Here is a 56990-nt window from a genome sequence, read left to right as displayed (position 1 = left end):
ACGCGCGGATCATCGTCGACCCCGGCCACGACCTCAACAAGAACACCGTGCACACGCTGGAGCTCACCCGGCGGCTGCCCGAGGTCGTCGCGCTCGGCTACCCCGTGCTCGCGGCCGTCTCGAACAAGGACTTCGTCGGGGAGTCCCTCGGCCGGCCCCGCGGCGCACGGTTGTCGGGATCGCTGGCCGTCGCGACGGTCAGCGCCATGCTCGGTGCCCGCATCGTGCGGATGCACGACGTCGTCGAGTCCGTCGACGCCATGCGCATGGTCGAGGCCACCCTCGGTTGGCGTGCACCCCTGGAATCGAGGCACAACACGTGAACCTGCTGCCCCCGTCCGTCGCGGACCTGTCCGACGACGACCTGGTCGCCCTGTACAGCGCGGCGCCGGCTCCGGCGGTCGGCGCGGCTCCGTCCACGGCTGGGTCCGGTGTCGGCCTGGAGGCTCGGATCGGCTCCGACACGTCGGCCGCCGGTTGGATCCGGGTCAACTTCGTCAGCACGCTCGACGGCGCCGCCTCCGCCGAGGGCGTCACCGGGTCGCTCGGTGGTCCAGACGACCTGCGGGTGTTCGACCTGCTCCGCCGCATCGCCGACGTGGTGCTCGTCGCTGCCGGCACCGTCCGGGACGAGGGCTACGGACCCATGCGCCTGCATGACGCCGACGTCACCTGGCGGCGCGAGCACGGCCTGCCCGACCACCCCGTCTTCGCGATCGTCACCGGGTCGCTGTCGCTCGACCCCGCGTCGTCCGTGTTCACCGACGCCCCGGTCCGGCCGCTCGTGCTGACCTCCCAGGCGGCCGACCAGGGCCGGCGGTCGGCGTTGGCCGCCGTGGCCGACGTCGTGTCGTGCGGCGAGGACTCGGTCGACGTCCGGCTCGTGCGTGATGCTCTGGTGTCCCGAGGCCTCGGGCGCATCCACTGCGAGGGCGGGCCGTCGTTCCTGGGCTCGCTCGTGGCGGCGGACCTCGTCGACGAGCTGTGCCTGTCGGTGGACCCGTCGCTCGAGGGCGGCGAGGGGCCCCGCATCGTGCGCGGGTCCTCGCCGGAGCTGCGACGGATGCGCCTGGCCCACGTGCTGCGCGGCGAGGGCGATCTGCTGCTGACGAGGTACGTCCGGTCGCGGTGACCGGACCTTGCGGGGACCGAGCTGCCTTCGGTACCGTTGCGTGATGGGTGAAGTACCACGTACCACGAGGCGTCTCCGGATCGTCGTCTCCATGCTCTGCTGCTCGGTGGCGCTGGTCATGGTGCTCGGTCAGGTCGTCCCCGCCCTGCGCCCGGCGCAGGGGGTGGTCTGGGGCGTCGCTGCGGTCGTGTCGGTCGTCGCGCTGGTGACGGTCCTCGCCGCCGGGCGGCGTCGCGGTGCCGGCCGGTAGGGTCGGGCACGTGATCGACATCGTGGCGTCCGGGGTCCTCTTCGACATGGACGGGACGCTCGTGGACTCCACCTCGGTCGTCGAGGGAGCGTGGGGCCGCTTCGGCGCTGCGCACGACCTCGCACCGTCGACGATCCTGGCGTTCTCGCACGGGCGCCAGACGATCGACACCGTCGCGCACTTCCTGCCCGACCTCGACCCCGCCGAACAGCGACGCCTGGCGGACGAGCTCGTCGCGGACGAGGTCGAGAACACCCACGGCATCGTCGAGGTCCCCGGCGCAGCGGCGTTCCTGCGTCGGCTCGTCGACGCCGGCGTCCCCGTGGCGCTGGTGACGAGCGCGCCACGTGACCTCGCCCTCAACCGCATGCGTGCCGCCGGCGTCACCGTGCCGGACGTGGTCGTGACCTCGGAGGACATCGAGAACGGCAAGCCCCACCCCGACGGGTACCTCCGCGGCGCGGAGCTGCTCGGCCTGGCGGCGTCGGACTGCCTGGCGTTCGAGGACGCCCCGGCCGGCGTCGAGTCGGCGATCGCCTCCGGGGCGACGACGGTCGTGGTCGGGACGCTCGAGGCCGACGTCACCGTCGGGATCCCGCGCGTCCACGGCTTCGACGGCGTGGAGGTCACGCCCGAGGGCACCGCGTTCCGCATCCGCGGCTGACGGCGGGCTCGCCACGCGACGACCCACGTGGGCGCGACACGGCGTGCACGAAGCGCATGACTGGATCGGTGCCCAGCGTCGCCGAGGACGCTGGATCCCGCAGCCGGAGACCCCGGCTCGTGGAAGGAGCAGTCATGGCAACCCTCGACGGCAAGAAGATCCTCGTCATCGCGACGAACTACGGCGTGGAGCAGGACGAGATCGTCGTCCCGGTCGACCAGCTCCGGGCGCGCGGAGCCTCGGTGACCGTCGCAGCCCAGGAGACCGACACCATCCAGACGCTGGTCGGTGACAAGGACCCGGGCAAGACGCTCGACCCCGACACCACCCTCGCGACCGTCTCGGCGGGTGACTTCGACGCCCTGGTCATCCCCGGCGGCACGATCAACGCCGACAACCTGCGACTCGACAAGTCCGCCGTGCGCCTGGTGACGAGCTTCGCCGAGGCCGGCAAGCCCGTCGCCGCGATCTGCCACGGCCCTTGGACCCTGGTCGAGGCCGGAGTCCTGCAGGGCCGGACGATCACGTCCTACCCGTCGCTGCAGACCGACGTCCGCAACGCCGGCGCCGAGTGGGTCGACCAGGAGGTCCAGGTCGACGACACCAAGGGCACGCTGATCACTTCGCGCACGCCGGACGACCTGCCGGCCTTCGTCGACGCGATCGAGGCGTCGCTCACCGGCACCTCCGCCTAGCGCGCAGGGAGAACCGGCACGGGGCGGGCCGTGTGGAGCACCGCGGGACCGAGGCTGAGCACGCCGTCGGACTCCGGGTCGCACCGCACCCCGCCCCGTCCGCGCATCGCCCGGAAGGCGCCCGGCGCGATCTCGTGGTCCATCCAGGCGCAGGGGTTCGCGGAGCGGTACCCGCGGAACAGCACGGGGCCGTGGCCGGAGTCGAGCGAGAAGGGCTCCCCACGGAGCGCCTCGACGTCGATGCCGCGCAGGTAGAGGTTCCGCCGGGTGCGTGTCGGGTCGAGCTCGACGCCGAGTGCACGGCCGACGTCCTCGAGCGCTTCGAGCCCGATCACGGTGACCGAGGCGTGCACGTGCGCCCGCGCGGCGAAGTACCGGTCGCCCACGATCCCCAGGCCGGCGCGCAGTTCGACCCGGTCGCGCAGTTCGTCCCCGTCCGCGGGCAGTGCGCCGTCGGCGGGCCGTCCCTCGTAGCGGTGCCGTCGGGAGACCTGGAGCATCGCGACCTCGACCTGCGTGACGTGTCCCAGCACTGCGGGGGTGACCGCGTCGGGACCGGGAGCCATGCGGACGACGCTAGCCGAGCCTCCCGTCCGTAGTGCGCGCCTCGAGACGCCGGCGTCTCGTGCAGACGGGGGGTGTCCCGTGCAGACAGGGGTGTCCCGGGCGGCGCCGGGTGAGACGCCGGTGTCTGGCTGAGACGCCGCGATCGCGTCGAGACGCCGCGGATTTCGGCGGCGTCTCGACGACTCGGGGGCGTCTCGTGCAGACAGGGGTGTCTCGACGAGAACCTCGCACCGCGCCACTGCCCGGAGCCGTGCGAGCTCGGCAACTCCGTGCGAGCTCGGCAACTCCGTGCGAGCTCGTCGCACCGCACGGGGTGGCCGACCTCGCACCACGCGAACACCCGCGCACCGTGCGAACCCCACGCCCCACCACCCCGTCCGATTCCCGCCAGTTGTGTGACGGTGGCCCGTGTCAGGCTGACCGACATGGCCACCTCCGACCCCGACGCGCTGCACGCCGAGCGCCACCGCATCGCCGCGTCGCGCGACGCCCGGTTCGACGGCCAGTTCGTCACCGCCGTGCACTCGACGGGCATCTACTGCCGGCCGAGCTGCCCCGCGCGCACACCGCGGTCGACGGGCGTCACCTTCTACCGCACGAGTGCCGCCGCGCACCTCGCGGGCTTCCGCGCGTGCAAGCGCTGCCTGCCCGAGGCGACGCCCGGCAGCCCCGAGTGGGACCTGCGCGAGGACGTCGCCGGCCGCGCGATGCGCCTGGTCCTCGACGGCGTCGTCGAGCGGGAGGGCGTGCCCGGCCTCGCCGCCCGCGTCGGCTACTCGGAACGACAGCTCGGCCGCATCCTCACCGAGGAACTCGGCGCCGGCCCGAAGGCCCTCAGCCGAGCGCACCGGGCACAGACCGCGCGCACGCTGCTGACCTCGTCGGACCTGCCGATCGCCGACGTCGCCTTCGCCGCGGGCTTCACGAGCGTCCGCCAGTTCAACGACACGGTGCGCGAGGTCTTCGCCCTCACCCCGACGGAACTCCGCGCCAGGCGCCGCGAGCTCCCCGCGCCCGACGGAGGCCTGCACGTGCACCTGCCGGCGCGCCCGCCGTTCGACGCGCAGGGCCTGCTGGACTGGCACGCACTGCATGCGCTCGCCGGCCTGGAGCGGGTGGTCACCTCCGATGCCGGTGTCGTCACCGCCTACGAACGGTTCGTCGACCTGCCGGGAGGCCCTGGCTGGTTCCGCGCGTCGGCCGCCCTCCCCGACGCGGCCGGCCCCAGGGCCGGCATCGACCTGACCGTGCGGGTGACGGACCTCGGCGACCTGCCGACGCTCGTCGCGCGGGTGCGGGCGCTGTTCGACCTCGACGCCGACCCGGTCGCGGTGGACGCCGTCCTCGGGGCCGTGCCCGCGCTGGCCCCCGCCGTCGCCCGTGTCCCCGGGCTCCGGTTGCCGGGTGCGGTCGACGCGCACGAGATCGTGTTCCGCACCCTGATCGGCCAGCAGGTGTCCGTCGCCGCGGCCCGCACGGCGCAGACGCGGTTGGTCGCGGCGCTCGGGGCTCCGGTCCCGACGGCGATCGCCCCGGACGGACTGCTCTTCCCGTCCGCCGCCGTCATCGCGGCGTCGGGGCACGAGGTCCTGCGTGGGCCGGCCGCCCGCGTGGACACGATCATCCGGGTCGCGGGAGCGCTCGCCGACGGGTCGCTCGTCGTGCACGGCGGACAGTCGCTCGACGAGCTCCGCAGCGGGCTCCTCGCCGTCAAGGGCATCGGGCCGTGGACGGCGGACTACGTCGCGCTCCGGGTCCGGCACCACCCGGACGTGTTCCTCCACAGCGACCTCGCCGTGCGGAACGGTGCACAGGAACTCGGGCTGCCCGGTGCGGCGCGTGAGCTCTCCCTATGGTCGGAGCAGGTGGCGCCCTGGCGGAGCTACCTCACGATGCACTGCTGGCGGCCGATCGTCGACCGCGCCACGGCAGCCGCTCGTGCCGCCCACATCAACTCCCGGAAGGACACCCCATGACCGACGCCGTGATCTCCACACTCCACACCCCCGACGGGTCCTTCACCGTGCTCGAAGACGTGCAGGGGCGCGTGCTCGCCTCGGGCTGGACGGACTCGTTCGACCGCATCCTGGCCCGCATCCCCGCGCAGCACCGCCCCGCGCACGTGTCGACGGGCACGGTGTCCTCCGCCGAGGCCGTCGACGCCTTCTACGCGGGCGAGATCGAGCCGGCGATGCACGTGCCGGTACGTCAGGTCGGCACCGAGCTCTCGACCGAGGGCTGGCGGCAGCTCCGCCTCATCCCCGCGGGGTCGACCCTCACCTACACCGAGCTCGCGGCGGCGATGGGCCGACCGGACGCCGTGCGGGCTGCTGCCAGCGTCTGCGCCAGGAACGCCCCGGCGCTGTTCGTGCCGTGCCACCGGGTCCTCCGGTCGGACGGCTCGCTCGGCGGCTTCGCGTGGGGGCTCGACGTCAAGCGCTCCCTGCTCGAACGTGAGGCCGTGGGCACCACCGCGCTCGTCTAGCGAGGCACCCGCACCGCCCGCGACACCGCCCTCGACACCACCCGCGTCGAGGGGCCGAGCGCCGCGTCTGCCCCTGGAAGCGGGGGGAGACGTACCACGTGCGAACTGTCACACTCGGACCACCGACATCCGCACGGCCCACTCGAGGGCCCGACGCAGCGTCGTCGACACACCTCGAAGGACCCCATGAACGCTCCGGTCGACCGAACGGTCACCTCTGCCGACGGCACCGCGCTCGCGGTGACCGAGGTGGGCAGCGGTCCTGCCGTCGTCGTCGTGGCCGGGGCCTTCGACCACCGTGGCACACCGTCCATCCAGGCCCTCTCGGACGTCCTCGCCGAGCGGCACCGGGTGGTCACGTACGACCGTCGTGGCCGGGGTGCGAGCGGCGACACCGACCCGTGGACGATCGAGCGGGAGTCCGACGACCTCCGGGCCGTCGTCGAGAGCGTCGACGGACCGGTCACCGGCCTCGGGGTCTGCGTGGGCGTGGGCGTGGTCCTGCACGGCATCGCGGCCGGTGTCCCGCTCGACGGGGCCCTGCTCTGGGAGCCGCCCTACCGCGCGAGCGTCGACCCGCACGCCGAGGACGTCGTCTTCGCGGACACCCTCGACGAACACGTGTCGGCCGGTCGCCGCGGTGCCGCCGTCCGCTCGTTCCTGGCGCAGGTGCTCGGCATCCCGATGGGGCAGATCGCCGGCCTCCGCCTGAAGCCGGCACTGTGGCGGGCCCTGCTCGCCGACGCGCACGTGCTCCCGCGGGACGTCCGCATGCTGAACGGCCTCGCGATCCCGGAGCGGGTGCTCGCAGCGGTCGGCGTCCCCGTGCTCGTCGCCTCGGGCACCGAGTCCCCGGACTGGATGGGCCCGGCTGCCCGCGCGGCGGCCGAGGCGATCCCGGGGTCCGACCACATCGTCGTCCCCGGGCAGGGCCACGTGCCCGACGCCCAGGCCATCGCCGCCCTGCTCGACCGCATCCGGGAGGCGCAGCACTGAGCCCGCGGCGGACGCCCACCGCGGCCCACGGTGCTGCGAGGATGGACCCGTGAGCGCACCCCGACTCGGACTCCTGCTGGACGTCGACGGCCCCATCGCCAGTCCCGTCTCCCGCACCATCGCGATCCCCAGCATCATCGAGGACCTCATCGCGCTCGCCGCCGAGGGGATCCCGGTCGTGTTCAACACCGGTCGGAGCGACGCCTTCATCCGCGAGCAGGTCGTGGGTCCGCTGCTCGCGGGCGGTCTCGCCCCCGGCGGCCGCGTGCACGCCGTGTGCGAGAAGGGTGCCGTCTGGTGCTCGATCGGCCCGCAGTACGCGGACGGCATGGGCGACGTCACGGTCGCCGATGACCTGGCACTCCCGCGGGACTACGCCGACGAGATGCGCGAGCTGGTGCGGGACGAGTACGCCGACCTGGTGTTCTTCGACGAGACCAAGCGCGCGATGGTGTCGATCGAGCAGCGCGTCGAGGTCCCGAACGCCACGTACCTGGCGCGGCAGCCCGACTTCGACGCGAAGGCGATGGCGGCGCTCGTGCGGCGTGGCCTCGGCGTGCGCCGGCTCGACGACGTCCGGCCCGACGCGTCCGGCGCCGTGCAGTGGCGCATCGACCCGACGATCATCTCCACGGACGTCGAGTCCGACCGCAGCGGCAAGGACATGGGCGCCGAGCGCTCCCTCGAGCTCCTGGCCGAGGACGGCGAGCTCCCGCTGACCTGGCGCACGATGGGCGACTCGCGCAGCGACTACGCGATGGCCGACTGGCTGCACGCGAACGGCCACGACGTGGCGCACGTCGACGTCCGACCGTCCGACGGGGTCCCGGCGACGCCGTACCCGGTCCTCACCGCTGCCGACGGCGTCATCCACGACGACGCCGGAGCCCGGTTCCTGGCGGACTGGCGCCGGTCCGCCTGAGCCGGGCCGAGCCTCCCGTCCGGGTGCAGCAGGCCACCAGCCGGACCGCAGCCTCGCGCGATCCGGGCGTCGTCATCTGTTTGCGCCTCGCGTCGGGACACCACTACGCTTCCGGGGTCCCACGCCAGCCGATGACGGGAACGACCCCATGGCATCCTTGCTCCGCACGAAGTCGATCGAGGCCTCGCTGGCCGACGCCGACGAACAGGGCCGCTCGCTCAAGCGCTCCCTGAAGACCTTCGACATCGCCGCGATGGGCATCGCCGTGGCGGTCGGTGCCGGCATCTTCTCGGTCGGTGCGAACGCCGCGGCGAACTTCGCCGGCCCCGGCGTCATCGTGTCGTTCCTGCTCGCTGCCGTCACGTGTGGCCTGGCGATCATGTGCTACGCCGAGTTCGCCTCGACGATCCCCGTCGCCGGGTCGGCGTACACGTTCACCTACGCCACCATGGGCGAGCTGCTCGCGTGGATCGTCGGCTGGGACCTGATCCTCGAGACCCTGACCGCCAGCGCCGTGATCGCGAAGTACTGGGGCATCTACCTCAGCACCGCGTTCGACGTGTTCGGCATCACGCTGCCGAGCACCATCGCGATCGGGCCGATCGGCTTCACCTGGGGCCCGGTGCTCATCGTCGGCATCTTCACCGCGCTGCTCGCGTTCGGCACCCGCCTGTCCAGCCGCGTGTCCGCGGTGATCACGGTCATCAAGGTCGCGATCGTCCTGTTCGTCATCGTCGTCGGCGCCTTCTTCGTCAAGGCCGCGAACTTCACCCCGTTCATCCCCGCCGCCGAGCCGTCGAAGGGCGCGGAAGGCAGCGTCTGGACCCAGTCCCTCGTGTCCTTCGCCACCGGCTCCGAGCCCGCGCAGTACGGCGTCTTCGGGCTGCTCGCCGCCGCGTCACTGGTGTTCTTCGCGTTCATCGGCTTCGACGTCGTCGCGACCAGCGCCGAGGAGACCGAGAACCCGCAGAAGACCCTGCCCCGCGGTATCTTCATCGGCCTCGGCATCGTGACGCTGCTCTACGTCGGCGTCAGCATCGTGATCACGGGCATGGTGTCGTACAAGCAGCTCGCACAAGAGGATGCTCCGTCCCTGGCCTCGGCCTTCGACATCGTCGGCCTGCCGTGGGCCGCCGGCATCATCGCGATCGGCTCGCTCATCGGCCTGACCACGGTCGTCATGGTGCTGCTCCTCGGCCTGTCCCGCATCGTCTTCTCGATGAGCCGTGACGGCCTGCTGCCCCGCTGGTTCTCGGTCACGAACCCGAAGACGCAGACGCCCGTCCGGGTGCAGCTCATCGCCGGGATCGTGGTGGCGGTGCTCGCCGGGTTCACGCCGGTCGAGAAGCTCGAGGGCCTGATCAACATCGGCACGCTGTCGGCCTTCGTGCTCGTGTCGATCGGCATCATCGTGCTGCGGAAGTCGCGCCCGGACGCACCGCGGTCCTTCCGGGTGCCGTGGTCGCCCGTGGTCCCGATCCTGTCCGCCGTGCTCTGCTTCTGGCTGATGCTCAACCTCGAGGTCGAGACCTGGCTGCGCTTCGTCGTCTGGCTGGTCATCGGCTTCGCGATCTACTTCGGGTACAGCCGCAGTCACAGCCGGGTGGGGCGCCGGGAGCAGTAGGGGCTCGCGCGGGAGGCGCTGGCGGCGCGGTACCGGCGCGGCTCGGGCTGGCGCGGATCGGATCCGCACCATCAACAACGGCTCGCGCCACCGACTTCGGTGGCGCGAGCCGTTGTCCGTTGCGCGGCGGCAGCCCGAGCCGCGCGCCCGTCCATGCCGCGCGCGCCCGTCAGGCGCCGACGACCAGCAGCACGCCGAACACGAGCATGACCACGGCCACGCACCCGTCGAACACCCGCCAGGTCGCCGGCCGCGCGAAGAGCGGCCGGAGCAGTCGCCCGCCGAACCCCAGCGCCCCGAACCACAGGCAGCTCGCGGCGACCGCGCCGATCGTCCACCACCAGCGGTCGTCGACGCCCTGCTGGTTCGCCACGGACCCGAGGAACACGAGCGTGTCCAGGTAGACGTGCGGGTTGGCCCACGTGAAGACGAGCATGGTGAGCACCGCGGTGCGCATGGCTGGTGCCGTCCGGCTGCTCCGCCTTGGAGGCTCGGTCCGACTCCGCCCCGCCGGCTGCGGACCAGCGTGGGGCGCGCCCGGTGCGCCGGCGTCGCGCACCCCCGCTCCCGCAGCCACCCCCACCACGGCGACCCCGTCGTCCTCGGCCGCGACCCGGATCGCCTCGCCCGACGGGCGCAGCGCCCGCCGCGCCGCCAGCACCCCGTAGGTCAGCAGGAACGCCGCCCCGACGTACCGGATCACGACGAGCGCCGCGGGGAACCGCTCGACCACGGCCCCGACGCCGAGCACCCCCGCCAGGATGAGCAGCGCGTCCGACACCGCGCACACCAGCACCGCTGCCGCCACCACCTGGACGCGGGCGGTCACGGCCAGCCGGAGCAGGTACGTGTTCTGCACGCCGATGGCCACGATGAGGGCGAGCCCGGTACCGAGGCCGGAGAGGACGGGGAGCAGGACGGTCACACGACGACCGTACGAGGTCTCGGCGGTACAGGACAGCTCACGTTCCTGTCGCACCGTAAGCTCGGCTCATGCTCCGCTTCCAGCGTGAACACCTCGAGACCCTGCTGACGGCCGTCGACCTCGGCACCTTCGACGCTGCGGCCCAGGCGCTGTCGATCACCCCGTCGGCTGTCTCGCAGCGGATCAAGGCGATGGAGCAGCTCGTCGGCAGGGTGCTGCTGCAGCGGACGACGCCGATCGTGCCGACGCCCGACGGGGCCGTCGTGCTGCGCCATGCCCGGCAGGTCCGCCTGCTCGACGAGGAGACGGCGCGCGAGCTCGGCGGTGCCGCATCCGGCGACGAGGACCCTGTGCCGTCGATCCCGCTCGCGGTGAACGCCGACTCACTCGGCACGTGGTTCCTCGACGCCCTGGCGATCGTCCGTCGTGACACCGAGGTGGTCTTCGACCTGCACCGCGAGGACCAGGACCGCACGGCCGAGCTCCTGCGCTCCGGCACGGTGATGGCGGCGGTCACGGCGGAGTCCGACCCCGTGCAGGGCTGCTCGTCGGTGCCGCTCGGCGTCGACCGCTACCGGGCGGTGGCCTCGCCCGCGTTCGTCGCCCGGTACCTGGGCGGTGCCGACTCCGAGCGGCGGATGCTACAGCGGCTCGACGAGGTGCCGCTCGTGGACTACGACAACGACGACGACCTGCAGCAGGGCTTCCTGCGCCGGGTCGTCGGGCACGCCCCGCGCGGTCCGCGGCACTTCGTCCCCACGTCAGCGGACTTCGCCCGGGCGGTGGCGCTCGGCTTCGGGTGGGGGCTCCTGCCGGAGGCCCAGTGTCTCGACGCCCTGGCGCAGGGAGCCCTGGTCGAGCTCACGCCCGGTCGGCGCGCTGACGTCGCGCTCTGGTGGCAGCGGTGGAACCTGGCGTCCCCGTTGCTGGAGCGGGTGACGGACGCGGTGCGGGCGACCGCGGCCGAGCGGCTGCACCAGCCGGGGCCCGGTGGGCGTCAGACGGTGGCGCGGTAACGCAGGCCGTCCACGAGCAGGGCGACCATGCGCTGGCTGTGTTCCGGGCTGGGCGAGCCGTGGCACAGGTCCCCCACCGCGCGCAGCAGCTGGGGTGCGTCGACGTCAGCACTGATCGTGCCGGCAGCTGCGGCGGCGTCGAGCAGCCGGGTCAGCGCGTCGCCCAGCCGACCGATGAAGTAGGCGGGCAGCGCCTCGAACGCCGGGTCGCCCGAGTGCAGTGCGGCGGCGAGCCCGCGCTTCGTCGCGACGAACTCGGTGAAGCGCTGCAGCCACAGCGCGAGTGCCTCGTCGGGGGCGTGGGCAGCGGCCAGGTCCTCGGCGGCGTCGGCGCAGGCCTCGACCGCGTTCCGGAAGACCGCCACCACCAGGTCGGAGCGCTGCGGGAAGTGTCGGTAGAGCGTGCCGACACCGACGCCCGCACGGTCGGCGATCACCTTCGCGGGGGCGTCGACGCCGTCGCTGGCGAACACGGCCTTCGCGGCGTCCGTCAGAGCGTCGAGGTTGCGGAGGGCGTCGGCGCGCATGGGGCTCCTGGTCAACGGGTCGGGCGATGGGGTCTTGCGTAAACGGAACAGCGTTCCGTATAGTTCCGGAAGGACGTTCCAGTTCTGCCCACGATACGGCACCAGGACTCGGGACGCCATCGACAGGAGGAACCCATGCAGTACCGCACCCTCGGCCGGACCGGTGTCCAGGTCAGTCCCTTCGCCCTCGGCGCCATGATGCTCGGCACCGACGGCCGCATCGGCAACGGCGACGAACAGGACTCGATCCGCATCGTGCACCGCGCGCTCGACGCCGGCATCAACCTCATCGACACCGCCGACCGCTACTCGCAGGGCGGGTCGGAGGAGCTGCTCGGCAAGGCGCTCAAGGGCCGGCGCGACGACGTCGTCCTCGCCACGAAGTTCCACGGTCCGATGGGCGACGACCCGAACCGGCAGGGCAACTCGCGCCGCTGGATCATGCGCGCGGTGGAGGACTCCCTGCGACGCCTGCAGACGGACCACATCGACCTGTACCAGGCGCACCGTCCGGACGACACAGTCGACCTCGAGGAGACGCTGTCCGCGCTCACCGACCTGGTCCGGAGCGGCAAGGTCCGGATGATCGGCACGTCGGACTTCCCCGCGTCGATGCAGGTCGAGGCGCAGTGGACGTCCCAGCGCCGCGGCCTCGAGCGCTTCCGCACGGAGCAGCCGACCTACTCGATCCTCAACCGGGGCATCGAGCGCGAGGTCCTGCCGGTCGCCCAGCGCCACGGCATGGGCACGCTCGTGTGGAGCCCGCTCGCCGGCGGCATGCTGACCGGGCGGTTCCGTCGGGGGCAGGACAGCGACCTGGCGCGCGTCGGGATGTTCCGCCACAACCAGGACGAGCGGCGCATCGACGCCGTCGAGCAGGTCGTGGCGCTGTCGGAGGAGACCGGCATCCGGATGACCCACCTGGCCCTGGCGTTCGCGATCGCCCACCCCGGAGTCACGAGCGCCCTGATCGGTCCGCGGTCGATGGAGCAGCTCGAGGACCTGCTCGCCGGTGCCGACGTGGTGCTCTCCGACGAGGTGCTGAACCGCATCGACGCCATCGTCCCGCCGGGCACCGACGTCACGCGGCTCGACCAGCAGTACGAGCCCCCGGCTGTCCTGCGCGCGGGCCTGCGTCGTCGTCCCGTCGAGGAACGACCCGCAGCGGTCTGACCCCGACTCGTACCGGGCAGGACCGTCAGGACCATCAGGACTGGCAGCGAGGACACCAGTAGGTGTCGCGGAGCGTCAGGTCGGACTCGCCGAGCTCACCACGACGGACGGGCGTCCGGCAGCGCAGGCAGGGCTTGCGGTCGCGGCCGTAGACCCAGAAGCGGCGACCGGGCCGGTCGACGCCCGTCGTCACGCGGGCGCTGCGGTCGCGGTTCGTCAGGATGAGCCGGTGCGCCAGGGCGATCATCCGCGTGGGGTCCTCGACCTCGCCGGCCGGCCGGGTCGGCAGGACGCCCCGGAGGAAGCAGAGCTCGTTCCGGTAGACGTTGCCGAGGCCGGCGAGCACCCGCTGGTCCAGCAGCGCGAGACCGATGGGCCGCGCGGGGTCGGCGACCAGGTTCGCCTCGGCGACGGCGGGGTCCCAGTCGGGGCCGAGCAGGTCCGGTCCGAGGTACCCGACGATCTCGGACTCCTGGTCGCGGGCGACGACCTCGAGCACCCCGAGGGTGAAGCCGACGGTCGAGACGTCCTCGGCGTCGAGCACGGCCCGGGCCTGGTGCGCCGGACGACGCCACCGGTCGCCCGGCGCGTAGACGTCCCAGCGGCCCTCCATCTTCAGGTGGGAGTGCACGGTCAAGTCGCCGATCCGGTGCAGGATGTGCTTGCCCCGCGGCACGACCTCGTCCACGGTGCGACCGACCAGGTCGAGCGTGGCGAACGCGGGGACGCGGAAGTCGCTGCGGGTCAGGACCTTGCCGGCCAGCGCCGTGTGCAGGCGGTGCGCGGCGCGGAAGACGGTGTCGCCCTCAGGCACGGAGCCGCACCCCCTGCGGTGTCGCGGTGAAGCCGGCAGCGCGCAGGGCGTCGCCGAGCGGGGACTCCAGCACGAAGACGCCGTTCACCCGTTCGACCGAGAGCTTGCCGAGCCCGCTCCGGACGGTCGTGGCGATCGAGGTCGCGGCCGCGGTGAGGTCGGCGGGGTCGTCGGTGAACGTCAGCACCGACTTGCCGCCGCGCTCGACGTACACGCCGAGCTCACCGTCGACGAGCACCACGAGGGCGCCGGCCTTCCGCCCGGGTCGGTGCCCGCGGGCGGTCCTCGGGACCGGTTCAGCGGAAGCACGAGGAACAGCGACGGCGACAGCGGCGGCCGGCTCGGCACCGTCGGGGTCCGCCGTCTCCCCGTCCGTCGGCCACGGCAACGACGCGCCGTACGGGTTGGCCGGGTCCGTCGCCGCCAGGGTGATGACCTCGCGCACCCGGTCAGGGTTCGCGCGCTCGTCCTCGTCGAGGTCCCTGGCGTAGGTGCGCAGACGGTCGATCGTGGGGCTGGTCGCGAACTGCGCCGCCCCGAGCCCCTCGATGAAGTACCCGCGGCGAGCCCGACCCGACTCCTCGAACCGTGCGAGGACCCGGTACACGCCGGCGAACCCGCCACGGACGCCCTCGACCTGCACGGCCCCACGGGTGACCACGCCGTACCGCTCGAGCAGCTGCTCGGCCGTGGCCGCTGCCCGGACGGTGGCGTCGGCCTCGGCGAGCGGCAGCAGGGACCAGCGGCCGCCCACGCTCGGCGGCCCGGACTGCGTCGGCAGCGTCGGGCGACGACGGCCGCGGTAGGCCCGGGTGCGCGGTGCGGTGGTGCTCTTGGCGCGTCCGCCGAGCATCGCCCGCAGCGGCGCGAAGGTGTCGTTCGTGATCTGTCCGCCCCAGACCAGGTCCCAGAGCGCGGTCGTCAGGGCCTGGTCGTCGGTGCTGCCGACGGCCTGCCCGAGCTGCCGGAAGAAGTACGCGCCACCACCGGCCAGGGCGCCGAGCACGTCGCGCTGCAGCTCGGTGGTCTCGTCGCCCGAGGGCTCGGCGAGCGTCGTCGGGGCGGTGTCGGCCAGGTGCAGCCGGACCCAACCGTCGTTGCCGGGCAGGGTGCCGCCGCCGGACCACAGGACCTCGCCGGTGGCGGTGAGCTCGTCGAGCATGCTCGGCGCGTAGTCCGACACCCGGACGGGCAGGACGAGGGACTCCCATGCGCTGGCGGGCAGGGCGACACCGGCGAGCTGGTCGATGACCTGGAGCACGCCGTCGATCCCGCGCAGCCCCCCGCGGGTGCCCGGTGTCCGGACGTGCTGCCACGCGGGCAGGAACCGGGCAAGGGTGTCCGAGGAGACCGGCTCGACCTCGTGTCGCAGCGCCGCGAGCGACCGCGTGCGGATCCGTCGCAGCACCTCGGCGTCGCACCACTCGGCGCCCTGGCGGTCCGGGCGGAACTCGCCCTCGACGAGCCGGCGGTCGGCGACCAGGCGGCGCAGGGTGTCCTGCACGACGGCGATGCCCAGCCCCAGGCGCGAGGCGGCGTCCTGCGCGGCGAACGGCCCGTGCGACCGGGCGTACCGGCCGACCAGGTCCCCGAGCGGGTCGGCGACGGGCTCGATGAAGGCGGTGGGGACGCCGATCGGCAGCGGGACCCCGAGGGCGTCACGGAGCCGGGCGGCGTCCTCGATCACGGCCCACCGGGTGGCGCCGGCGTGGGAGAACGACAGCACGCGGCGGTCACGTTCGAGTGCCTCGAGCGTGGTGCGCAGGGTCTCCCGCGCGGCCGGGCGTTCCTCGTCCGTCGCGGTGGCGAGCCAGCTCCGGTCGACGGCTTCGTCGAGGTCGATCGCACCGACCAGGCGCAGGACGTCGACCAGCCCCTCGGTGTCCCGTGCGCGGCGGTCCGGGGAGAGTCGCTGCAGGTCCTGTTCGGTCGACGCGATCACGGCCGGGTCGAGCAGTTCACGGAGCTCTGCGCGACCGAGCAGCTCGCTGAGGAGCGTCGAGTCGAGCGAGAGCGCCGCGGCCCGACGTTCGGCCAGCGGGGAGTCGCCCTCGTACATGAAGGCGGCGACGTACCCGAACAGCAGCGAGCGGGCGAAGGGGGACGGCGTCGCGGTCTCGCTCTCGACGAGCCGGATGCCGCGCCGGGCGATCTCGTCCGCGATGCCGAGCAGCGCCGGCACGTCGTAGACGTCCTGCAGGACCTCGCGCACGGTCTCGAGCACGATCGGGAAGGTCGGGTACTTCTGGGCGACCTCGAGCAGCTGGGACGCCCGCTGCCGCTGCTGCCACAGCGGGGAGCGTCGGCCCGGGTCACGCCGGGGGAGCAGCAGTGCACGGGCGGCGCACTCGCGGAACCGGGCGGCGAACAGCGCCGAACCGCCGACCTCGTCCGTGACCACGGCCTCGAGGTCGTCGCGCTCGAAGACGAACAGGTCGGCCCCGGGGGGTTCGGCGTCGGTCTCGGGGATGCGCACCACGATGCCGTCGTCCGCGGCCATCGCGTCGCCGTCGATGCCGTGCCGTTCGCGGAGTCGGGCGGCCACGGCGAGGGCCCACGGTGCATGGACCTGCATGCCGTACGGGGAGTGCAGGATCAGGCGCCAGTCACCGAGCTCGTCGCGGAAGCGTTCGACGACGAGCGTGGTGTCGTTCGGCACGTGACCGGTGGCGGCCCGCTGCTCGCGCAGGAAGGTCAGCAGGTTCGTGACGGCACGCTCGTCCAGCCCGCCGGCGGACACCCGGGCGCGGGCATCGGCGTCGGAGGCGGACTCGACCTCCCTGATGTAGGCCCCGGTCGCGCGCCCGAGCTCGGCGGGACGCCCGATGCCGTCGCCCTTCCAGAACGGCACCCGGCCGGGCTGCCCGAACGCCGGGCTGACGATGACGCGGTCGTGCGTGATCTCCTCGATGCGCCAGCTGGTGGCACCGAGCGCGAAGACGTCGCCCACGCGGGACTCGTAGACCATCTCCTCGTCGAGCTCGCCGACGCGGGACGCCTTCTCGCCGACCATGAACACGCCGAACATGCCGCGGTCGGGGATCGTGCCACCGCTCGTCACGGCCAGGCGTTGGGCGCCGGGACGCCCGGTGAGCGTGCCGTGCACGCGGTCCCAGACCAGGCGCGGGCGGAGCTCGGCGAACTCGTCGCTCGGGTACCGCCCGGTGATCAGGTCGAGCGTGGCGTCGAACGCCGAGCGGGGCAGGCCGCTGAACGGGGCGCTGCGGCGCACGAGCTCGAACCAGTGCTCGACGTCGAGGGTGTCGACGGCCCCGGCGGCGACGGTGTGCTGGGCCAGGACGTCGAGGGGGTTCGCGGGCACCGAGATGGACTCGATCTGCCCGGACACCATGCGCTCGACGGTGACGGCGCTGTGCACGAGGTCGGCGCGGTGCTTCGGGAAGAGCACCCCGCGGGAGATCTCCCCGACCTGGTGCCCGGCGCGGCCGACGCGCTGCAGGCCGCTGGCGACCGACGGCGGGGCCTCGACCTGCACGACCAGGTCGACCTCGCCCATGTCGATGCCGAGCTCGAGCGAGCTCGTCGCGACGACGCAGCGCAGCCGTCCGGACTTCAGGTCGTCCTCGATGATGGCGCGCTGGTCCTTGGACACGGACCCGTGGTGGGCCCGGGCGAGGACGGGCACGGCGCCGGCGGTCTGCCCGGACGAGCCGATCATCTCCGCTGGCGGCCGGGTCTGCTGCGGCACGGGAGCGTGGGCGGACGCGCGCTCGGGCGACTGCCCGCGCCCGCCCGGCAGCCCGACGTCGTCGGGTGATGCCCCGGCGGGGACCAGGACGCCGTCGCCCGCGGCGGCCACCACCCGTTCCTCGTGGATCTCGTTCAGCCGGGCGGTCAGTCGCTCGGCCAACCGCCGCGAGTTCGCGAACACGATCGTCGAGCGGTGGTCCTCGATCAGGTCGACCACGCGCTCTTCCACGTGGGGCCAGATCGACCCGTTCGACGGCGCGTCCGAGGAGTCCGACCCGACGGGCGGCGACCCGAGCTCGGACATGTCGTCGACCGGCACGACCACGCGCAGGTCGAAGGTCTTCTGCGCCGGCGGGGCGATGATCTCGACCGGGGCGCGACCGCCGAGGAACCGGGCGACCTCTTCTGCCGGGCGCACGGTGGCGGACAGGCCGATGCGCTGCACGGGCTTGTCGAGCAGGTCGTCGAGCCGTTCGAGCGAGACGGCCAGGTGTGCCCCGCGCTTGGAGGACGCGACGGCGTGGACCTCGTCGACGATGACGGTGTCGACGTTCAGCAGGGTCTCCCGCGCCTTCGACGTCAGCATCAGGTAGAGCGACTCGGGCGTGGTGATGAGGATGTCCGGGGGCAGCCGCAGCAGCTTCTGCCGGTCGGACGACGGGGTGTCACCGCTCCGGACGCCGACCGTGACGTCCGGTGGTTCGAGCCCGAGTCGCCGAGCCGTCTGCGTGATCCCGACGAGGGGGCTGCGCAGGTTCCGCTCCACGTCGACGCCGAGGGCCTTCAGCGGCGAGATGTACAGCACCCGCGTGCGCTGCTTCGGTTCGGGGTGGTCCGTGGAGCCGATCAGCCGGTCGATCGACCACAGGAACGAGGCGAGCGTCTTGCCGGATCCGGTCGGGGCCACGACCAGCGCGTGCCGTCCGGTCGAGATGGCGTCCCACGCACCGGACTGTGCGGCGGTCGGGGCGTTGAACGCACCACGGAACCACGCGGCGGTGGCGGGGGAGAAGCGCTCGAGGACGTCCGTCATGGTCCGTCCATCCTGCCCGCCACCACCGACAGGGACCCAGCCAATAGCGCCCCTTGACACAGCGATAGTTACCGATCTATCGTTACTGCATCGCGACAGTGTCGGAACAGTCCGGAACAGATCGCGAGCCCACTTCCACCACGACCCTCGAGAGGAGTCACCATGCACCCCATGGACGACCACGAAAACATGCACGACCACCGCCACGACCAGCGTGGCTCCGGACCGCGCGGCCCCCGCTTCGGCGGCGGGCGCGCACACCACGGCGTCGGCTTCCCCGGCCGTGACCGCGGCGAGCACGGCGGGCGCGGTGGCTTCGGCCCCGGCCCGATGGGCTTCGGCGGCCGCGGCGGCTTCGGGCCCGGCATGGGCTTCGGCCCCGGGTTCGGCGGTCCCGGCTTCGGCCGGGAACGCCGCCGTCGCGGCGACGTCCGCCTCGCCATCCTCGGCCTGCTGGCCGAGGGCCCCCAGAACGGCTACGCCGTGATCAAGACGATCGCCGAGCGCACCGGTGGCGCCTGGAAGCCGAGCCCCGGCTCGGTCTACCCGACGCTCCAGCAGCTCGTCGACGAGGACCTCGTCGTCTCGACGGGCGACGGCCGCAAGACGCTCTTCGAGCTCACCGACGCCGGCCGGGCCGAGGCCGAGGCCAAGGCCGACGAGATCGCCGCGGCGTGGGAGTCCACGCCCGGCATGCCGGACTCGCAGCGCGAGTTCGTCGAGGCGCTCCGCAAGACCATGGGCGTCCTGCACATGTACCGCACGAGCGCGACCGACGAGCAGGTCAAGGCCGCATCGGCCAAGGTCGACCAGCTCCGCAAGGACCTCCTGCAGATCCTCGCCGACTGACCCGGCCACCCCACGGACAGGAGGCTCCCCACCAGCTGGTGGGGAGCCTCCCGTCGTCCTGCGGTCACTCGCCGATGAAGGCCGCCACGTCGGCCAGCTCCGCGGCCGACACCGCGTGCGGCAGTCCCTCGTAGGCACGGACGGTCACGTCGGTGTGCTCCGCTGCCCACACCGCGGTGCGCGCCGTGGCGTCTCCGGGGATCACCGGGTCGAGGTCACCGTGGCCGAGGAAGACGCGGGGCCGGACCGCCGCGACCGCCTCGTCCCGCGAGTCGGTGACGCCCGGCACGACGAAGCCCGACAGCGACACCGCGAAGGCGAAGCCGCCAGGTCGGGCGCGCACGAGCTGCAGCGCCATCGACCCGCCCTGCGAGAACCCGAGCAGGCCGATGCGCGGGTGGTCGGCCGCGACGCCGTCGACCCATGCCAGGACCTCCTCGACCGCCGCGTCGACGGGCTCGAGCTCGGGTGAGCCCGGCGTGCCGAGCGGGTACCAGCTGTGGCCACCGCCCCACGGCAGCGGGGCACGGAGCGAGGCGACCGTCCACGCGGGCGGCAGGGCCGGCGCGAGCGCGAGCAGGTCGTGCTCGTCGGAGCCGACGCCGTGCAGCGCGACGAGCAGGGGTGTACCGGCGCGGTCACCGGTCGGTCGGGTCCACTGGACGAGGTCCGCGTCGATCATGCAGCCGACAGTAGCGACGCGCACTGCGCATCCCTCCACGACCTCGCGCCCTTCCACCTGCTTCGCCCCGCCGCCTGGTAGACACGGAGCATGGCCTCGACGCGCACCCCCGATCCCGACCCCGACTCCGGCTGGCTGTCCGACGAGGAGCTCGCGATGGTCCGCCGTCGTCTGCCGATCTGCTACGTCGAAGCCATCCCCGTGCGCACCGACGGACTCGGCGTCGTGACCGAGGTCGGCGTGCTGCTCCGCGTGGCCCCGAGCGGGTCGATCGCGCGCACGCTCGTGTCGGGTCGCGTCATGTTCGGGGAGTCGATCCGTACGGCGCTGTTCCGGCACTTGGAGAAGGACCTCGGGCCGATGGCGTTCCCGCAGCTGCCCTCGAACCCGGCGCCGTTCACCGTGGCGGAGTACTTCCCGCTCCCCGGCGCCTCGGTCTACACGGACGAGCGTCAGCACGCGATCTCCCTGGCGTACGTGGTGCCCGTCACGGGGACGTGCGAGCCGCGGCAGGACGCCCTCGAGCTGACGTGGATGAGCCCGATGGAGGCCGCCTCGATCGCGGTCTCCGAGGAGATGGAGGGCGGCCGCGGTGCCCTCATGCGTGCCGGGCTCGCGTCCGTCGGCGCCCTGCTCTAGCGCCGCTCCGACCCCGCCCGCACACGACGAAGCCCCCGGAACCGCTGGTCCCGGGGGCTTCGCAGCACGGTCTGTCGAGACCGGCTTGGTCCTACTTGTCGTTCTTGAAGCTGTCGGCCACGCCGTGCGCGGCGTCCTTGACGTCGGTCGCACCCTGCTTGGTCGAGGCCTTGGCCTGGTCGGTCTGACCCTCGGCCTTCAGGCGGTCGTTGTCCGTCGTGTTGCCGACGGCTTCCTTGACCTTGCCGGCCGCCTTCTCAGCGGCGTTCTTGATGTCGTCGATGCCTGCCATGTGGCGGCTCCTTCCGTCGTCGGACAAAAACAACCGGGTTCCGCTCGCGCGGTCTCCGATGCCCAGGAACCTACGCGCCCCGCGGACAACCGCTCGCAGGCCGCGTCCAGGTTCTGACAGGAGGAGGATCAGCGACCGGTGCCGGCCGGACGGGAGGCGCGGCGCGAGCCACCACGGCGGTTGCCGCTGGACTCGGTGCCGGCTGCGCGACCGGGGGCGTAGCCACCGTCGGAGGACCAGACCTGAGCGGAGCCGCCGCGGGGCGAGTCGCTGCCGGCGCGACGGGGGCCGCCACCGGAACGACGCTGGCCGCCCGTGCTGGGCGCTCCGCTGCGGCCACCGCGCTCCGAGGAGGCAACGTCGGGACCGGCGCCGGTGCGGCCGGCGCTCGCCGAGCCGCCCGTGCGGCCACCGCGGCCACGACCGCGACCCGCGGACGACGAACCGGCGGCGGAGGACTGCTGGCGGCGCTGCGGCTGCTGCTGCTGGACGGGCGCCTCGGCCACGTGGCGGATCGGGGCGATCTCGCCGACGAGTGCCAGCACCGGCGCGGACCGCGGGGTGACCTGCTGCGGCGCGACCGAGATCGCGGCCTTGCGCATCATCTGCGCGACGTCGCGACGCTCGGCGGGCATCACCACGGTGACGACGTCACCGGACGAACCGGCGCGGGCGGTACGGCCCGAGCGGTGCAGGTACGCCTTGTGCTCGGTCGGCGGGTCGACGTGCACGACGAGCTCGACGTTGTCGACGTGCACACCGCGGGCGGCGACGTCGGTGGCGACCAGGACGAGGGCCTCGCCGGCGGAGAACTTGGCGAGGTTGCGCTCACGTGCACCCTGCGACAGGTTGCCCTGCAGGTCCACGGCGGGGATGCCCTGCGAGGAGAGCTGCTTCGCCAGGCGCTTGGCGTGGTGCTTCGTGCGCATGAAGAGGATGCGGCGACCGGTGCCCGAGGCGAGCGTCTGGACGAGGTCCTTCTTGCCGTCGGCGTCGGCGACCTCGAACACGTGGTGGGTCATCGCCTCGACGGGGCTGGACTCGTCGTCGACGGAGTGCATCACCGGGTTGTGCAGGAACTTCTTGACGAGCTTGTCCACGCCGTTGTCGAGCGTGGCGGAGAAGAGCATGCGCTGCCCGCGCTCCGGCGTGGCCTGCATGATCTTCGTCACGCCGGGCAGGAAGCCCATGTCGGCCATGTGGTCGGCCTCGTCGAGGACGGTGACGTCGATCGCGTCGAGGTGGGCGTGACCCTGCTGCATGAGGTCAGCGAGGCGGCCGGGGCAGGCGACGACGATGTCGACGCCGCTCCGGAGCGCGTCGACCTGACGGCCCTGCGAGACGCCGCCGAAGATCGTCGTGGTGGTGAGGCCCATCGCCTTGGCGAGGGGGGCGAGCACGGCGTCGATCTGCGTCGCGAGCTCACGGGTCGGGGCGAGCACGAGGGCACGGGGGCGACCCGGGCGACGCTTCTGCGGGTTCGCCGCGAGACGGGCGACGAGGGGGATCGCGAACGCGATGGTCTTGCCGGAGCCGGTGCGACCGCGGCCGAGCACGTCCTTGCCCTTGAGGGAGTCGGGGAGCGTGTCCGCCTGGATCGGGAAGGCGTTCTCCTTGCCCTGGCTGACGAGCACGTCGACCATCGGGGCGGGGACGCCGAGGTCAGAGAAACGGATGTCTTCGATGGGGTTGGTCATGACGACCTTTCGGGCCGGATTCGGCCGTGGTGCGCGCTCGATCGGCGCGCGGGCGGGATCATGTCCGCGTCCGTCGGCCGCTCGGGGAGCGGCCGTGTCCTCTGCTGGAGAGGACGTGGAGATGCGGGCACTGTCGCCGCAGCAGAGAGCCTGGCACCGGTGTCCCACCCGGACGGGTTCCGGGGGAGCGGTGGTGCGCGATACGCATCGGTCGAGTTCGACCGGGAGGTTTCGGGGGCGTCCGTACGACGCACGAGGCGATCGGCGCCTCGAGTACGGCCAGTGTAGCGCTCCGACGGGACCCGGCGGAAGAGCAGGTCCAGCATGGGACCCTGGTCGTCGTGCGTCTCCGTTCCCTGCTGCTGCCCGCCGTCCTCCTCGTCACCCTGGTCGGCGCCGCCGGCTGTGCGGCCGACACCGGCACGGCTGGAGCTGGCGGACACCGCGACCTCCCGACCTCCGGTGTGCCCGACTACCAGCTCGGCGGGGCGTACACGCCACCGTCCGGCGTGACCGTCGTCGAGCGGGACAGCACCGAGCACCCGGCGAAGGGCACCTACGGCATCTGCTACGTCAACGGCTTCCAGACACAGCCGGGTGACGCCGCGATGTGGAAGCGGCAACACCCGTCCGCGATCCTCCGCACCGCGGCTGGGAAGCCGGTGTCCGACCCGGGCTGGCCGGACGAGATGCTCCTCGACACCCGCACCGCGGCGACGCGTGCCGTCATCACGGAGGTCGTCGGCAAGGCCGTCGCCCGCTGCGGCGACCGGGGCTTCGACGCCGTCGAGTTCGACAACCTCGACTCGTGGACCCGGTCGGAGGGCGCCCTGACGCGGGCGGACAACGTCGCGTTGGCGAAGTCCCTCGTCGCCGAGGTGCACCGCCACGGGATGGCGGCGGCGCAGAAGAACACCCCGCAGCTCGGCACGGCCGGCAAGCGCACCGCCGGGTTCGACTTCGCGGTCGCCGAGGAGTGCGTGCAGTACCGGGAGTGCTCGGCGTACACGGACGTCTACGGCAAGCGCGTCATCGACGTCGAGTACGCGGACACGCTCAAGCCGTCGTGGTCGTCCGTGTGTGCGATGCGGGACCGGCCGGCGATGACGATCCTGCGCGATCGCGACCTGGTGCCGAAGGGCGACCCGGCGTACGTCTTCGACCACTGCTGAGCGCCACGGACACCGCAGCGGTCACCGGCCGCTACGCGGGCCAGGCGTCCCGCAGTGCCGCTGCCGCCTGGTCGGCGGAGAGCCCGGCAGCGCGGGCCTCGGTGACCACCCCACGGATGGCCGCCGCGACCTCGTCCGGCACCGCCGCCGGTCGGACCACCCTGGTGCCCGCTCCCCGTGCGGTCTGCACGAGCCCGGACTCCTCGAGCAGCTGGTACGCCTTGGCGACCGTGCCGGGCGCGAGCCGCAGGTCGTCCGCCAGGGACCGCACGCTGGGCAGCCGTTCGCCGTCGACCAGGTAGCCGGCGCTGATCTGCGCCGCGATCTGGGACCGCACCTGTTCGAAGGGCGGGATGCGGCCGCCGGGGTCGAGTGCCACCAGGCTCGTCGTCGACATGTCGCCAGCTCCTAGAAGTCGTACTGCTCGCCGACGGGGATCGGCACCGCGACGGTGTTGCCGGGAGGCGCGAGCGGGCACGCCCACGCCGGGTCGTACGCGCACGAGGGGTTGTACGCGAAGTTGAAGTCGAGCACGAGCTCGCCGTCGTCGCCACCGAGGTCGGAGCCCTTGATCGTGTCGAGCAGGTAGCGCCCGCCGCCGTACGTGCCGCGCGCCTTGCCGGCACTGGCGTCCTTGACGGGCACGAAGACGCCGCCCGCGTAGCCGCCGTGGGACCAGACGTCGAGCGTGCCGATGCCCGGCAGCGAGACCACGCCGAGGCGGTCGAAGTGCACGATGCCGTCGGTGCCCGTCTCGACGTCGAGCACCTTCGGCTCGGCGGTCTCGATGCGGGCCCGGAAGCGCCACGCCGGGTCGTAGGCCGGCACCGGGAGCTCCTCGAAGTCGCGGGCGTCCTCGTCGAGGAGCGGGCTGGCCGGGTGCTCGGCGAACATCGCGTCACGGGTCTCGCGCCACAGCGCGTGCGCCGTCTCCGGGTCGGCTGTCGCCCGGACCCGGCGGTACAGGTCGAACGTCATGCGCCGCCAGTCCACGGTCGCCATCGTGCTGTGCACGCGGTCGTCGGTCGTCGGCTCCTGGGGGCGCGTCTGGCTCACAGGGACGAGGCTACGCCCGTCCCGTCCCCGGCCACCAGGGCGGACGGGAGGCCCGGGTCCCGTCGGCGTGTCCGGTCCGGCCCGCCCCGTGGCCGGCCTGGTCCGGCGGTCGGCTCAGGCCGGTGGCCAGGACGGGGCCGCTGCCCGCATCCGGAGCGCCCGCCACTGCCAGATGACCCACATGCCGGGCCACAGCGCGACGCCGAGCAGGGCCGGGCGCATCCGGTAGTCCAGCCGGTCGACGAACAGGGTCTTCCCGCCGGGGAGCTCCGTCGCGGCCATCCGGTGCCGCATGTCCATCCGGGCGAACAGGCCGCTCGTGCCGCCGCCGTTGTCGCGCTGCACGGGGACGCCGTCGACCTCGTAGCGGCCGATGTCCACGTGGCTCGCACCGCTCGGCACGACGCCGAAGGCACTCGCGGCGATCGGGTGCGGCTGCCCGGGGGTCCAGCGGCGCGGGAAGCCCTCCGGCGCGAGCGAGCGGTAGACCAGGAACGGCTTGGTCACCCCCACCATCACCGCCGGGGCCATCAGGGCGTCACGGACGGACGCGACCGGGGCGTCGAGGACGAGGCGGAGACCGACGTGCATGACGCCGACCGTACGCCGCGCGGCCCGGGGTCCGCCGTGCAGATCTGGCGTACGGGTCAGGCGTGCGGGTCAGGCGTGCCGGGCCGACCGGCGGCGGGAGCCCTCGGCGCGGTCGTGCTGACGGAGCCGCTCGGCCAGGGACAGTCGGACCGTGGGCCACTCGGACGCGGTGATCGAGAAGACCACGGTGTCGCGGAGGGTGCCGTCGCGCCCGATCTGGTGGTTGCGCAGGACGCCGTCCTGCTTGGCGCCGAGCCGGGCGATCGCGGCGCGGGACTGCTGGTTGTGCCAGTGCGTGCGGAACTCGACCGCGATGCACTGCCAGACGTCGAACGCCTGCGAGAGCATCAGCAGCTTCGACTCGGTGTTGATCCCGGACCGCTGCGCCGACCTGGCCAGGAAGGTGTGTCCGATCTCGACCCGGCGGTTGGCGGTGTCGATCGCCATGAAGGTCGTCGAGCCCACCACGCGTCCGGTCGGTCGGTCGCGCACGGCGAACGGCACCATCCGGCCGGCGGCCTGCTCGGCCAGGCGCCGCTCGATCTCGTCGTCGACCTGCGCCGGGGACGGGATCGCGGTGTACCAGGTGCGCCAGAGATCGCCGTCACCGACCGCCGCGCGGAGGTCGTCCGCGTGCTCGGGGCCGAGGGGCTCGAGCGTGACGCGGTCACCGGTCAGGGTCGGTGCGGGGGCGATCTCCATGGGAGTCGATCGTACTGGCGGGCCCCCTGACGAACGTCGCCAGAGCGCAGCACCTGTGGAAAAGGAAAGGTCCTCCACAGCGGTTATCGTGACGAGGTGCGTGAACGAGGCCAGCAGCAGTACCAGGTCCGCTTCGGGTGGGGCATCGCCGATGCCCGTCGGGTCACCTTCGGGGCGCACCTGGTCGTGTGGACGGACGTCCTGCCGACACCGGGCGCCGGCGACGACGGCACCCACCGGGCCGTGCGCGGCGCGGTGCCGGCCGGGGCGGAGGTCGTGCTCGGCCACCTCGGCAACGCGACGACGGTGGCGGACCGCGTGACGAGCCTCCAGGCCGCTCTGGGTGACCGCTGCGTCGTCGCGGTGATCGCCGCCGGCACCGCTCCGCACCCCACCGGGGACGACGCCGCGGAGGCGGCCGGGGAGTCCCTCGACGTGCCCGACGCGGCCGGCTTCGCCGTCGAGGACCTGCTCGGCGCCGGAGCCGTCGTGGACGCGCTGTCGGCGGTCGGGATCGACCACTGCTCGCCGGAGGCCGCTGCCGCCTGCGCCGCGTTCACCGGCCTCCGTCGAGCCGTCCGCCACCTGGTGTCCGCGTCCGAGGCGGCTCGGGAGCTCGCCCCGGAGCAGGTGCACGCGGCGCTCGCCGCGGGACTGGAGCTGCTGACCCTCCGACCGGGGGAACACACCGGCCGGGCGTAGCGTTCCAGCCATCACGCCAGCGGTCACCGGATCGTGGCACGGCACGAGGAGCACATCATGAAGGCAGTCGTCGGCGACACCGTCATCGCAGAGGCATCCGAGGACGACCTCATCAAGATCGAGGGCAACTGGTACTTCCCGCCGTCGAGCGTGAAGACCGAGCTCTTCACCGAGACCGACACCCAGTACCACTGCCCATGGAAGGGCGACACGCAGTACTACACGGTGAACGTCGACGGGCAGTCGCTCAAGGACAACGCCTGGTCGTACCCGACCCCCATCCCGTCGTCCTTCGACCGCGTCGGCCAGGACTACAGCGGTTACGTGGCGTTCTGGAAGGGCGTCCGCGTCGTCGAGTAGCCCCCGGCTCACCCGACGAACGTGAGCACCACCAGGGCCACGTTCAGCGCGACGATCACCGCCGCGATCACCCACGCCACGACGCGGGTGGTCGCGGCGTTGACGTCGGCGCCCATGACGCTCCGGCGCGACGTGTAGACCACGAGCGGGACGAGCGCGAAGGCGATCCCGAAGCTCAGCACGACCTGGCTCACCACGAGCAGCATCGTCGGGTCGGCACCGACGGCGAGCAGGACGAGCGCCGGCACCAGGGTCACCAGGCGCCGGGCCAGCAGCGGGACCCGCACGTGCAGCAGCCCGTGCATGATCTCCGCCCCGGCCATGCAGCCCACCGAGGTCGAGGCCAGGCCGGACGCCAGCAGCCCCACGGCGAAGAGCACCCCGACGACGGGCCCCACGTTCGCGGCGATCGCGGCCTGGGCCCCCGGGATGGTGTCGGTGCCGGCGACCCCGGGCAGCGTGGCCGCCGCCAGCACGAGCATGCAGACGTTCACGCCGCCCGCCACGATGAGCGCGAGGGCGACGTCCCACCGCGTCGCGACGAGGACCCGTCGGCGCTCCGGTCCCGCAGGGGTGTCGCCGTGCCGGTCGCGGGCGAGGGCCGAGTGCAGGTACACCGCGTGCGGCATCACCGTCGCCCCGAGCATCGACGCGGCGAGCATCACCGACTGCGTGCCCTCGAAGCGCGGGACCAGGCCGGACACCAGCTCGCCCGGTGACACCTGCGCGAACAGCAGCCCCGCGCAGAAGCCCACGGTCAGGATCGCGAGCATCGACGTGACGACGACCTCGAACGTGCGGGCCCCCCGCCGGTTCTGCAGCACGAGGATCGCCATCGAGACGACCCCGGTGATGACGCCCCCGACGACCAGCGGCAGGCCGAACAGCAGGTGCAGGGCCAGCGCGCCGCCGATCACCTCGGCGACGTCGGTCGCGGCCGCCACCACCTCGGCCTGCGCCCAGAACAGCAGGCGCGGTGTCCGGCGCATCTTCAGCCCGAGCATCTCCGGCAGCGACCTCCCGGTGACCACCCCGAGCTTCGCCGACAGGTACTGCACGACCACCGCGCTGGCGTTCGCGGCGACGAGGACCCAGAGCAGCAGGTAGCCGTACTGCGCCCCCGCGGTGAGGTTCGCGGCGACGTTGCCGGGGTCGACGTAGGCGATCGCGGCGACGAACGCCGGCCCGAGGAGCGTCAGGCCGGCCGCACGCTTCCGTGGGCCGCCGGCGGGGGCGCGGCGCGGGGTGACGATGTCGGTCATGCTGCCGAGCATGCCAGAGGATTCGGGGGACCGAATTCAGGAGTTCGGCGATGCGCAACCCGACGGACAGGCGAGCTTCCTTCGGGGACGTGCCCCGGGCCTCCCGGCTGACTACCGTGGTCGACCATGCAGGGGACCGCAGCACGACTGACCACGGCGGGTGTGCTCGCCATCGCCGCCGCCATCACGCTGACCGGGTGCGCCCAGGGCGGCCACGACATCGGGGACTCCGTGACCACGAAGCTCAACGGCTCCGCGTTCCACGGCCAGCTCGACATCCGGGCCACGAAGGTCGAGCGCGTGACCGCTCGCGCCATGGACCAGTTCGGGCTCGACCCGAAGGGGGACGACGCCTACCTCGCCCACTTCACCGTCCGCACCGAGAGCGGCACCTTCGACACGGACGCCGTCGGCGACCTGGCCAACGACGCCTGGGGGCTCCGCGCCGGCGACCGGCTGCAAGCGGGTCCCGAGCTCGACGCTGCGGACCGGAACGCGGTGCTGCAGGACGCCTGCCCGTTCGACCGCTCCGCGATCGCGAAGGTCCTCACCGACGACGGGACTGCCGACGTCTGCGCCGTCCTGCTCGCACCCGAGGGCAGCACCGTCGAGGCCGTCAGCTACCTGCGTGCGGCACCGGTCGACGAGGGCCCCGAGGGCGACGCCACGATCACCTGGCGCGCACCCGACGCGTAGGGCGTCAGGCGGCCGCGCGGCGGGCGCGGTGTGCGCCGGCTCAGGCGGCCGCGCGACGGGCGCGGTGTGCGCGGACCTTGGCGCGGTTGCCGCAGCGCTGCATCGCGCACCAGCGCCGGGTGCCACCGCGCGAGGAGTCGTAGAACACCAGCCCGCAGTCCGGCGCCGAGCACCGGCTCAGCCGGGTGGGTCGGCCGTCGGCCTCGACGTCGTCGAAGCCGACCTCGGTGAACAGGGACACGGCGTCACGGGCGACGCTCGACAGTGCCTGGGTGAGTCGCACACGGTTCGCGCCGGCTCGGCGCCGTCCACCCGGGAGGCTCGGGGGCACGTCCGGCAGGGCGGCGAACAGGTTGACGGTGTCGATGTCGTCGGGCGTGGGCCGGGTCCGGCCGCCGCCGGCGCGGAGGCCCGCCGCCACGGCGGCCCGGTCCGCCGCGGACGCGGCCGGTGCGGGGGCCGCCGCGACCGCGAGGCGGCCGATGGCGGCGCGGAGGGCGCGGGCGTCCTGGAGCTCCCGCGCGTTCGCACCGACGTCGATGGGCTCGGTGTGCTCGCTGAGCCACTCGTCGAGGTCGGCGGGCGTCATCAGGAGCTCGCCGAGCCGTGACCTGGGGCGCCGGCCGTCGGGGTCGTCGGCGAAGCCACCGGTGTGCGCGAAGTCGAGCGCGATCCGTCCGGCGTCGAAGAACCACGACGAGCCCGAGTCCGTGCGGATGTGCTGCCCCGTGTGCATCCGGCCAGGCTAGTAGGTGACCTGCGGATCGTGCTGCCGGGTCCGGGAGGGGTGCATCCGGCCAGGCTAATGGGTCAGTGTCTCTGCCTGCTCGTGCTGTCGACGCCACGTGATGAGGTTGCGCTCGTCGAACCGCCGGGAGCACTTCGCGCACGCCAGGGGCCTGGTCGGCGTCCGGTAGCGGTAGTGCTCGTGGCCCGCGGGGCACGTCCCCACCCACGGCGCGAGCTCGCTGGCGATCGGCCCGTCGTGCAGCCGCGACCCGGTGTACCCGATCGCCCGGGCGGTCCGTCGCCAGGCCGGTCCGTGTCCGGCACGGGCACCGCTCAGCGCGTGCGCGACCTCGTGCAGCAGGACCTGCTCGACGTCCTCGTCGGAGAACCGTGCCGCCAGGTGCCGACTGACCGTGATCCGGCGCTTCGCGAAGTCGCACTGCCCGGCGCGGGTCTTCGCGTGGTCGAAGCCGAACGACCACGAGCCCCCGCCGAGGTGCAGGCGCAGCAGCTCCTCGGCCCGGTCCCGGACCTGGTCGAGCGAGGTCACCGGTCGGTGTCGGTGGAGCGCGAGCGGTCCGAGCGCCCGGTCAGCTTGCCCCAGATGCTGTCGCCCTCGGTGCGGGCAGCGTCGGGGGCACCGAGGACCCGGCGACGGATCGGCGGCACCTCCTTGACCGGCTCGGCCACGCGGGTGACCGGGTCGGTCTCGCGGCGGGCGGCGACCTCACGGGCCGTCCGGGGACGGTCGGCGGCGTCGCGGTCCTTCGCGCCGGCCGCGGTGGGCTGGGCGATCGACGCACGCATGGCGGCCTCGACCGCGGTGCGCAGGGCGTCGGTGCGCTCGGACGGAGCACCGGCAGCGCGGAAGGCCTCGTACGAGCGGGCCAGGACCTCGCGGGCCTCGTCGAAGCGGGAGAGCTCGAACAGGGACCAGCCCTCGATCTCGGCGGCGGCGCCCTCGAGCTCTGGCCACTCCTCGGTCGTGGCGGTGTCGCGGGCCATGGCGGCCTCGCTCGCCGCGCGCTCGTGGCGACCCAGGTCGTGCAGGACGTGGGCGCGACGGATGCGGGCGGCGACCTTGTCGGAGCGTTCCCCCGTGAACATCGTCAGGCGGAAGACCTCCTCGGCCAGCACGAGTGCTTCGTCGAGGCGACCGAGCAGCCGCATCAGCTCGGCGCGCTCGGCGAGGGCGTCCGTGCTGCGGCTCTGGCCGAGGTCACGGAGGCGGTCCTGCACGGCCTGCACGTCGACGGCGGGCCGCAGACTGATGGGCGCGAAGGTGCTGCCGGGGCTGACGCTCGCGCTTCCGGGGGCCGCGTGACGCGGTTCCCGGGCGCGGTCGTCCCGGTCGAGGTGCTGGCGGTCTTCGGGCGGGTTGGACATCAGGGTCGAGGGTAACCGGGCTCACCCGGGAGTGACCGCTGCCACACGCCGAAGGCCCGCCTCGCACAGTGCGGGACGGGCCTTCGAAGGCGGGTCGGGTCAGGAGCTGGAGACGGCGATCCCGATGTACACGACGAACGCCACGATGACGGCGACGACGGCGAGGATGATCGCGAAGACACCCCAGCGCCGGCCGCGCTTGGTGGCGATCGCGACGATGCCCTGCACGATGCCCCATACCCCGAACAGCGTGGCGACCCACATGAAGACGCTGCCGATGGCGAACTGGCCACCGTTCGCGGAGTTCATCATCGACTCCTGGAGCTGCCGCTGGAGCTCCTGCTGGTCGGACGGGCTCGTGCCGCCGCTGTTCTGCAGGAGGTCGCGGATCACGCCGGTGGCACCGAGCGCGGTGCCGAGGATCGACCCACCGATGATGCCGAGGACGAGTGCGACGACCGAGGCGACGAAGGCGATGCGGCCCACGGTCGGCTTCTTCGTGACGGGTTCGTGGTGCTGCTGCCACGCGGGGCCGCCGGTCGACGCCGGGGCCGACCCGTACTGCTGCTGGTGGTGCTGCGGCTGGTGCTGCTGGCCGCCCCACGAGGGGGCGTCCGACTGCTGGCCCTGCTGCTGCCCGTACTGGCCGCCCTGCTGCTGCTGGCCGTACTGCTGCCCGTACTGGTCACCCTGCTGCTGGCCGTACTGCTGGCCCTGCTGCTGCCCGTACTGCTGCTGCTCGCCGTACTGCGGCGTCGAGTCCGGCGTGATGCGCTCGCCGTAGCGAGGCCGGTCGTCGTTGCTCCGGTCGTCGTTCGTCATGAGGGCTTCCCCGTCTCGTTCGGTCGCGCACCTGCGCGGTCGTCCAGCGTCCATCCTGGCAGCGCGACCGTCCCGTTGCCCGAGAGCGCCGGTGGGCTACGCCCCGAAGACGGACCGGTTCGGCTCCGGCGACGCGACCGCCGTGGCGTCGGTGACGATGGGCGCCCCGGCGATGAACGCCCGCAGTTCGGCCCCGTACACGACCTTCGCCGGCATCGGGTCCGAGGAGTACCGGCGCGGCATGTCGGCCACGGGCAGGTCGGTCGGCGAGCCGAGGAGCACGATGTTCCCGAACCGCCGGCCCTTGAGCATGCCGGTGTCCGCGACCGCTGCGACTGAGGGCAGCACGGACTGCAGCGTCGACGCCTGCCCACGGGCGAACGCCAGGCCGGCACCGTCGGCGACGTTCACCGCGACGATCCCGGTGGGGGAGAGGAACGCGGCGACCTCGCGGTAGAACTCGACGCTCGTCACGTGCGCCGGGATCCGCGAACCGCCGAAGACGTCCACGACGGCGAGGTCGACCGTGCCGTGCAGCCCGTTCGGCAGCTTGCCGAGGACCTCGCGAGCGTCGCCGTACCGCACGCGGATCGATGCCCCGCGGGGGAACGGCAGCACCTCGCGCACCTGGTCGACGAGGTCGCGCTCGAGCTCGACCACCTGCTGCCGGGAGCCCGGCCTGGTCACGGCGACGTACCGGGGGAGCGTGAGGGCACCAGCGCCGAGGTGCAGCGCGGTGATGGGTCCGGGTGGCAGCAGGTCGATGGCGTGCCCGATCCGCCGGATGTACTCGAACGCCAGGTGGGTCGGGTCCTCCAGGTCCACGTGGGACTGGGGCGTGCCGTCGACCACCAGCGTGAAGGACCCCGGCCGGTGCCGGTCGGGCTCGATCACCGAGAACCCCGCACCGAGCTTGAACCCGTCGAACGCATCACCCATGGGTCCATGGAACACCACCGACATCCCCACCCCGGTCACCACCCCTGGGTGGTGGGGCCGCGGAGCCGTCCGTTGAACGATGGAACCACCGGCAGGGAACCCCCGCCGGACACTTCGGAAGGCGCACACCATGTCGGCTCAACTGCTCGCGAACATCGTCATCGGCCTGGCGCTCGTCGGCTTCCTGGCCTGGCGCCAGGCGACGTGGCAGTACCTCGACCCCGCCCGCATCTGGCGCATGCCCCTCGTGATGGCGGTCGTCGGGATCGTCGTCCTCGCCCAGTCCACGGCGACGATCGGCACGACCGACGTCGTGTTCCTCGGCATCGAGGCGCTCGTGTCCGTCGGCCTCGGCCTCGCGATGGGCAGCCTGACCCGCTTCCGCACGGTCGGGACCCCCGACGACAAGGGCCGGACGCTGCAGTCCCGCACCGGCGCAGCGGGCGCCGTGCTGTGGATCGCGCTCATCGTCGTCCGGATCGGCATCGACGTCCTCGGCGGCCACCTCGGCGCGCACCTGCTCAGCTCGACCGGCGCGGTCCTGCTCATGCTCGCGGTCAACCGGGCCGCCCGGGCACTCGTCGTCGACCAGCGCATCCCGTCCCGCACCAGCGGCATGATGGTCCGGTGACCCTCCTCTCCGGTGTCGAGCCGACCGACCTCACCCGGGGCCGGTCGCGTTCGCGTCTCGGGTGGGGGCTCACCGCCGTCGGGGTCGTCGCCGTCACCTTCTGGTTCGTGCGCAACGGCCTCGCCCTGCACCACCCCGCGTGGGTGTGGACCGTCGGGGGCCTGGCGCTCGCCGCCTGGATCGGGCGTGAGGTCGTGCGCTCCTCCCGAGCCGGGTTCGCCGTCGCGGTGGTGATGGTCGTCGCCGGGGCCCTCGTCGTGGTCCCCACCGACGCGCTCCTGCTCGTGCCGGTCATCATCGGCATCGTCGCCCTGCAGGCCAGCGCCGACCTGCCCGTCTGGACCGGCACCGTCGCCGTGCTCGTGGCGATCGTCGAGATCGCCGGCGTCGCCACGCTCGAGCGGGCCCCCGTCGCGCTCGTCCTCGCCGCGTGCGGTGGTCTCGTGCTCGGCGTGCTGGTCGGCTTCAGCCGCCGACAGGTCCGGCTCGCCGAGCTCCAGGCGCGCCAGGCCGAGCGGGACCAGCAGCGTGCCGAGCTCCTGGCGGACCGATCCCGGGCGGCCAGGGACGTCCACGACGTCCTCGCGCACTCCCTCGGCGGCCTCGTGCTGCAGCTCGACGCGGTCGAGGCCCTGCTCGAAGCCGGCCGCGTCGAGGACGCCACCCGCCGTGCTGCCGACGCCCGCACCCTCGCGGTCGACGGTCTCGCTGAGGCACGGCGCGCGGTCCGTGCCCTGCGCGAGGACGACCCGGCACCTACCGCCACCGACGGGTCGGAGCCACACCGAGCCTCCCGGCCGGCGACGACCACGGCGACCACCGCCACCGGCCTCGCGCCCCTCGTCGACGCCCACCGGTCCTTCGGCGGCGAACTGCACGTCGACGGTGACCTCACCCTGGCCGCACTCGACCCGGCCCACCGTGCCGCCGTGGTCGCCGCCACCCGCGAGGCCCTGAGCAACGCCCGCCGCCACGCTCCCGGCCGTCCGGTCACGCTCCGAGTGGTGCGGAGCGACCCGACCGGGTCCGTCGACGTCGTGGTCACGAACCCCCTGGCCGACCCCGGACACGGGCTCGTCGGCATGCGCGAGCGCTTCGCTGAGCTCGGCGACGACGCCGCGATCCGCGCGGAGCGCACCGACGACACGTTCGTCGTCGCGATGCACCTGCCCGTGTCGCCGTCCGGCACGGAGGCCACCGCGTGAGCATCCGCGTGCTCGTCGTCGACGACCAGGCCATCGTCCGCGACGGTCTGGTGACGGTGCTGTCGCTCGTGCCGGACCTCGAGGTCGTGGGCGAGGCCGCCGACGGTGCCGAGGCGGTCGCCCTCGTGGCCGAGCACGTGCCGGACGTCGTCCTCATGGACCTGCGCATGCCGGTGGTCGACGGCCCGACCGCCACCGCGCAGATCACGGCGGCGTACCCCGGGGTCGCAGTCCTGGTGCTGACGACCTTCGCCGACGACGCCTCCATCATGACCGCCCTGGGCGCCGGTGCCCGCGGCTACCTGACGAAGGACGCCGGCCGCGTGGAGATCGCCACGGCGATCCGGGCGGTCGCGTCCGGCCAGTCGACCTTCGACGCAGCGGTCGGGGCCCGGCTCGTCGCCGCGCTCGCCACCCCGGCGATCCCGACACCACCGACACCGGTGTCGGTCCGCGAGCGCTTCCCGGAGCTCACCCCGCGGGAGGCCGACGTGCTCGAGCGCATCGCCGACGGCCGGACGAACCCCGAGATCGCCGCGGAGCTGTTCCTGACGGTGCCGACTGTGAAGTCGTACGTGAACCAGCTGTTCCAGAAGCTCGGGGTGCGCTCCCGCGCCGCGGCCGTCGCCCTCGTCCTGCGCTGACGTCGCCCCCCCGGTCTGGGGTGCATGCGTCCACATGAACGGACAGTGAACGCCAAGCCACGCGACGTATCGTCTCCAGGTCGTCCGCCGAGCGCGTCGACCCCCGGAGTCACTCCCGGTGGGTCCGCATCCGGCAGACCGTGGCGCGCACCCCCACTGCCGCCACCCACGGGTCGCGCCGCAGCGCCCGCGCCGTCGGCATGCGCCAGCGCGCTCCGACCTCGAACACACCGCGTCCTGGGTGCCCCACGCCCAGGACCGCATGCCCCAGGAGACCCACTTGTCCGCCGACACCATGAGCATCCAGACGACCCGTCGCGCCACCGCGAGCCGATCGACGGAGCTGAGCCGAGCCTCCCGGCCGTTCCACGCCGACCGCGAGGCGGCGCCGCTCTGGATGCGTGCCGTCGGCGCAGCCCTCCTCGGCGCCGGAATCGCCCTGTCGGCGGCCGTCCTCGCCTGGCCGGGGGATGCGCCGGAGGTCGCACTCCTGGTACCGGGCCTGGTCGCCGTGACCGTCGGCCTGCTGCTCCTGCTCGCGCGTGCCGGGTTCACCGTCACCGACCGGCACGTCACCCTGCACTTCCGCCCGCTGCCGCCGCGCCGGATCCAGCGCAGCCGGATCGTCCGGGCACGTCTGGTCGAGGCCGACGCGACCACCTTCGGCGGCATCGGCCTGCGGATCGGCCGCGGGGTGCGCGCGCTGCTGCTGACACCGGGTCTCGGCATCGAGCTCACGGACGACCGGGGCCGGACCACGTTCGTCAGGACGCGTCGTCCAGAGGACGCGTTCCGTGCGCTGGCCGGTCTGACCGGTCAGCCGGGAGGGTCGGTGCGCGTCGATCGCGAACGCCTCGGCTGAGCGGCTGGTCGTCTCCGGAACCGCGGCGGGACGGCGATCGCGGGGGAGCAGTCGGCGGGAGCAGTGACGACGTGCTCGTGCTTATACACGGCCCCGGCGATCTTGGTCAAGCCAGGACTGGACAGCACGTGTGACCACTGCATATGATGACTGTTCGCGCTCCCTGGCATCCGCGTCGTCATATTGCGGTCGACCGAAAGTCCTCGAAGGACTCCGCCTGGTGCAGCCGGACCCGCACATGTCGGCAGGTCCCGCTCACCCAGATCATCGCACATGCAACGCCTTCACTCGGATGGTGCATGACCGCGTGTTCTCGTGGGGTCGTCGGCGTTCAATCCACTCACCTACATGCTGCTCGTCAGTATCGGCCCGACGGGGCCTACCGGAGGTCAAACCCTTGGCTGCTGCGCTCAACGCATCCACCAACCCCAAGAACGGTCGCAACCACTCGCGACTCTCGTTCGCCAAGATCACGGACACCCTCACGGTTCCCGATCTGCTCGCTCTCCAGACGGAGAGCTTCGACTGGCTCGTCGGCAACGACGTCTGGAAGGCCCGACTGGCCGAGGGACAGGAGCAGGGTCGCACCGACCTCGCGCTGCACTCCGGCCTCGAGGAGATCTTCGAGGAGATCTCCCCGATCGAGGACCTCGGCGAGACGATGCAGCTCTCGTTCACGTCCCCGGAGCTCGAGGACCCCAAGTACTCGATCGACGACTGCAAGGAACGCGGCAAGACCTACGCCGCCCCGCTGTACGTCAACGCCGAGTTCATGAACCACATGACCGGTGAGATCAAGACGCAGACGGTCTTCATGGGCGACTTCCCGCTCATGACCGAGCGCGGCACGTTCATCATCAACGGCACCGAGCGCGTCGTCGTCTCGCAGCTCGTCCGCTCGCCGGGCGTGTACTTCGAGCGCCAGCAGGAGAAGACGTCCGACAAGGACATCTACTCCGCTCGCGTCATCCCGTCCCGCGGTGCCTGGCTCGAGTTCGAGATCGACAAGCGCGACCAGGTGGGCGTGCGCATCGACCGCAAGCGCAAGCAGTCGGTCACGGTCTTCCTCAAGGCGCTCGGCATGACGAGCGAGGAGATCCTCGAGGAGTTCCAGGGCTTCGCCTCGATCGAGTCGACCCTCGAGAAGGACGCCATCCTCACGAAGGAAGAGGCGCTCAAGGACATCTACCGCAAGCTGCGCCCGGGCGAGCAGGTCGCTGCCGAGGCCGCGCGTGCGCTCCTCGACAACTTCTACTTCAACTCCAAGCGCTACGACCTGGCGAAGGTGGGCCGGTACAAGCTCAACCGCAAGCTCGGCATCGACGCGCAGCTGAGCGACTCGGTCCTGACCGTGCAGGACATCGTCCGCACGATCAAGTACCTGGTCTCGCTGCACGCCGAGAAGACGAACCTCGACGGCGTCCGCGACGGCGAGCCGGTGCAGCTGCGCCTCGACGTGGACGACATCGACCACTTCGGCAACCGTCGCATCCGCGCCGTCGGCGAGCTCATCCAGAACCAGGTCCGCACGGGTCTGTCCCGCATGGAGCGCGTCGTCCGCGAGCGCATGACCACGCAGGACATCGAGGCCATCACGCCGCAGACCCTGATCAACGTGCGCCCCGTCGTCGCCGCGATCAAGGAGTTCTTCGGCACCTCGCAGCTGTCGCAGTTCATGGACCAGAACAACCCGCTCGCGGGCCTGACGCACAAGCGGCGTCTGTCGGCCCTCGGCCCGGGTGGTCTGTCCCGAGAGCGCGCCGGCGTCGAGGTCCGTGACGTCCACCCGTCGCACTACGGCCGCATGTGCCCGATCGAGACCCCGGAAGGCCCGAACATCGGCCTGATCGGCTCGCTCGCGTCCTTCGGTCGGATCAACTCGTTCGGCTTCATCGAGACCCCGTACCGTCGCGTCGTCGACGGCGAGGTCACGAAGACCATCGACTACCTGACCGCTTCGGAAGAGGACGAGTTCGTCGTCGCGCAGGCCAACGCCCCGCTGACGAACGACTTCCACTTCGCCGACGACAAGGTGCTCGTCCGCAAGAAGGGCGGCGAGGTCGAGCTCGTCGGCCGCGGCGAGGTCGACTACATGGACGTCTCCCCGCGCCAGATGGTGTCGGTCGCGACGTCGCTCATCCCGTTCCTCGAGCACGACGACGCGAACCGCGCGCTCATGGGTGCGAACATGCAGCGCCAGGCCGTGCCGCTCCTCCGCTCCGAGTCGCCGCTCGTCGGCACCGGCATGGAGGGCTACACCGCCATCGACGCCGGCGACGTCATCATCGCCGACAAGGCCGGTGTCGTCTCCGAGGTCTCGGCCGACGCCGTGACCCTGCAGCTCGACGACGGCGGCACGCAGTCGTTCTACCTGCGCAAGTTCGACCGCTCCAACCAGGGCACCAGCTACAACCACCGCGTGATCGTCAGCGCCGGTGAGCGTGTGGAGCAGGGCGAGGTCATCGCCGACGGCCCCGCGACGGAGAACGGCGAGCTCGCGCTCGGCAAGAACCTCCTCGTCGCGTTCATGCCGTGGGAGGGCTACAACTACGAGGACGCGATGATCCTGTCGCAGAACCTCGTGAAGGACGACACCCTCTCCTCGATCCACATCGAGGAGTACGAGGTCGATGCCCGCGACACCAAGCTCGGCAAGGAAGAGATCACCCGCGACCTGCCGAACGTCAGCCCGGACCTCCTGGCCGACCTCGACGAGCGCGGCATCATCCGCATCGGTGCCGAGGTCCGCCCCGGCGACATCCTGGTCGGCAAGGTCACGCCGAAGGGCGAGACCGAGCTCTCCGCCGAGGAGCGCCTGCTCCGCGCGATCTTCAACGAGAAGTCGCGCGAGGTGCGCGACACCTCGCTGAAGGTGCCCCACGGTGAAGAGGGCACGATCATCGGCGTCAAGGTGTTCGACTCGCAGGACGGCGACGACGAGCTCGGCTCGGGCGTCAACCAGCGCGTGGTCGTCTACATCGCCCAGAAGCGCAAGATCACCGCGGGTGACAAGCTCGCCGGTCGTCACGGCAACAAGGGCGTCATCTCGACGATCCTGCCGGTCGAGGACATGCCGTTCCTGGCGGACGGCACCCCGGTCGACATCGTGCTGAACCCGCTCGGCGTCCCCGGCCGCATGAACTTCGGCCAGGTGCTCGAGATCCACCTCGGGTGGCTCGCGAAGCAGGGCTGGAAGGTCGACGGCATCCAGGAGTGGGCTTCGGCTCTCCCCGAGGCCGCGCACAGCGCCGAGCCCGGCACCAAGGTCGCCACCCCGGTGTTCGACGGCGCCTACGAGCGTGAGATCGAGGGCCTCCTCGACTCGACGCTCCCGAACCGTGACGGCGAGCGTCTGATCGGTTCCTCCGGCAAGGCCCAGCTCTTCGACGGCCGCTCCGGCGAGCCGTTCCCGGAGCCCGTGTCGGTCGGGTACATGTACATCCTGAAGCTCCACCACCTGGTCGACGACAAGATCCACGCCCGTTCGACCGGTCCGTACTCGATGATCACCCAGCAGCCGCTCGGTGGTAAGGCGCAGTTCGGTGGACAGCGTTTCGGCGAGATGGAGGTGTGGGCGCTCGAGGCATACGGCGCGGCCTACGCCCTCCAGGAGCTCCTGACGATCAAGTCCGACGACATCCTCGGCCGCGTGAAGGTCTACGAGGCGATCGTCAAGGGCGAGAACATCCAGGAGCCCGGCATCCCGGAGAGCTTCAAGGTCCTCATGAAGGAGATGCAGTCGCTCTGCCTGAACGTCGAGGTCCTCTCGGCCGACGGCCAGGCAGTCAGCCTCCGCGACACGGACGACGAGGTCTTCCGTGCCGCTGAAGAGCTCGGCATCAACATCTCCTCGCGGTTCGAGTCGTCCTCCGTCGACGACATCTGATCCCGCCCCGCCCGACAACGTTTCGAATTCAGCAAGAGAGAAGAACATTGCTCGAAGCAACTTCCTTTGACGCACTGCGGATCGGCCTCGCCACGGCCGAGGACATCCGCCAGTGGTCGTACGGCGAGGTCAAGAAGCCGGAGACCATCAACTACCGCACCCTGAAGCCCGAGAAGGACGGTCTGTTCGGCGAACAGATCTTCGGTCCTTCCCGCGACTGGGAGTGCGCCTGCGGCAAGTACAAGCGAGTCCGGTTCAAGGGCATCGTCTGCGAGCGCTGCGGCGTCGAGGTCACCAAGTCCTCGGTCCGTCGTGAGCGCATGGGCCACATCGAGCTCGCCGCACCCGTCACGCACATCTGGTACTTCAAGGGCGTCCCGTCGCGCCTGGGCTACCTGCTGGACATGGCGCCGAAGGACCTCGAGAAGGTCATCTACTTCGCCGCGTACATGATCATCAGCATCGACGAAGAGGGCCGGCACGCTGACATGCCGGGTCTCGAGAACGAGATGCGCCTCGAGATCAAGAACCTCGAGAACCAGCGCGACTCGATCATCGCCGACCGCCTCAAGAAGCTCGAGGACGACCTCGCAGCACTCGAGGAAGAAGGCGCCAAGGCCGACATCAAGCGCCGGACCAAGGACACCGCCGAGAAGGAGATGGCCCAGGTCCGCAAGTCCTTCGACGAGGACATCACCCGTCTCGAGCGTGTGTGGGAGGACTTCCGCAACCTCAAGGTGGGCGACCTCAAGCCCGAGGACGCCGTCTTCCACGAGCTGCAGGACCGCTTCGGGATCTACTTCGACGCCTACATGGGCGCCGAGGCGATCAAGCTGCGGCTCGAGGCCTTCGACCTGACCGCCGAGGCCGAGGCGCTGCGTCTGCAGATCGCCGAGGGCAAGGGCCAGAAGAAGATCCGCGCGATCAAGCGCCTGCGCGTCGTCAGCTCCTTCCTCGCCACCGGCAACTCGCCGGCAGCGATGGTGCTGGGCGTCGTGCCGGTCATCCCGCCGGAGCTGCGCCCGATGGTGCAGCTCGACGGTGGCCGCTTCGCCACGTCGGACCTCAACGACCTCTACCGTCGTGTGATCAACCGCAACAACCGTCTCCGCCGCCTGCTCGACCTCGGTGCCCCCGAGATCATCGTGAACAACGAGAAGCGCATGCTGCAGGAAGCGGTCGACGCCCTCTTCGACAACGGTCGTCGTGGACGTCCGGTCACGGGTACCGGCAACCGCGCCCTGAAGTCCCTGAGCGACATGCTCAAGGGCAAGCAGGGTCGTTTCCGCCAGAACCTGCTCGGCAAGCGCGTCGACTACTCGGGCCGTTCGGTCATCATCGTCGGCCCGCAGCTCAAGCTGCACCAGTGCGGTCTGCCCAAGCAGATGGCGCTCGAGCTGTTCAAGCCGTTCGTGATCAAGCGCCTGATCGACCTGTCGCACGCGCAGAACATCAAGTCGGCCAAGCGCATGGTCGAGCGTTCGCGCCCGCAGGTGTGGGACGTGCTCGAGGAGATCATCCGCGAGCGCCCCGTCCTGCTGAACCGTGCGCCGACGCTGCACCGTCTGGGCATCCAGGCGTTCGAGCCGCAGCTCGTCGAGGGCAAGGCCATCCAGCTCCACCCGCTCGTGTGTGCCGCGTTCAACGCGGACTTCGACGGTGACCAGATGGCGGTGCACCTGCCGCTGTCGGTCGAGGCCCAGGCCGAGGCACGCATCCTGATGCTCGCCTCGAACAACATCCTCAAGCCGTCGGACGGCCGTCCGGTCACCCTGCCCGCGCAGGACATGATCATCGGTCTGCACCACCTGACGACCGTCCGCGAGGGCGCCGTCGGTGAGGGCCGTTCGTTCTCCTCGGTCGCCGAGGCGATCATGGCGAAGGACCAGAACACGCTGCACCTCAACGCGACCGTGAAGATCCGCATGTCGGGTGTCCACTTCGCCGAGGGTGAAGCGCCCGAGGGCTACGAGGTCGGCCAGACGGTCCTGCTCGAGACCACCCTCGGTCGCGCGCTGTTCAACGAGACCCTGCCGGCGGACTACCCGTTCGTCCAGAAGGTCACCGACAAGGGCACGCTCTCCGCGATCGTCAACGACCTCGCCGAGCGCTACTCCAAGACCGAGACGGCCGCTGCGCTGGACCGGATCAAGGACGCCGGCTTCTACTGGGGCACGCGCTCCGGTGTGACCGTCGCCCTGTCGGACGTCGTGACGCCTCCTCGCAAGAAGGAGATCATCGCGGGCTACGAGGTCCAGGCCGCCAAGGTGCAGGGCGAGTTCGACAAGGGTCTGATCACCGACTCCGAGCGTCGCGCCGACCTGATCAAGATCTGGACCGAGGCCACCAACGAGATCGCCCAGGAGATGCGGGACAACTTCCCCATCGACAACACGATCAACCGCATGGTGTCCTCCGGCGCCCGAGGCAACTGGCTGCAGGTCCGCAACATCGCCGGTATGCGTGGTCTGGTGAGCAACCCGAAGGGCGACATCATCGCCCGCCCGATCATCAACTCGTACCGCGAGGGCCTGACCGTGGCGGAGTACTTCATCGCCACGCACGGTGCTCGCAAGGGTCTTGCCGACACCGCGCTCCGTACCGCGGACTCCGGGTACCTCACCCGTCGTCTCGTGGACGTCTCGCAGGACGTCATCATCCGCGAGGACGACTGCGGCACGACGCGTGGCCTCGAGCTGCCGATCGCGACCGTGGACGCTGACGGCAAGCTGGTCCGCGACCCGCGCGTCGAGAACACCGTGTACTCCCGCACCCTCGCCACCGCGGCGTCGGACGCGTCGGGCACGGTCGTCGCCGAGGGTGGCGAGGACGTCGGTGACGTGCTCCTCGACACGCTGCTCGCTGCCGGGGTCGAGAGCATCAAGGTGCGCTCGGTCCTGACCTGCGAGTCGGCCGTCGGTGTCTGCGCGCAGTGCTACGGCCGGTCGCTCGCCACGGGCAACCTCGTCGACATCGGCGAGGCGGTCGGCATCATCGCCGCCCAGTCCATCGGTGAGCCCGGTACCCAGCTGACGATGCGTACCTTCCACACGGGTGGTTCGGCCTCGGCCGACGACATCACCCAGGGTCTGCCCCGTGTCACCGAGCTCTTCGAGGCTCGTACCCCCAAGGGCGCGTCCCCGATCGCCGAGGCCCCCGGCCGCGTCGTCGTCGAGGACACGGACAAGGGCCGTCGGATCATCCTGACGCCGGACAACGGCGACGAGCCGTTCATCTACCCGGTGCTCAAGCGTGCGACGCTCCTCATCGAGGACAACCAGCACGTCGAGCTCGGCGAGCAGTTCATCGCCGGCACCGTCGACCCGAAGGAAGTCCTCCGGGTCAAGGGTGTCCGAGAGGTCCAGAAGCACCTGGTCAACGGTGTGCAGGACGTCTACGGCTCGCAGGGTGTGCCGATCCACGACAAGCACATCGAGGTCATCGTCCGTCAGATGCTCCGCAAGGTGACGGTCGTCGACCACGCTGACACGGACCTGCTGCCGGGTGAGCTCGTCGACCGGTCGCGCTACAACGCGATCAACCGTGCGGCGCTGCAGGAGGGTCGCAAGACCGCCTCGGCTCGCCAGGAGGTCATGGGCATCACGAAGGCGTCCCTCGCGACCGAGTCGTGGCTGTCCGCCGCGTCCTTCCAGGAGACCACCCGCGTGCTCACGCAGGCGGCCATGGAGGGCAAGCAGGACCACCTCGTCGGCCTCAAGGAGAACGTCATCATCGGCAAGCTCATCCCCGCGGGGACGGGTCTCAGCCGGTACCGCGACGTGGACGTGAACGCGACGGAAGAGGCGAAGGCAGAGCGGTACCCCAACCGCATCTTCGCTGACGACTCGTCGTTCTCGGACGCCGACCTGAGCTTCGTCGACTTCGACAGCTTCTCGTCGGACGACTTCACGCCGGGTACCTACAACTGAGCAGGCGCAGGCGGCTGGACACCAGCCACCTGAGCCGGTCGGTCTGACGGAAGGGCCCCGCATCCACCTGGATGCGGGGCCCTTCCTGCGTCATGCCCTCCCTGGGTCGCGCCCTTCCTGGGTCTGAGCCGGCGTCGGCGCGCGGTGTCCCGGTCAGCGGTACGTCACCGTGGCACTGCCGAGTGGTCCGTCGTCGCCCGTCGCCGAGACCGTCACGGTGCCGCCGGTCATGCGTCGCGGGTCGAGGGTCACGCGCCACGTGGAGCTGCCCGGGACCGCGGGCTCGACACGGTTGCCGTCGGCGTCCGTCACCGGGGTGCCCTCAGCGTCCGTGAAGGACAGGCGTGCGCCGGGCTCGGCGGAGCCGGTGAGCACGAGTCGGGTCGGCGTGGAGGAGGCCACCGAGGCGGTGACCGGGAACGGGATGGTCGCACCGGTCGTGGTCGAACCGACCAGCTTCCCGCCGTCGAACACCTGGGCGACGATGCCCATGAAGCGCGTGCCGGCTGCGGGCCAGGCGAGGTCGGCGCTCCAGGTGCCGTCCGCGTTCGTGACCCAGTCCTCTCCCGACGTCAGCGCCCACGGTGCGTCGGACTCGTCGACGAAGCGCATCTCGGTGCCGGCGGGCCCTTTGCCGTCGACGTGCACCGTCCGGCTGATCGGGTCGACGGCGACCGTGTCGACGACGGGGAACGGCTCGAGCTTCGCCGAGGAGTTCACCCGGAGCTGCTCGGCACCGTCGAAGTGTTCGGTCGTGGTGACGGTGTGCTCCCCGAACGGCACGCCCGTGACCCGGTGGGCGAAGGCGCCGTCGCGGTCAGTGGTGGTCGTGCCGACGCGGTTGCCGTCGACCGCGAGCTCGATCCGGGCGTTCGGTTCGAGTCCTGCGCCCGTCACCCGGAGCGCCCGGCGCCAGTTGTCGCGCAGCACGCCGATCGTGGTGAAGCTCACGCGGTGGGTCGTCGCGCGCAGGTTCGCCGTGGGGGAGCCGATGGAGTCCGCGACGCGGAAGGTGTGTGCACCGAAGCCGTCGACGTGGGCAGTGGTCTGCCAGGACCCGTCCGGCGCGACCCTGGCGTCGACCGGTGCGCCGTCCGACGGCGTGACCGACACCAGGTCGCCCGGGTCCCCGGTGCCGGCGATGGTCACGTCACCGGCGTTGTGCGCGATCGCTCCGACCCGTGCGGTGAACCCGGCTGCCTGTGCCGGGGCTGCCATCCCGACGGCTCCGAGCGCGACGGTCGCGACGAGCACCACACCAATGATGCCTCGTCGTGTCAGATGTGAAATCCGTGTGTTCTGCATGGCGGCCATGGTGGCAGCGCGGCTGGCCGGGCGTCCAGCGCCGAAACGAACTGTTCACAAGCGTGCTGCACCGCGGAACGAGTGGTCACTGTGGAGGGATGACCACCGGACTGGAGGCACGGTGCCGGCCCGCATCGTGCCTCCAGTCCGTGCTGTGTGTGCTGCTAGAGCGACCGCCCGGCATCGCTGTCGTGACCGTCGTGACCGTGCCCCGTCTCGTCGGCGCGGGAGTACAAGCTGAGGACGTTGCCGTCGGGGTCGCGCACGTCGAACCAGTCGACGGCGCCGTCGACGTGCTCGACCGGTCCGACGTCGATGCCGAGCGCGGCGATCCTGCGGTGCTGTGCGGCCACGTCGTCGACCCCGAAGCGCACGAGGACGGCGTTCTCCTCGGCTCCCGGGTCCTCGACCAGCTGGACCCAGATCCCGCCGATCTCGTACTCCGCGACGCCATCGGCTGGCTCGAGGTCGGGGTCGGTCCGTTCGAACACGGCGCCGTACCAGAGGCAGGACGCCTCGAGGTCGGTGACGGGCAGCCCCACGGTCACGCTCGTGATCTCCATGACTCATCATGTCCTCTGGGTGCTTCCCCCGTCGAGGACATCCGTGCCTCAGGTGTTCCTCCACAGGTGGCCTGGCGCGCAGAACCGTCCACGGACCCCTGTTCTGGGTGCACCCGGACCCCCTCGCCCCCTCATTCTGGGACTGCGGCGCCGACCGGTGCCGGACGTAGCGTTGTCGAGCGTCGAGCCCCCTGGTCGACGCTTCGACCCCACCCGCTTGCGCGCGACTCCGAGGAGGCTCCGAGACCCATGGCGACGCTCTCCGAGATCCTGATCCTGAACGGCGCTCTCCCGATCGAGCACCTCGACGCCCTGACCGGCGACGAGGACATCGACGAACGCTCCATCCGCTCCCTGGTCACGCAGGGCGTGGTGAGCGAGGCGCAGTTCATCACCGCGCGAGCCGCCTCGAACAACTCGAAGACGGTGCCGCTGACCGACTACCCCGTCGACGGCACCGCGGTGTCGATGCTGCCGGCGGCACTGTGCCGGCGCCACGGTGTGCTCGGCGTCGGGTTCGAGGGCGAGATCCTGGTCCTCGCGATGGTGAACCCGTCCAACGTGCTGGCCATCGACGACGCCCGCGCCGCCTCCGGCCGCACGATCAAGCCGCTGCAGGTGGACGAGCGCGACCTCACCGCTGCCTTCGACCGCTACCTGCGCGCCGACGACGAGCTGAACGACCTGACCTCCTCCCTCGAGGAAGAGGCCGGCCGGACCGCCGAGCAGCACGTCGACCTCGCCGACGGGTCGCTCGACGACGTCCCGATCGTCCGCTTCGTGAACCTGCTCGTCTCGCAGGCCATCCAGGACCACGCCTCGGACATCCACATCGAGCCCGGTGAGCACGAGGTCCGCGTCCGCTACCGCATCGACGGCGTGCTGCACGAGATGGCGCCGGCGCCGAAGAACATCCAGAACGGCGTGATCAGCCGTCTGAAGATCATGAGCGACATCGACATCGCCGAACGGCGCAAGCCGCAGGACGGCCGCATGTCGGTGCGCCACGGGGGTCGGCAGATCGACCTCCGCGTGGCGACGCTGCCGACGGTGTGGGGCGAGAAGGTCGTCATGCGCATCCTCGACAACACGAACACGTCGCTGACGCTCAAGGACCTGAACCTGCTCGACCGGAACGCCGCCGCCTACCAGCGCTCCTACTCCAAGCCCTACGGCATGATCCTGGTCACGGGCCCCACCGGGTCGGGCAAGTCGACCACGCTGTACACGACGCTCAACGCGGTCGCCCGGCCAGAGATCAACGTCATCACGGTCGAGGACCCGGTCGAGTACCGGATGGCCGGCATCAACCAGGTGCAGGTCAACCCGAAGGCCGGTCTGACGTTCGCGTCCGCGCTGCGCAGCATCCTCCGTTCCGACCCCGACGTCGTGCTCCTCGGTGAGATCCGCGACCACGAGACCGCCCAGATCGCCATCGAGGCCTCGCTCACCGGTCACCTCGTGCTCTCCACGCTCCACACGAACGACGCCCCCTCGGCCATCACCCGCCTGACCGAGATGGACATCGAGCCCTTCCTCGTCGGCTCCGCGCTCGACTGCGTCGTCGCCCAGCGTCTCGCGCGCAAGCTCTGCGACCGGTGCAAGGCGCCGGCGATCTACGAGCCCGAGCAGCTCCGCGCCCTCGGGTTCATCGACGGGCAGGACGTCCCCGCGTTCTTCGCCCCGATCGGCTGCGCCGTGTGCTCGAACACCGGGTACCGCGGGCGCATCGCCCTGCACGAGGTCATGACCGTGTCCGAGGAGATCGAGCGGCTCGCCGTCGCCCGCGCCTCGAGCGCCGAGATCGGCCGCGTCGCGCAGGACCAGGGCATGCTCACCCTCCGGCAGGACGGGTGGGAGAAGGTCAAGCTCGGCATGACGAGCATCGACGAGATCCTGCGCGTGGTCGCGTAGCGAAGGCAGAGGACGATCACGATGAGCGACTCGGTGTACGACATCACCATCCCCGGCGACGAGCCCGTCGCCGGCTGGCACCCCGGCCGCCCGGGGCACGAGATCGGGTCGCGCCGCGCTGCCCGGCTGGCCCAGACCGGCGCACAGCCGACCGTGGCCGCGCCGGAACCCGTGCAGGTCGTCCCCGTGTACGACCTCGGCGACGACGTGGCCGGGTGGCCCGCGCCGTCCGGGTCGCCGGTCGCCGTGCCGGTGGCGCAGCCGTACGCCGCCCCGGCGACCCCGTCGGCCGCGGTCCCACCGTCGACGGCCAGCTACGGCTACCCCGACGCGGTGACCCAGCACCTGCCGGTCGTCCCTGCTGAGCCGACCACGAGCCTCCCGTCCGTCGCCGGGTCCGACGCCCAGGAGATCCACTTCACCCACCACGCGCGCGAGGTCGCCGACCCTGACCTGCTGACCGCGCTCGCGCAGGTCGTCTACCAGGGCGCCTCGGACCTCCACCTGACCGCCGACGCTGCACCCACAGTGCGCGTCGACGGTTCCCTGCGCCCTGCTGTGCCCGGTGGGCCGTGGGCGCGCAACAAGGTGGTCGCGGCGCTGAAGACGCTGCTGTCCGCGGAGCAGGCCGCCCAGTTCGACCAGGACCAGGAGCTCGACTTCGCCTACTCGCTGTCGCCGGAGTACCGCTTCCGCGTGAACTACTACCAGCAGCGCGGCAACTGGGGCGCTGCGTTCCGCATCATCCCCACCAAGATCAAGACGCTCAAGCAGCTCGGGATCCCGGCGCACGTGTCGGAGTTCGCGAAGCTGCCCCGCGGGCTCGTGCTCGTGACCGGTCCCACCGGCTCCGGCAAGTCGACCACCCTCGCCGCGCTCATCGACCTGGTCAACGAGACCCGTGCCGACCACATCGTGACGGTCGAGGACCCGATCGAGTTCATGCACGACCACAAGAAGGCGATCATCAACCAGCGCGAGGTCGGTGCGGACACCCACTCGTTCGCCGCCGCGCTGAAGCACGTCCTGCGGCAGGACCCTGACGTGATCCTGATCGGCGAGCTCCGGGACCTCGAGACGATCTCCGTCGCCCTGACCGCGGCCGAGACCGGGCACCTGGTGTTCGCGACCCTGCACACGCAGAGCGCCCCCGGCACGATCGACCGCATCATCGACGTGTTCCCGCCGCACCAGCAGGGGCAGATCCGGACGCAGCTGGCGACGACGCTCGAGGGCGTCGTGTGCCAGACGCTCGTGCCCAAGGCCAACGGGTCCGGTCGCGTCGTCGCCACGGAGATCATGAAGACCACCCCCGCCATCGCCAACCTGGTGCGCGAGGGCAAGACCTACCAGATCACCTCGGCCATGCAGGCCGGGCGCGACGCGGGCATGCACACCATGGACCAGGACCTCGCCGAGCTCGTCAACGTCGGCACCGTCACCCGCACCGCGGCGATGGAGAAGGTCCACGACCTCGACGGCTTCGACCGGCTCGTCCAACGCGTCGAGTCCCCGTCCGACTCGTCCGCCGCGGCCATTGCCGCGAGCGAGATCGACTTCGGCGACAAGTACTCCGGAGGCCACTGATGTCACTCGCCTACGACTACCGCGGGCGCGACGGCGCCGGCAAGCTCGTCAAGGGCAGGCTCGACGCCGCGTCCGAGGGTGCCGTCGTCGCGCGACTGCGTGGGATGGGCGTCTCGCCGATCGACATCAGCGAGGCCAAGGCCGGCACCGGGCTGCAGACCGAGATCAAGATCCCGGGGTTCGAGAAGGGCGTCGGGCTCAAGGACCTGGCCATCATGGCGCGGCAGGCGTCGACGATGCTGTCGTCAGGGTTGTCGCTGCTGCGGGCGCTGACGATCCTCACCGACCAGACGGACAACAAGAAGCTCAAGGGCGTGCTCGCGAAGGTCCGTGACGAGGTCGAGCACGGTGTCTCGTTCTCGGACGCGGTGTCGAAGTACCCGGTCGACTTCCCGCCGATCATGATCAACATGATCCGGGCGGGGGAGACGGGCGGCTTCCTGGACCAGGCGATGGACTCCATCGCCACGAACTTCGAGAAGGAGCACAAGCTCCGGTCGACCATCAAGTCCGCGATGACCTATCCGGTGGTGGTGCTCTGCATGTCGCTGATCGCGGTCGTCATCATGCTGGTGTTCATCGTGCCGATCTTCCAGGACATGTTCTCCAGCCTCGGCGGCAAGCTCCCGCTGCCGACGATGATGCTCGTCTACCTGTCGCACGCGATGGTCTACGTCGGGCCCGTGCTGGCCGTGGCGATCGTCGCAGGGTGGTTCTGGTGGCGGACCAACAAGAACACCGACCGGGTGCGGGCGTTCGTCGACCCGCTGAAGCTGAAGCTCCCGGTGTTCGGCCAGCTCAGCCGCAAGATCGTGATGGCCCGGTTCTCGCGGAACCTGTCGAACATGATCGGTGCCGGCGTGCCGATCCTCGAGGCACTGAACATCGCCGGTCAGGTGTCGAACAACTTCGTCGTCGAGCAGGCCCTGAACCGCGTTTCGGAATCCGTTCGGAAAGGCGAATCAATTGCCGCTCCGCTCGAACGTGAGACGGTGTTCCCGACAATGGTCTCGCAGATGATCGCCGTGGGTGAAGACGCCGGTTCCATGGAATTGATGTTGGAACGCATCGCGACGTTCTACGACAATGAAGTGGAATCCACCACCGAGGCATTGACGTCGCTCATCGAGCCGCTGCTCATCGCGTTCCTCGGTGTGGTCGTCGGCGGGATGATCGTCGCGCTGTACCTGCCGATCTTCCAGATCTCCACGCTCATCAAGTAACGAGGGACCCTCAGTGCGGACCACCCCCCGGCGGGGGTGGTCCGCTTCGTCGTCACCCCTGGGACTGGGGGCATTTCGTGCTGACTTGCCCCCCGTTCTCGGGATTATGCCCGGAAACCAGCGTGAATACGCTCGACACCGGCGGCAGAGCTAGCCCCCGAACCCTTTCCGCAATCATTCCCGAAAGAATGGAAGAGCACATGTACTCCGCTCTCATGGGCAAGCTGAACGCTCGCCGCAACGGCCTCGTCGAGAACAACGACAAGGGCTTCACCCTGATCGAGCTCCTGGTCGTCGTGATCATCATCGGCATCCTCGCCGCGATCGCGATCCCGGTGTACCTCGGCATCCAGAACAACGCGAAGGACTCTGGCGCGCAGTCGGACCTGTCGAACACGAAGACGGCGATCATCGCGGTGCAGACCGCCGACAACACCTCGACGTTCCCCACCACCGCCCCGGACTTCGCCTCCGACAAGTACAAGTCGGCCGGCGCCACGAGCAACAGCTCGAAGTCGCTCACCTACACCGCGAACGCGGCCGGCACCGCGTTCTGCATCGCGGCTGTGAGCAACTCCGGCACGAGCTTCGGGATCACCGACACGAGCGGTGCCGCCAAGGGCACCTGCTCCGCGGGTGTCTTCGCGAAGGCCGCCGCTTCCTGATCGAACCGACGGGACGGGGCGGGTCGAGTGATCGACCCGCCCCGTCTGCACACCGACACCGCACGGGCGTGATCGAGAGGAGCAGCGCGTGATCACCGCAATCGCACGTCGTCTCCGGGCGGCACGGGAGTCCGACGAGGGCTTCTCGATCATCGAGGTCATGGTCGCGATGACCATCTTCGCGATGATCGCCGCCGGCGTCGCGATGGGCATCGCGTCGACACTGTTCCTCACCCAGGACAACCGCTCCCGTGAAGCCGCGCTGAACCTCGCGAACCAGGCGCTCGACGCGGCACGCAGCACCAAGGACGTGTTCACGCTCGACGACGACACCTCCCAGCAGGCGATCGGCGCCCAGCGGTACACGATCAAGCGCACCACGAACTGGATCAACTCCGACGGCACCGACAACTCGTGCGGTGCCGGCAGCGGGGTGCTCGCCTACAAGCGCGTCGCGGTGACGGTCTCCTGGTCGAGCAACGCCTCACCCAAGCAGAAGCGCGTCGTCATCGACTCGCTCATCGCACCGTCCTCGGCCGTCTCGAGCGCCACCGCCTCGACGATCGTCGTCGGCGTGCAGACCGCGACGGGCGGCCCGAACCAGGGCGTCAACGTCGTTGTCACCCCCCGCGCCGACGGCGCCAAGAGCCTCCCGGCGCAGCCCGCCGCGACCGACGCCAACGGGTGCAGCTACGCCCTCGGTGTCACGCCGGGCACGTACCGGATCACGATCACGAAGGCCGGCAACATCGACCCGGACGGGGCCCCTGCACCGTACGCCGACGTCACGACCACCGCCGGTGGCGTCGGGAACGCGACCTTCACCTACGACCAGGGCATCACCGTCACGGTCGGGGCGCCGCTGAACGCGAACGGCAAGGCGGCGAAGCTCCCGACCTCGATGACGACGAGCTTCCGGAACGCCAGTGCGGTCAAGACGATCTCGACGACCTCGACGACGCTGTTCCCCTACGCCGACGGGTGGAGCGTGGTCGCGGGCAGCTACACCTCGACGTGCACCGACGTCGACCCGACTGCGTGGACCACACCGACGGCGAACAAGCTCGTCGTGTCGCCGTTCGTCTTCACCGACTCGAACACGTCGCTCGGCACGCCGGGGTTCAACCCGACGAGCACCACCGCCGCCACCGCTCGGGCCCCGATGGGGCTCGTCGACGTGAAGCTGAGCGGCCTCGACACGGTGCTCGTCGCCACGGTCAAGAACACCAGCCCGGCGGGCGGGGACCCCGGGTGCTCGCCGTCGGCGACGTACTCGTTCACCGGGCTGAACAGCCTCACGGCGACCACCATCGCGTTGCCCTACGGCTCATGGACGCTCCGCGGCACCACCGCGCTCGGCGGCCTGCTCAGCTCGAACAGCCAGACCGTGGGAGCGACGCCCGGCGTCCTCAACGTCAACACCTCCGTGAACGGCAACGTCGTCACGCTCGACCCGCGAACGGTGCCGACACCGTGATGACGCGCCTGCACCGCCTCATGACCCGCGTCCGGAACGACGAACGCGGGCTGACGCTGTCCGAGCTCATCGTCGCGATGTCGCTCTCGGTCCTCATCCTGACGGTCGCGGGGTCCTTCCTGGTCTCGTCCCAGCGAGCGGCGAAGGTCGCCGGTTCGGTCAGCGCCAACACCCGCGTCGCCGCGACCGTGATGAACGAGGTCGGCCGGAACCTGCGGGCAGCGACGGACAACCCGGTCGCCACCGGCGACGACTCGCAGTTCGCGTTCCAGTACGCGAGCGCGACGTCGGTCCGGTTCTTCGCGTACGTCAACCTCGACTCCAGCCTGTCGCAGGCGGTCGAGGTCCAGCTGACGTTGGACACGACGCGCAAGGTCATCACCGAGACGAAGTGGATCGGCACGGCGGTCGCGGGGAACTCCTCGTACTACGCGTTCCCGCTCGCGACCGGGTCGGCGCTGTCCGCCGCCCCGAGTTCGACCCGCACGCTCGCGACCTCGGTGACGAGCACGTCGCTCTTCGCGTTCTCGGACGCCTCCGACACCCCGCTCGGTTCGCTGACCGCACCCGTCGCGGCTCTCGACCTGCCGAACATCCGCGCGGTCGACGTCAGCGTCACGATCGGCGCGAGCCCGACCGACCCGAACGCGGTGTCCCTGACCAACACGGCGAGCATGCCGAACATCGTGATGGGAGCCTCCTCGTGATCCGTCTCCTGCGCGCGATCCGCGCGCGTGACGACGAGCGCGGCGTCGCGCTCGCCGCGGTCGTCCTCATCGGCATGGTCGTGATGCTCCTCGTCGCGACGATGGTCGCCGTCGCCACGAGCGGCGCGCGCGTGACCTCGACCGACACCGCCTGGAACCGCGCGATCGCCGCGGCGTACTCGGGCGTCGCCGACTACCAGTCGCGGCTCAACGCCGACAACACCTACGGCCTGTACGGACAGGCGAACGCGCCGTTCAGCGCGGCCAGCATCGGCACCAAGTTCCCGAACGGGACCGGCGGCAACCCGGCGTTCAACTACCAGTCGGGTACCGCGTGGGTGACCGTGCCCACGGCGGACGGCTCGGGCAGTGACGCGTCGTTCCGGTACGCGGTGGACAACAGCAAGCTCTCGTCGCAGGGCGTCATCCGCCTGCAGTCGACGGGCCGGGCCGGCAACACGACCAGGACCGTCGTCGCGAACGTGCGCCCGGACGGCTTCTCGAACTACCTCTACTTCACGAACTACGAGTCCGGGGACCCGACCGTCACGAACGAGAAGGGCTCCTTCGCATCGGCCTGCACGAGTGCCTACCGCCCAGTGGCGACGAGCACGACCTGCGACCAGATCCAGTTCGGACCGAGCGACACCCTCGAGGGACCGGTCCGGTCGAACGACCAGATCAAGGCATGCGGTTCGACGTTCAAGAGCACCTTCCAGAGCGTCTACGGCTGGACGAGCGCGAGCTGCGGGACCGCCGCCGCGAAGTTCGCCTCGAACCCGACCACGGTCTCCACCCTCACGCCGCCGTCGACGATCGGGGACCTGCGCGACTCGATGCGGTCTGACCTGCCGGCGACCACCGGCACCGTCGAGGGCACCGGGTGCCTGTACACCGGCCCGACGAAGATCACCTTCAACGGCAACGGCACCATGACGGTCCTGTCGCCGTTGACGATCCGGAGCAACGTGACGGGAGCGTCCGCGACGTCCGGGGCGCTGATCACGAACGCGCCGCCGCAGCCGGACAAGTGCGGCCGGCTCGCCGACCTGCGGAGCGCAGCCGGTGCGACGGTCCCGATCCCGAAGAACAACATGATCTACGTGCAGAACGAGCCGGCGGTGCGGGCCGGCGCGACCCAGGACCCGAACTACTGGAAGGGCAGTGCGGAGACGAAGACCCTCCCGACGGCCTGCGACGCCACCGGGACGGCCAGCCAGTGGACGAGTTCGAAGGCGAACGGGGTCGGCTACCCGTACGTGGGGAACTCGTCCTCGACGTCCGAGGCCGACCCCACGGCCGGCGCCGGCGCGAACGTCGTCACGCCCTACGGCTGCGACCGTGGTGACGCCTTCGTCCAGGGGGCCGTCGACAAGGCCGTGACCGTCGCCGCGGAGAACTACCTCTACGTCACCGGGGACATCAAGTACCCGTCCACCCGGTCGGCCTCCACGGTGCTCGGGCTCATCGGCCAGCGCGCGGTCTGGGTGTGGAACCCCGTGAACGCGGCTGGCAACCCGATCCTGCCCGCCAACCGCGAGGTCAACGCGGCGATCCTGTCGAACCTCGGGACCTTCGTCGTCCAGAACTGGACGCGGGGGTCGACGGCGGGGCGTGGCACGCTCACGGTCAGTGGGTCGATCGCCCAGAACTTCCGTGGAGCCGTCGGCCTGGCGAGCGGACAGGGGTTCGACAAGAACTACCGGTTCGACCCCAGCCTCGCCACGTACACGCCGCCGAAGTTCCCCCAGCCGACGGTGACGACCTACCGCGTCGCCACCCAGGTGGAGTCGAAGACGGCGTACGACGTGAACGGAGCACCCGTCTCGTGACCGGCTCCGTGCTGCCCCTCGCGGCGATGGTCCTCGGCTTCGGCGGCGTGCTGGGCCTGGTGATCGGGTCGTTCCTCAACGTCGTGGTGCACCGGGTGCCGGCCGGGATGTCGGTCGTCGCTCCGGCGTCGGCCTGCCCCAGGTGCGGCAGCGGCATCCGTCGTCGGGACAACGTCCCTGTGCTGTCGTGGCTGCTCCTCCGCGGTCGTTGCCGGGACTGCGCGGCACCCATCTCGGTCCGGTACCCCCTCGTGGAACTGGCGACCGCGGCGTTCTTCGTGGTGGTCGCCCTGCGGTTCCTGCCCGATGGTGCTGCCGACGGTGCCACGGCGGCCGGGCAGACGGTGCTGCTGCTCGCCCTGCTCTACGTGGCCGCTGTCAGTGTCGCACTCGCGCTCATCGACCTCGAGACGCAGCGGCTGCCGAACGCGATCGTCCTCCCGATGTACCCGGTGCTGGGCGTCCTGCTGGCCGGCGCGAGTGCGCTGACCGGTGACTGGGCCGCCCTCGTCCGGGGCGTCGGCGGGCTCGCGGTGCTCGGAGGCGTGTACCTGCTGCTGGCGATCGCGGTCCCGCGTGGGATGGGCATGGGCGACGTCAAGCTCGCGGGCGTCCTCGGTCTCCTCCTCGCGTACCTCGGATGGGGCCCCCTCGCAGTGGGTGCTTTCGGAGCCTTCCTCCTCGGCGGTACCTTCGGCATCGTCCTCATGCTCGTGCGTCGCACCGGCCGGGGGGTCGGTATCCCGTTCGGCCCCTGGATGCTCCTGGGTGCATGGATCGGGGCCTTCGCCGGTGAACCCGTCTGGCACGCCTACCTCGCACTCCTCGGCCTGGCCTGACGGTCAGTCGACTCAGCACGGACTCGGAAGGAACACGACATGGCGAAGAACATCGTCGGCATCGACATCGGCGCGGACGTCATCCGCGCGGTCGAGGTCGCCGACGTCGACAAGCCGCAGCCGACGATCCTCCGGTTCGCCGAGATCGCGGCCCCCGAGGAGTCGACCAAGCACGGCGAGGTGCTCCAGGCGAACACCGTCGCTGGCGCACTCCGGTCCCTGTGGGCACTCGGCAAGTTCAAGAGCAAGGACGTCGTCCTCGGCATGGGCAACCAGCGGGTGCTCTCCCGCGACCTGACGGTGCCGAAGGCCCCCATCGCCCAGATCCGCGAATCGCTGCCGTTCCAGGTGCAGGACATGCTGCCCGTGCCGGTCGGGGACGCGATCCTCGACTTCTACCCGACGTCCGAGGGTACCGGGGAGAGCGGACCCGTCGTGCACGGGTTGCTCATCGCCGCGATCAAGGAAGCAGTCCTCGCGAACGTCAACGCCGTGCAGCTCGCCGGGCTGAACCCGGTCGCCGTCGACCTCATCCCGTTCGCGTTGACCCGGGTCCTGGCTCCCCGTGTCGCGGGTGCAGGGACCGTCGCGATCGTCGACTGCGGCGCGAC

At 71.3% G+C, this 56990-nt stretch carries 53 protein-coding genes (2 of these 53 only partly in view); 33 read left to right on the top strand and 20 right to left on the bottom strand.

Annotated elements, in window-relative coordinates:
- The 5 genes from folP to ITJ54_RS05810 form a co-directional block, all read left to right on the top strand.
- Positions 1-323 carry the 3' portion of a dihydropteroate synthase gene (gene folP, locus ITJ54_RS05830; RefSeq protein ID WP_194626502.1) on the top strand. 613 nt of this gene lie to the left of the window's left edge, so the window shows 323 of its 936 coding nt (coding positions 614-936); its start codon lies off the left edge, out of view; it ends in the stop codon at positions 321-323.
- Positions 320-1132: a pyrimidine reductase family protein gene (locus tag ITJ54_RS05825; RefSeq protein ID WP_194626500.1), complete on the top strand. Its 813-nt coding sequence runs from the start codon at positions 320-322 to the stop codon at positions 1130-1132. The genes folP and ITJ54_RS05825 overlap by 4 nt, the downstream gene beginning before the upstream one ends.
- A gap of 43 nt (positions 1133-1175) precedes the next feature.
- A complete protein-coding gene (locus ITJ54_RS05820; RefSeq protein WP_194626498.1) occupies positions 1176-1382 on the top strand; it encodes a hypothetical protein in 207 nt (68 codons plus the stop codon).
- A gap of 10 nt (positions 1383-1392) precedes the next feature.
- Positions 1393-2046: an HAD-IA family hydrolase gene (locus ITJ54_RS05815; protein WP_194626496.1), complete on the top strand. Its 654-nt coding sequence runs from the start codon at positions 1393-1395 to the stop codon at positions 2044-2046.
- A gap of 134 nt (positions 2047-2180) precedes the next feature.
- Positions 2181-2741 carry a type 1 glutamine amidotransferase domain-containing protein gene (locus ITJ54_RS05810; RefSeq protein ID WP_194626494.1) on the top strand — a complete coding sequence of 187 codons (561 nt, stop codon included), beginning with the start codon at positions 2181-2183 and terminating at the stop codon, positions 2739-2741.
- Here the strand turns inward: ITJ54_RS05810 and ITJ54_RS05805 are convergent.
- Positions 2738-3307, bottom strand: coding sequence for an MOSC domain-containing protein (locus ITJ54_RS05805; protein ID WP_228508696.1), 570 nt, complete (start codon positions 3305-3307; stop codon positions 2738-2740). The two genes, ITJ54_RS05810 and ITJ54_RS05805, sit on opposite strands and share 4 nt — an antisense overlap.
- A gap of 426 nt (positions 3308-3733) precedes the next feature.
- Here ITJ54_RS05805 and ITJ54_RS05800 point away from each other — a divergent pair, with 426 nt between their 5' ends.
- From ITJ54_RS05800 to ITJ54_RS05780, 5 genes are all read left to right on the top strand, one after another.
- Entirely contained in the window at positions 3734-5284 is a 1551-nt protein-coding gene (locus tag ITJ54_RS05800) for an AlkA N-terminal domain-containing protein (protein WP_194626492.1), read from the top strand.
- A complete protein-coding gene (locus ITJ54_RS05795) occupies positions 5281-5793 on the top strand; it encodes a methylated-DNA--[protein]-cysteine S-methyltransferase (RefSeq protein WP_194626490.1) in 513 nt (170 codons plus the stop codon). The genes ITJ54_RS05800 and ITJ54_RS05795 overlap by 4 nt, the downstream gene beginning before the upstream one ends.
- Before the next feature lie 186 nt (positions 5794-5979).
- The gene (locus tag ITJ54_RS05790; protein WP_194626488.1) at positions 5980-6789 is read left to right on the top strand and encodes an alpha/beta fold hydrolase; all 810 of its coding nucleotides are present in this window, start codon (positions 5980-5982) and stop codon (positions 6787-6789) included.
- 49 nt (positions 6790-6838) lie between these two features.
- On the top strand, positions 6839-7711 hold the full coding sequence (locus ITJ54_RS05785; RefSeq protein ID WP_194626486.1) for a hypothetical protein: 873 nt from the start codon (positions 6839-6841) through the stop codon (positions 7709-7711).
- Between the two features lie 148 nt (positions 7712-7859).
- Positions 7860-9335: an APC family permease gene (locus ITJ54_RS05780; protein WP_194626484.1), complete on the top strand. Its 1476-nt coding sequence runs from the start codon at positions 7860-7862 to the stop codon at positions 9333-9335.
- Between the two features lie 169 nt (positions 9336-9504).
- Here the strand turns inward: ITJ54_RS05780 and ITJ54_RS05775 are convergent, their stop codons facing one another.
- A complete protein-coding gene (locus ITJ54_RS05775; RefSeq protein ID WP_194626482.1) occupies positions 9505-10260 on the bottom strand; it encodes a LysE/ArgO family amino acid transporter in 756 nt (251 codons plus the stop codon).
- A gap of 68 nt (positions 10261-10328) precedes the next feature.
- On the opposite strand from ITJ54_RS05775, the gene ITJ54_RS05770 reads away from it, so the two are divergent.
- Positions 10329-11276, top strand: a complete 948-nt coding sequence (locus ITJ54_RS05770; protein WP_194626480.1) for a LysR family transcriptional regulator ArgP — start codon at positions 10329-10331, stop codon at positions 11274-11276.
- Here the strand turns inward: ITJ54_RS05770 and ITJ54_RS05765 are convergent.
- Complete coding sequence (locus ITJ54_RS05765) at positions 11258-11803, bottom strand: TetR/AcrR family transcriptional regulator (RefSeq protein ID WP_194626478.1); 546 nt, start codon at positions 11801-11803, stop codon at positions 11258-11260. The two genes, ITJ54_RS05770 and ITJ54_RS05765, sit on opposite strands and share 19 nt — an antisense overlap.
- Before the next feature lie 135 nt (positions 11804-11938).
- Between ITJ54_RS05765 and ITJ54_RS05760 the strand changes: the two genes are divergently transcribed.
- Positions 11939-12976 carry an aldo/keto reductase gene (locus ITJ54_RS05760; protein WP_194626476.1) on the top strand — a complete coding sequence of 346 codons (1038 nt, stop codon included), beginning with the start codon at positions 11939-11941 and terminating at the stop codon, positions 12974-12976.
- 34 nt (positions 12977-13010) lie between these two features.
- Here the strand turns inward: ITJ54_RS05760 and ITJ54_RS05755 are convergent, their stop codons facing one another.
- Both ITJ54_RS05755 and ITJ54_RS05750 read right to left on the bottom strand, forming a co-directional pair.
- Complete coding sequence (locus ITJ54_RS05755; protein WP_194626474.1) at positions 13011-13790, bottom strand: Fpg/Nei family DNA glycosylase; 780 nt, start codon at positions 13788-13790, stop codon at positions 13011-13013.
- Positions 13783-18534, bottom strand: a complete 4752-nt coding sequence (locus tag ITJ54_RS05750; protein WP_194626466.1) for an ATP-dependent helicase — start codon at positions 18532-18534, stop codon at positions 13783-13785. Before ITJ54_RS05750 ends, ITJ54_RS05755 begins: the two co-directional genes overlap by 8 nt.
- 171 nt (positions 18535-18705) lie before the next feature.
- Here ITJ54_RS05750 and ITJ54_RS05745 point away from each other — a divergent pair, with 171 nt between their 5' ends.
- A complete protein-coding gene (locus tag ITJ54_RS05745; protein ID WP_139200737.1) occupies positions 18706-19383 on the top strand; it encodes a PadR family transcriptional regulator in 678 nt (225 codons plus the stop codon).
- 64 nt (positions 19384-19447) lie between these two features.
- Here the strand turns inward: ITJ54_RS05745 and ITJ54_RS05740 are convergent, their stop codons facing one another.
- A complete protein-coding gene (locus tag ITJ54_RS05740) occupies positions 19448-20065 on the bottom strand; it encodes an alpha/beta hydrolase (protein WP_194626464.1) in 618 nt (205 codons plus the stop codon).
- Positions 20066-20155: 90 nt separating this feature from the next.
- Here ITJ54_RS05740 and ITJ54_RS05735 point away from each other — a divergent pair, with 90 nt between their 5' ends.
- Entirely contained in the window at positions 20156-20704 is a 549-nt protein-coding gene (locus ITJ54_RS05735; RefSeq protein ID WP_071276854.1) for an NUDIX hydrolase family protein, read from the top strand.
- 91 nt (positions 20705-20795) lie between these two features.
- Here the strand turns inward: ITJ54_RS05735 and ITJ54_RS05730 are convergent, their stop codons facing one another.
- Together ITJ54_RS05730 and ITJ54_RS05725 are read right to left on the bottom strand one after the other, a co-directional pair.
- Entirely contained in the window at positions 20796-20996 is a 201-nt protein-coding gene (locus ITJ54_RS05730; protein WP_071276852.1) for a CsbD family protein, read from the bottom strand.
- A gap of 128 nt (positions 20997-21124) precedes the next feature.
- Positions 21125-22693: a DEAD/DEAH box helicase gene (locus ITJ54_RS05725; RefSeq protein WP_194626462.1), complete on the bottom strand. Its 1569-nt coding sequence runs from the start codon at positions 22691-22693 to the stop codon at positions 21125-21127.
- 341 nt (positions 22694-23034) lie between these two features.
- On the opposite strand from ITJ54_RS05725, the gene ITJ54_RS05720 reads away from it, so the two are divergent.
- A complete protein-coding gene (locus ITJ54_RS05720) occupies positions 23035-23865 on the top strand; it encodes an endo alpha-1,4 polygalactosaminidase (RefSeq protein ID WP_194626460.1) in 831 nt (276 codons plus the stop codon).
- Between the two features lie 31 nt (positions 23866-23896).
- Here ITJ54_RS05720 and ITJ54_RS05715 read toward each other — a convergent pair whose 3' ends face one another.
- The 4 genes from ITJ54_RS05715 to ITJ54_RS05700 all read right to left on the bottom strand — a co-directional run bounded on the left by ITJ54_RS05715 (position 23897) and on the right by ITJ54_RS05700 (position 26214).
- Positions 23897-24262, bottom strand: a complete 366-nt coding sequence (locus ITJ54_RS05715; RefSeq protein WP_194626458.1) for a GntR family transcriptional regulator — start codon at positions 24260-24262, stop codon at positions 23897-23899.
- Positions 24263-24273: 11 nt separating this feature from the next.
- Positions 24274-24843 carry a DUF1684 domain-containing protein gene (locus ITJ54_RS05710; protein WP_194627349.1) on the bottom strand — a complete coding sequence of 190 codons (570 nt, stop codon included), beginning with the start codon at positions 24841-24843 and terminating at the stop codon, positions 24274-24276.
- A 192-nt stretch (positions 24844-25035) separates the two neighbouring features.
- Complete coding sequence (locus tag ITJ54_RS05705; protein WP_194626456.1) at positions 25036-25512, bottom strand: hypothetical protein; 477 nt, start codon at positions 25510-25512, stop codon at positions 25036-25038.
- 69 nt (positions 25513-25581) lie between these two features.
- Positions 25582-26214 (bottom strand): GNAT family N-acetyltransferase, encoded by a 633-nt coding sequence (locus ITJ54_RS05700; protein WP_194626454.1) that lies wholly within the window; start codon positions 26212-26214, stop codon positions 25582-25584.
- 96 nt (positions 26215-26310) lie between these two features.
- Here ITJ54_RS05700 and ITJ54_RS05695 point away from each other — a divergent pair, with 96 nt between their 5' ends.
- Together ITJ54_RS05695 and ITJ54_RS05690 are read left to right on the top strand one after the other, a co-directional pair.
- The gene (locus ITJ54_RS05695; RefSeq protein ID WP_194626452.1) at positions 26311-26916 is read left to right on the top strand and encodes a hypothetical protein; all 606 of its coding nucleotides are present in this window, start codon (positions 26311-26313) and stop codon (positions 26914-26916) included.
- 57 nt (positions 26917-26973) lie between these two features.
- Entirely contained in the window at positions 26974-27276 is a 303-nt protein-coding gene (locus ITJ54_RS05690) for a DUF427 domain-containing protein (RefSeq protein WP_194626450.1), read from the top strand.
- A gap of 8 nt (positions 27277-27284) precedes the next feature.
- Here ITJ54_RS05690 and ITJ54_RS05685 read toward each other — a convergent pair whose 3' ends face one another.
- Positions 27285-28538 (bottom strand): Nramp family divalent metal transporter, encoded by a 1254-nt coding sequence (locus ITJ54_RS05685; RefSeq protein WP_194626448.1) that lies wholly within the window; start codon positions 28536-28538, stop codon positions 27285-27287.
- Positions 28539-28664: 126 nt separating this feature from the next.
- Here ITJ54_RS05685 and ITJ54_RS05680 point away from each other — a divergent pair, with 126 nt between their 5' ends.
- Entirely contained in the window at positions 28665-29234 is a 570-nt protein-coding gene (locus ITJ54_RS05680; protein ID WP_194626446.1) for a hypothetical protein, read from the top strand.
- A gap of 40 nt (positions 29235-29274) precedes the next feature.
- On the opposite strand, the gene ITJ54_RS05675 is transcribed toward ITJ54_RS05680, so the two are convergent.
- The 5 genes from ITJ54_RS05675 to ITJ54_RS05655 form a co-directional block, all read right to left on the bottom strand.
- Entirely contained in the window at positions 29275-29970 is a 696-nt protein-coding gene (locus ITJ54_RS05675) for a CGNR zinc finger domain-containing protein (RefSeq protein ID WP_194626444.1), read from the bottom strand.
- 66 nt (positions 29971-30036) lie between these two features.
- Complete coding sequence (locus tag ITJ54_RS05670) at positions 30037-30513, bottom strand: SprT-like domain-containing protein (RefSeq protein WP_194626442.1); 477 nt, start codon at positions 30511-30513, stop codon at positions 30037-30039.
- Positions 30510-31349 (bottom strand): hypothetical protein, encoded by an 840-nt coding sequence (locus tag ITJ54_RS05665; RefSeq protein ID WP_194626440.1) that lies wholly within the window; start codon positions 31347-31349, stop codon positions 30510-30512. The genes ITJ54_RS05670 and ITJ54_RS05665 overlap by 4 nt, the downstream gene beginning before the upstream one ends.
- A 99-nt stretch (positions 31350-31448) precedes the next feature.
- The gene (locus tag ITJ54_RS05660) at positions 31449-32171 is read right to left on the bottom strand and encodes a hypothetical protein (protein WP_194626438.1); all 723 of its coding nucleotides are present in this window, start codon (positions 32169-32171) and stop codon (positions 31449-31451) included.
- Positions 32172-32267: 96 nt separating this feature from the next.
- Entirely contained in the window at positions 32268-33110 is an 843-nt protein-coding gene (locus ITJ54_RS05655) for a spermidine synthase (RefSeq protein WP_194626437.1), read from the bottom strand.
- A 130-nt stretch (positions 33111-33240) separates the two neighbouring features.
- Between ITJ54_RS05655 and ITJ54_RS05650 the strand changes: the two genes are divergently transcribed.
- The 6 genes from ITJ54_RS05650 to ITJ54_RS05625 all read left to right on the top strand — a co-directional run bounded on the left by ITJ54_RS05650 (position 33241) and on the right by ITJ54_RS05625 (position 44267).
- Positions 33241-33741, top strand: a complete 501-nt coding sequence (locus tag ITJ54_RS05650) for a hypothetical protein (RefSeq protein WP_194626436.1) — start codon at positions 33241-33243, stop codon at positions 33739-33741.
- Complete coding sequence (locus ITJ54_RS05645; RefSeq protein WP_194626435.1) at positions 33738-34946, top strand: sensor histidine kinase; 1209 nt, start codon at positions 33738-33740, stop codon at positions 34944-34946. Before ITJ54_RS05650 ends, ITJ54_RS05645 begins: the two co-directional genes overlap by 4 nt.
- On the top strand, positions 34943-35590 hold the full coding sequence (locus tag ITJ54_RS05640) for a response regulator transcription factor (protein WP_194626434.1): 648 nt from the start codon (positions 34943-34945) through the stop codon (positions 35588-35590). Before ITJ54_RS05645 ends, ITJ54_RS05640 begins: the two co-directional genes overlap by 4 nt.
- 280 nt (positions 35591-35870) lie before the next feature.
- Complete coding sequence (locus tag ITJ54_RS05635) at positions 35871-36452, top strand: hypothetical protein (RefSeq protein WP_194626433.1); 582 nt, start codon at positions 35871-35873, stop codon at positions 36450-36452.
- Positions 36453-36849: 397 nt separating this feature from the next.
- Entirely contained in the window at positions 36850-40338 is a 3489-nt protein-coding gene (gene rpoB / locus ITJ54_RS05630; RefSeq protein WP_194626431.1) for a DNA-directed RNA polymerase subunit beta, read from the top strand.
- A 47-nt stretch (positions 40339-40385) separates the two neighbouring features.
- The gene (locus tag ITJ54_RS05625; protein WP_194626429.1) at positions 40386-44267 is read left to right on the top strand and encodes a DNA-directed RNA polymerase subunit beta'; all 3882 of its coding nucleotides are present in this window, start codon (positions 40386-40388) and stop codon (positions 44265-44267) included.
- A 153-nt stretch (positions 44268-44420) separates the two neighbouring features.
- Here ITJ54_RS05625 and ITJ54_RS05620 read toward each other — a convergent pair whose 3' ends face one another.
- Both ITJ54_RS05620 and ITJ54_RS05615 read right to left on the bottom strand, forming a co-directional pair.
- On the bottom strand, positions 44421-45521 hold the full coding sequence (locus ITJ54_RS05620; RefSeq protein ID WP_194626427.1) for a hypothetical protein: 1101 nt from the start codon (positions 45519-45521) through the stop codon (positions 44421-44423).
- A 215-nt stretch (positions 45522-45736) separates the two neighbouring features.
- Positions 45737-46135 (bottom strand): VOC family protein, encoded by a 399-nt coding sequence (locus ITJ54_RS05615; protein ID WP_194626425.1) that lies wholly within the window; start codon positions 46133-46135, stop codon positions 45737-45739.
- Positions 46136-46384: 249 nt separating this feature from the next.
- On the opposite strand from ITJ54_RS05615, the gene ITJ54_RS05610 reads away from it, so the two are divergent.
- The 9 genes from ITJ54_RS05610 to pilM all read left to right on the top strand — a co-directional run.
- Positions 46385-48049, top strand: a complete 1665-nt coding sequence (locus ITJ54_RS05610; protein ID WP_194626422.1) for a GspE/PulE family protein — start codon at positions 46385-46387, stop codon at positions 48047-48049.
- 21 nt (positions 48050-48070) lie between these two features.
- Positions 48071-49636, top strand: coding sequence for a type IV pilus twitching motility protein PilT (locus ITJ54_RS05605; protein ID WP_194626420.1), 1566 nt, complete (start codon positions 48071-48073; stop codon positions 49634-49636).
- A complete protein-coding gene (locus tag ITJ54_RS05600) occupies positions 49636-50859 on the top strand; it encodes a type II secretion system F family protein (RefSeq protein ID WP_194626418.1) in 1224 nt (407 codons plus the stop codon). The genes ITJ54_RS05605 and ITJ54_RS05600 overlap by 1 nt, the downstream gene beginning before the upstream one ends.
- Before the next feature lie 200 nt (positions 50860-51059).
- On the top strand, positions 51060-51524 hold the full coding sequence (locus ITJ54_RS18240; protein ID WP_194626416.1) for a prepilin-type N-terminal cleavage/methylation domain-containing protein: 465 nt from the start codon (positions 51060-51062) through the stop codon (positions 51522-51524).
- Positions 51525-51612: 88 nt separating this feature from the next.
- Positions 51613-53001 (top strand): prepilin-type N-terminal cleavage/methylation domain-containing protein, encoded by a 1389-nt coding sequence (locus ITJ54_RS05590; protein WP_194626414.1) that lies wholly within the window; start codon positions 51613-51615, stop codon positions 52999-53001.
- Positions 53001-53708 carry a type II secretion system protein gene (locus tag ITJ54_RS05585; protein WP_194626412.1) on the top strand — a complete coding sequence of 236 codons (708 nt, stop codon included), beginning with the start codon at positions 53001-53003 and terminating at the stop codon, positions 53706-53708. The genes ITJ54_RS05590 and ITJ54_RS05585 overlap by 1 nt, the downstream gene beginning before the upstream one ends.
- Complete coding sequence (locus ITJ54_RS05580; RefSeq protein WP_194626410.1) at positions 53705-55540, top strand: hypothetical protein; 1836 nt, start codon at positions 53705-53707, stop codon at positions 55538-55540. Before ITJ54_RS05585 ends, ITJ54_RS05580 begins: the two co-directional genes overlap by 4 nt.
- A 26-nt stretch (positions 55541-55566) precedes the next feature.
- Positions 55567-56379, top strand: coding sequence for a prepilin peptidase (locus ITJ54_RS05575; RefSeq protein ID WP_194627347.1), 813 nt, complete (start codon positions 55567-55569; stop codon positions 56377-56379).
- Between the two features lie 39 nt (positions 56380-56418).
- Positions 56419-56990, top strand: the 5' portion of a protein-coding gene (pilM, locus tag ITJ54_RS05570) for a type IV pilus assembly protein PilM (RefSeq protein WP_194626408.1). The gene runs 481 nt beyond the window's last position; 572 of the gene's 1053 nt are visible here — the first part of the coding sequence; its start codon is at positions 56419-56421; the stop codon falls past the right edge of the window.

This window comes from Curtobacterium sp. VKM Ac-2865 (genome assembly GCF_015350905.1).
Classification (GTDB): Bacteria; Actinomycetota; Actinomycetes; order Actinomycetales; family Microbacteriaceae; genus Curtobacterium.
Note: the sequence above shows the minus strand (reverse complement) of the source record. Positions and strands in the feature narration are given on the sequence as shown.

Coding starts and splice junctions, on each gene's coding strand:
- ITJ54_RS05665 (WP_194626440.1), bottom strand. CDS start 31,349: ATGTCCAACCCGCCCGAAGACCGCCAGCACCTCGACCGGGACGACCGC.
- ITJ54_RS05715 (WP_194626458.1), bottom strand. CDS start 24,262: ATGTCGACGACGAGCCTGGTGGCACTCGACCCCGGCGGCCGCATCCCG.
- ITJ54_RS05700 (WP_194626454.1), bottom strand. CDS start 26,214: ATGGAGATCGCCCCCGCACCGACCCTGACCGGTGACCGCGTCACGCTC.
- ITJ54_RS05600 (WP_194626418.1), top strand. CDS start 49,636: ATGTCACTCGCCTACGACTACCGCGGGCGCGACGGCGCCGGCAAGCTC.
- ITJ54_RS05615 (WP_194626425.1), bottom strand. CDS start 46,135: ATGGAGATCACGAGCGTGACCGTGGGGCTGCCCGTCACCGACCTCGAG.
- ITJ54_RS05805 (WP_228508696.1), bottom strand. CDS start 3,307: ATGGCTCCCGGTCCCGACGCGGTCACCCCCGCAGTGCTGGGACACGTC.
- ITJ54_RS05705 (WP_194626456.1), bottom strand. CDS start 25,512: ATGCACGTCGGTCTCCGCCTCGTCCTCGACGCCCCGGTCGCGTCCGTC.
- ITJ54_RS05795 (WP_194626490.1), top strand. CDS start 5,281: ATGACCGACGCCGTGATCTCCACACTCCACACCCCCGACGGGTCCTTC.
- ITJ54_RS05820 (WP_194626498.1), top strand. CDS start 1,176: ATGGGTGAAGTACCACGTACCACGAGGCGTCTCCGGATCGTCGTCTCC.
- ITJ54_RS05770 (WP_194626480.1), top strand. CDS start 10,329: ATGCTCCGCTTCCAGCGTGAACACCTCGAGACCCTGCTGACGGCCGTC.
- ITJ54_RS05710 (WP_194627349.1), bottom strand. CDS start 24,843: ATGACGTTCGACCTGTACCGCCGGGTCCGGGCGACAGCCGACCCGGAG.
- ITJ54_RS05685 (WP_194626448.1), bottom strand. CDS start 28,538: ATGACCGACATCGTCACCCCGCGCCGCGCCCCCGCCGGCGGCCCACGG.
- ITJ54_RS05610 (WP_194626422.1), top strand. CDS start 46,385: ATGGCGACGCTCTCCGAGATCCTGATCCTGAACGGCGCTCTCCCGATC.
- ITJ54_RS05810 (WP_194626494.1), top strand. CDS start 2,181: ATGGCAACCCTCGACGGCAAGAAGATCCTCGTCATCGCGACGAACTAC.
- ITJ54_RS05575 (WP_194627347.1), top strand. CDS start 55,567: ATGGTCCTCGGCTTCGGCGGCGTGCTGGGCCTGGTGATCGGGTCGTTC.
- ITJ54_RS05800 (WP_194626492.1), top strand. CDS start 3,734: ATGGCCACCTCCGACCCCGACGCGCTGCACGCCGAGCGCCACCGCATC.
- ITJ54_RS05780 (WP_194626484.1), top strand. CDS start 7,860: ATGGCATCCTTGCTCCGCACGAAGTCGATCGAGGCCTCGCTGGCCGAC.
- ITJ54_RS05760 (WP_194626476.1), top strand. CDS start 11,939: ATGCAGTACCGCACCCTCGGCCGGACCGGTGTCCAGGTCAGTCCCTTC.
- ITJ54_RS05790 (WP_194626488.1), top strand. CDS start 5,980: ATGAACGCTCCGGTCGACCGAACGGTCACCTCTGCCGACGGCACCGCG.
- ITJ54_RS05725 (WP_194626462.1), bottom strand. CDS start 22,693: ATGACCAACCCCATCGAAGACATCCGTTTCTCTGACCTCGGCGTCCCC.
- ITJ54_RS18240 (WP_194626416.1), top strand. CDS start 51,060: ATGTACTCCGCTCTCATGGGCAAGCTGAACGCTCGCCGCAACGGCCTC.
- ITJ54_RS05765 (WP_194626478.1), bottom strand. CDS start 11,803: ATGCGCGCCGACGCCCTCCGCAACCTCGACGCTCTGACGGACGCCGCG.
- ITJ54_RS05660 (WP_194626438.1), bottom strand. CDS start 32,171: ATGACGAACGACGACCGGAGCAACGACGACCGGCCTCGCTACGGCGAG.
- ITJ54_RS05730 (WP_071276852.1), bottom strand. CDS start 20,996: ATGGCAGGCATCGACGACATCAAGAACGCCGCTGAGAAGGCGGCCGGC.
- ITJ54_RS05655 (WP_194626437.1), bottom strand. CDS start 33,110: ATGGGTGATGCGTTCGACGGGTTCAAGCTCGGTGCGGGGTTCTCGGTG.
- ITJ54_RS05740 (WP_194626464.1), bottom strand. CDS start 20,065: ATGATCGACGCGGACCTCGTCCAGTGGACCCGACCGACCGGTGACCGC.
- ITJ54_RS05735 (WP_071276854.1), top strand. CDS start 20,156: ATGGCCTCGACGCGCACCCCCGATCCCGACCCCGACTCCGGCTGGCTG.
- ITJ54_RS05585 (WP_194626412.1), top strand. CDS start 53,001: ATGACGCGCCTGCACCGCCTCATGACCCGCGTCCGGAACGACGAACGC.
- ITJ54_RS05745 (WP_139200737.1), top strand. CDS start 18,706: ATGGACGACCACGAAAACATGCACGACCACCGCCACGACCAGCGTGGC.
- ITJ54_RS05750 (WP_194626466.1), bottom strand. CDS start 18,534: ATGACGGACGTCCTCGAGCGCTTCTCCCCCGCCACCGCCGCGTGGTTC.
- ITJ54_RS05605 (WP_194626420.1), top strand. CDS start 48,071: ATGAGCGACTCGGTGTACGACATCACCATCCCCGGCGACGAGCCCGTC.
- ITJ54_RS05650 (WP_194626436.1), top strand. CDS start 33,241: ATGTCGGCTCAACTGCTCGCGAACATCGTCATCGGCCTGGCGCTCGTC.
- ITJ54_RS05675 (WP_194626444.1), bottom strand. CDS start 29,970: ATGCACACGGGGCAGCACATCCGCACGGACTCGGGCTCGTCGTGGTTC.
- ITJ54_RS05690 (WP_194626450.1), top strand. CDS start 26,974: ATGAAGGCAGTCGTCGGCGACACCGTCATCGCAGAGGCATCCGAGGAC.
- ITJ54_RS05680 (WP_194626446.1), top strand. CDS start 28,665: ATGCAGGGGACCGCAGCACGACTGACCACGGCGGGTGTGCTCGCCATC.